Source organism: Priestia sp. P5, from assembly GCF_029522155.1.
Taxonomy (GTDB): Bacteria; Bacillota; Bacilli; order Bacillales; family Bacillaceae_H; genus Priestia; species Priestia megaterium_E.
Map to the genome: position 1 here is coordinate 113,904 of NZ_JAKWFJ010000003.1, position 57,671 is coordinate 171,574.

57 protein-coding genes and 1 tRNA gene (2 of these 58 cut by a window edge) are annotated in these 57,671 nt (G+C 38.9%); 5 read left to right on the forward strand and 53 right to left on the reverse strand.

Features of this window, described 5'->3' with window-relative positions:
- From eno to MMB69_RS22205, 10 genes are all read right to left on the reverse strand, one after another.
- A protein-coding gene (gene eno, locus MMB69_RS22160) for a phosphopyruvate hydratase (RefSeq protein ID WP_221785825.1) crosses the window boundary here: on the reverse strand, positions 1–1,039 show its 5' portion. Its footprint begins 257 nt before the window's first position; 1,039 of the gene's 1,296 nt are visible here — the first part of the coding sequence; it begins with the start codon at positions 1,037–1,039; the stop codon falls past the left edge of the window.
- A 24-nt stretch (positions 1,040–1,063) separates the two neighbouring features.
- Positions 1,064–2,596 carry a 2,3-bisphosphoglycerate-independent phosphoglycerate mutase gene (gene gpmI / locus MMB69_RS22165; protein WP_116074735.1) on the reverse strand — a complete coding sequence of 511 codons (1,533 nt, stop codon included), beginning with the start codon at positions 2,594–2,596 and terminating at the stop codon, positions 1,064–1,066.
- Positions 2,596–3,351 carry a triose-phosphate isomerase gene (tpiA, locus tag MMB69_RS22170; protein WP_013085385.1) on the reverse strand — a complete coding sequence of 252 codons (756 nt, stop codon included), beginning with the start codon at positions 3,349–3,351 and terminating at the stop codon, positions 2,596–2,598. The genes gpmI and tpiA overlap by 1 nt, the downstream gene beginning before the upstream one ends.
- 175 nt (positions 3,352–3,526) lie before the next feature.
- Complete coding sequence (locus tag MMB69_RS22175) at positions 3,527–4,711, reverse strand: phosphoglycerate kinase (RefSeq protein ID WP_217028886.1); 1,185 nt, start codon at positions 4,709–4,711, stop codon at positions 3,527–3,529.
- A 309-nt stretch (positions 4,712–5,020) separates the two neighbouring features.
- Positions 5,021–6,028: a type I glyceraldehyde-3-phosphate dehydrogenase gene (gene gap / locus MMB69_RS22180; protein WP_013059702.1), complete on the reverse strand. Its 1,008-nt coding sequence runs from the start codon at positions 6,026–6,028 to the stop codon at positions 5,021–5,023.
- Positions 6,029–6,074: 46 nt separating this feature from the next.
- Positions 6,075–7,103, reverse strand: coding sequence for a sugar-binding transcriptional regulator (locus MMB69_RS22185; protein WP_221785826.1), 1,029 nt, complete (start codon positions 7,101–7,103; stop codon positions 6,075–6,077).
- A 133-nt stretch (positions 7,104–7,236) separates the two neighbouring features.
- Positions 7,237–7,485 (reverse strand): glutaredoxin family protein, encoded by a 249-nt coding sequence (locus tag MMB69_RS22190; protein ID WP_221785827.1) that lies wholly within the window; start codon positions 7,483–7,485, stop codon positions 7,237–7,239.
- Positions 7,486–7,497: 12 nt separating this feature from the next.
- Positions 7,498–8,808: an RNA polymerase factor sigma-54 gene (gene rpoN, locus MMB69_RS22195; RefSeq protein ID WP_028409645.1), complete on the reverse strand. Its 1,311-nt coding sequence runs from the start codon at positions 8,806–8,808 to the stop codon at positions 7,498–7,500.
- 286 nt (positions 8,809–9,094) lie between these two features.
- The gene (locus MMB69_RS22200) at positions 9,095–9,769 is read right to left on the reverse strand and encodes a hypothetical protein (protein ID WP_277448464.1); all 675 of its coding nucleotides are present in this window, start codon (positions 9,767–9,769) and stop codon (positions 9,095–9,097) included.
- A gap of 201 nt (positions 9,770–9,970) precedes the next feature.
- A tRNA-Arg gene (locus MMB69_RS22205) sits at positions 9,971–10,042 on the reverse strand.
- A 220-nt stretch (positions 10,043–10,262) separates the two neighbouring features.
- Between MMB69_RS22205 and clpP the strand changes: the two genes are divergently transcribed.
- Positions 10,263–10,850, forward strand: a complete 588-nt coding sequence (gene clpP, locus MMB69_RS22210; RefSeq protein ID WP_013059707.1) for an ATP-dependent Clp endopeptidase proteolytic subunit ClpP — start codon at positions 10,263–10,265, stop codon at positions 10,848–10,850.
- A gap of 33 nt (positions 10,851–10,883) precedes the next feature.
- Here clpP and MMB69_RS22215 read toward each other — a convergent pair whose 3' ends face one another.
- The 25 genes from MMB69_RS22215 to uvrB form a co-directional block, all read right to left on the reverse strand.
- Positions 10,884–11,141, reverse strand: coding sequence for an HPr family phosphocarrier protein (locus MMB69_RS22215; protein ID WP_025752593.1), 258 nt, complete (start codon positions 11,139–11,141; stop codon positions 10,884–10,886).
- A 25-nt stretch (positions 11,142–11,166) separates the two neighbouring features.
- The gene (whiA, locus tag MMB69_RS22220; protein WP_277448465.1) at positions 11,167–12,111 is read right to left on the reverse strand and encodes a DNA-binding protein WhiA; all 945 of its coding nucleotides are present in this window, start codon (positions 12,109–12,111) and stop codon (positions 11,167–11,169) included.
- Positions 12,112–12,144: 33 nt separating this feature from the next.
- Positions 12,145–13,131 (reverse strand): gluconeogenesis factor YvcK family protein, encoded by a 987-nt coding sequence (locus tag MMB69_RS22225; RefSeq protein WP_013085391.1) that lies wholly within the window; start codon positions 13,129–13,131, stop codon positions 12,145–12,147.
- Positions 13,128–14,021, reverse strand: a complete 894-nt coding sequence (gene rapZ / locus MMB69_RS22230) for an RNase adapter RapZ (RefSeq protein ID WP_013059711.1) — start codon at positions 14,019–14,021, stop codon at positions 13,128–13,130. Before rapZ ends, MMB69_RS22225 begins: the two co-directional genes overlap by 4 nt.
- A 41-nt stretch (positions 14,022–14,062) precedes the next feature.
- Entirely contained in the window at positions 14,063–14,521 is a 459-nt protein-coding gene (locus MMB69_RS22235; protein WP_013059712.1) for an 8-oxo-dGTP diphosphatase, read from the reverse strand.
- Positions 14,522–14,824: 303 nt separating this feature from the next.
- Positions 14,825–15,778 (reverse strand): thioredoxin-disulfide reductase, encoded by a 954-nt coding sequence (gene trxB, locus MMB69_RS22240; protein WP_013059713.1) that lies wholly within the window; start codon positions 15,776–15,778, stop codon positions 14,825–14,827.
- A 111-nt stretch (positions 15,779–15,889) separates the two neighbouring features.
- Complete coding sequence (locus MMB69_RS22245) at positions 15,890–17,392, reverse strand: tetratricopeptide repeat protein (RefSeq protein WP_264408670.1); 1,503 nt, start codon at positions 17,390–17,392, stop codon at positions 15,890–15,892.
- A gap of 181 nt (positions 17,393–17,573) precedes the next feature.
- Positions 17,574–18,197 (reverse strand): bifunctional phosphoribosyl-AMP cyclohydrolase/phosphoribosyl-ATP diphosphatase HisIE, encoded by a 624-nt coding sequence (hisIE, locus tag MMB69_RS22250; protein ID WP_013059715.1) that lies wholly within the window; start codon positions 18,195–18,197, stop codon positions 17,574–17,576.
- Positions 18,194–18,952 (reverse strand): imidazole glycerol phosphate synthase subunit HisF, encoded by a 759-nt coding sequence (gene hisF, locus MMB69_RS22255; RefSeq protein WP_221785830.1) that lies wholly within the window; start codon positions 18,950–18,952, stop codon positions 18,194–18,196. The genes hisIE and hisF overlap by 4 nt, the downstream gene beginning before the upstream one ends.
- The gene (gene hisA / locus MMB69_RS22260) at positions 18,952–19,686 is read right to left on the reverse strand and encodes a 1-(5-phosphoribosyl)-5-[(5-phosphoribosylamino)methylideneamino]imidazole-4-carboxamide isomerase (protein WP_277448467.1); all 735 of its coding nucleotides are present in this window, start codon (positions 19,684–19,686) and stop codon (positions 18,952–18,954) included. The genes hisF and hisA overlap by 1 nt, the downstream gene beginning before the upstream one ends.
- Positions 19,673–20,320 carry an imidazole glycerol phosphate synthase subunit HisH gene (hisH, locus tag MMB69_RS22265; RefSeq protein WP_221785832.1) on the reverse strand — a complete coding sequence of 216 codons (648 nt, stop codon included), beginning with the start codon at positions 20,318–20,320 and terminating at the stop codon, positions 19,673–19,675. The genes hisA and hisH overlap by 14 nt, the downstream gene beginning before the upstream one ends.
- The gene (gene hisB / locus MMB69_RS22270) at positions 20,321–20,905 is read right to left on the reverse strand and encodes an imidazoleglycerol-phosphate dehydratase HisB (protein WP_013059719.1); all 585 of its coding nucleotides are present in this window, start codon (positions 20,903–20,905) and stop codon (positions 20,321–20,323) included. It lies immediately after the preceding gene.
- Between the two features lie 75 nt (positions 20,906–20,980).
- Positions 20,981–22,249 carry a histidinol dehydrogenase gene (gene hisD, locus MMB69_RS22275; protein WP_221785833.1) on the reverse strand — a complete coding sequence of 423 codons (1,269 nt, stop codon included), beginning with the start codon at positions 22,247–22,249 and terminating at the stop codon, positions 20,981–20,983.
- Between the two features lie 15 nt (positions 22,250–22,264).
- Positions 22,265–22,897 (reverse strand): ATP phosphoribosyltransferase, encoded by a 633-nt coding sequence (gene hisG, locus MMB69_RS22280; RefSeq protein WP_013059721.1) that lies wholly within the window; start codon positions 22,895–22,897, stop codon positions 22,265–22,267.
- A complete protein-coding gene (locus tag MMB69_RS22285; protein ID WP_043977360.1) occupies positions 22,897–24,078 on the reverse strand; it encodes an ATP phosphoribosyltransferase regulatory subunit in 1,182 nt (393 codons plus the stop codon). Before MMB69_RS22285 ends, hisG begins: the two co-directional genes overlap by 1 nt.
- 183 nt (positions 24,079–24,261) lie before the next feature.
- Positions 24,262–24,789, reverse strand: coding sequence for an acyltransferase (locus MMB69_RS22290; protein WP_144633527.1), 528 nt, complete (start codon positions 24,787–24,789; stop codon positions 24,262–24,264).
- The gene (ppaX, locus tag MMB69_RS22295; protein WP_071269862.1) at positions 24,786–25,433 is read right to left on the reverse strand and encodes a pyrophosphatase PpaX; all 648 of its coding nucleotides are present in this window, start codon (positions 25,431–25,433) and stop codon (positions 24,786–24,788) included. The genes MMB69_RS22290 and ppaX overlap by 4 nt, the downstream gene beginning before the upstream one ends.
- Positions 25,434–25,493: 60 nt before the next feature.
- Positions 25,494–26,327, reverse strand: coding sequence for a prolipoprotein diacylglyceryl transferase (gene lgt, locus MMB69_RS22300; RefSeq protein WP_221785834.1), 834 nt, complete (start codon positions 26,325–26,327; stop codon positions 25,494–25,496).
- 16 nt (positions 26,328–26,343) lie between these two features.
- Positions 26,344–27,279: an HPr(Ser) kinase/phosphatase gene (hprK, locus tag MMB69_RS22305; protein ID WP_013085404.1), complete on the reverse strand. Its 936-nt coding sequence runs from the start codon at positions 27,277–27,279 to the stop codon at positions 26,344–26,346.
- Between the two features lie 191 nt (positions 27,280–27,470).
- On the reverse strand, positions 27,471–27,836 hold the full coding sequence (locus MMB69_RS22310; protein WP_221785835.1) for a phage holin family protein: 366 nt from the start codon (positions 27,834–27,836) through the stop codon (positions 27,471–27,473).
- 2 nt (positions 27,837–27,838) lie between these two features.
- The gene (locus tag MMB69_RS22315) at positions 27,839–28,033 is read right to left on the reverse strand and encodes a PspC domain-containing protein (RefSeq protein WP_013059728.1); all 195 of its coding nucleotides are present in this window, start codon (positions 28,031–28,033) and stop codon (positions 27,839–27,841) included.
- Between the two features lie 41 nt (positions 28,034–28,074).
- Positions 28,075–29,166 carry a DUF4097 family beta strand repeat-containing protein gene (locus MMB69_RS22320; protein WP_057244835.1) on the reverse strand — a complete coding sequence of 364 codons (1,092 nt, stop codon included), beginning with the start codon at positions 29,164–29,166 and terminating at the stop codon, positions 28,075–28,077.
- A gap of 39 nt (positions 29,167–29,205) precedes the next feature.
- Entirely contained in the window at positions 29,206–29,517 is a 312-nt protein-coding gene (locus MMB69_RS22325; RefSeq protein WP_221785836.1) for a hypothetical protein, read from the reverse strand.
- Positions 29,518–29,604: 87 nt separating this feature from the next.
- Positions 29,605–32,481: an excinuclease ABC subunit UvrA gene (gene uvrA, locus MMB69_RS22330; RefSeq protein WP_221785837.1), complete on the reverse strand. Its 2,877-nt coding sequence runs from the start codon at positions 32,479–32,481 to the stop codon at positions 29,605–29,607.
- 6 nt (positions 32,482–32,487) lie between these two features.
- Positions 32,488–34,467: an excinuclease ABC subunit UvrB gene (gene uvrB, locus MMB69_RS22335; protein WP_055991626.1), complete on the reverse strand. Its 1,980-nt coding sequence runs from the start codon at positions 34,465–34,467 to the stop codon at positions 32,488–32,490.
- A gap of 336 nt (positions 34,468–34,803) precedes the next feature.
- On the opposite strand from uvrB, the gene MMB69_RS22340 reads away from it, so the two are divergent.
- On the forward strand, positions 34,804–36,465 hold the full coding sequence (locus MMB69_RS22340) for a sigma-54 interaction domain-containing protein (protein ID WP_221785838.1): 1,662 nt from the start codon (positions 34,804–34,806) through the stop codon (positions 36,463–36,465).
- Between the two features lie 64 nt (positions 36,466–36,529).
- Here the strand turns inward: MMB69_RS22340 and MMB69_RS22345 are convergent, their stop codons facing one another.
- The 7 genes from MMB69_RS22345 to ftsE all read right to left on the reverse strand — a co-directional run bounded on the left by MMB69_RS22345 (position 36,530) and on the right by ftsE (position 43,913).
- Complete coding sequence (locus MMB69_RS22345; RefSeq protein ID WP_221785933.1) at positions 36,530–37,444, reverse strand: proline dehydrogenase family protein; 915 nt, start codon at positions 37,442–37,444, stop codon at positions 36,530–36,532.
- A gap of 316 nt (positions 37,445–37,760) precedes the next feature.
- Complete coding sequence (locus MMB69_RS22350; protein WP_013059736.1) at positions 37,761–37,985, reverse strand: DUF2198 family protein; 225 nt, start codon at positions 37,983–37,985, stop codon at positions 37,761–37,763.
- Between the two features lie 26 nt (positions 37,986–38,011).
- Entirely contained in the window at positions 38,012–39,202 is a 1,191-nt protein-coding gene (locus MMB69_RS22355) for a PDZ domain-containing protein (protein ID WP_221785839.1), read from the reverse strand.
- Positions 39,203–39,364: 162 nt separating this feature from the next.
- Positions 39,365–40,804 (reverse strand): S41 family peptidase, encoded by a 1,440-nt coding sequence (locus MMB69_RS22360; RefSeq protein ID WP_013059738.1) that lies wholly within the window; start codon positions 40,802–40,804, stop codon positions 39,365–39,367.
- 173 nt (positions 40,805–40,977) lie between these two features.
- A complete protein-coding gene (locus tag MMB69_RS22365) occupies positions 40,978–42,186 on the reverse strand; it encodes a murein hydrolase activator EnvC family protein (protein ID WP_221785840.1) in 1,209 nt (402 codons plus the stop codon).
- 160 nt (positions 42,187–42,346) lie between these two features.
- Complete coding sequence (gene ftsX, locus MMB69_RS22370) at positions 42,347–43,237, reverse strand: permease-like cell division protein FtsX (RefSeq protein ID WP_014457813.1); 891 nt, start codon at positions 43,235–43,237, stop codon at positions 42,347–42,349.
- Positions 43,227–43,913, reverse strand: a complete 687-nt coding sequence (gene ftsE, locus MMB69_RS22375; protein WP_014457812.1) for a cell division ATP-binding protein FtsE — start codon at positions 43,911–43,913, stop codon at positions 43,227–43,229. Before ftsE ends, ftsX begins: the two co-directional genes overlap by 11 nt.
- 338 nt (positions 43,914–44,251) lie before the next feature.
- Between ftsE and MMB69_RS22380 the strand changes: the two genes are divergently transcribed.
- Entirely contained in the window at positions 44,252–44,788 is a 537-nt protein-coding gene (locus tag MMB69_RS22380; protein ID WP_221785841.1) for a flavodoxin family protein, read from the forward strand.
- Between the two features lie 25 nt (positions 44,789–44,813).
- On the opposite strand, the gene cccB is transcribed toward MMB69_RS22380, so the two are convergent.
- From cccB to secA, 6 genes are all read right to left on the reverse strand, one after another.
- Complete coding sequence (gene cccB, locus MMB69_RS22385; protein WP_221785842.1) at positions 44,814–45,128, reverse strand: cytochrome c551; 315 nt, start codon at positions 45,126–45,128, stop codon at positions 44,814–44,816.
- A gap of 124 nt (positions 45,129–45,252) precedes the next feature.
- The gene (gene tatC / locus MMB69_RS22390) at positions 45,253–45,969 is read right to left on the reverse strand and encodes a twin-arginine translocase subunit TatC (protein ID WP_221785843.1); all 717 of its coding nucleotides are present in this window, start codon (positions 45,967–45,969) and stop codon (positions 45,253–45,255) included.
- Positions 45,970–46,028: 59 nt separating this feature from the next.
- Positions 46,029–46,247 carry a twin-arginine translocase TatA/TatE family subunit gene (locus MMB69_RS22395; protein WP_016765885.1) on the reverse strand — a complete coding sequence of 73 codons (219 nt, stop codon included), beginning with the start codon at positions 46,245–46,247 and terminating at the stop codon, positions 46,029–46,031.
- Positions 46,248–46,273: 26 nt separating this feature from the next.
- A complete protein-coding gene (locus MMB69_RS22400) occupies positions 46,274–48,007 on the reverse strand; it encodes an alkaline phosphatase D family protein (protein WP_372452300.1) in 1,734 nt (577 codons plus the stop codon).
- 305 nt (positions 48,008–48,312) lie between these two features.
- Positions 48,313–49,411 (reverse strand): peptide chain release factor 2 gene (gene prfB / locus MMB69_RS22405; protein WP_115655064.1). Its coding sequence is split into 2 segments (ribosomal slippage): positions 48,313–49,347 and positions 49,349–49,411, totalling 1,098 coding nucleotides; the frame shifts between segments, so codons are not numbered across the junction.
- 99 nt (positions 49,412–49,510) lie between these two features.
- Positions 49,511–52,027 carry a preprotein translocase subunit SecA gene (gene secA / locus MMB69_RS22410; protein WP_013059748.1) on the reverse strand — a complete coding sequence of 839 codons (2,517 nt, stop codon included), beginning with the start codon at positions 52,025–52,027 and terminating at the stop codon, positions 49,511–49,513.
- 226 nt (positions 52,028–52,253) lie between these two features.
- Between secA and MMB69_RS22415 the strand changes: the two genes are divergently transcribed.
- Positions 52,254–52,658: a GNAT family N-acetyltransferase gene (locus tag MMB69_RS22415; protein ID WP_221785934.1), complete on the forward strand. Its 405-nt coding sequence runs from the start codon at positions 52,254–52,256 to the stop codon at positions 52,656–52,658.
- A 71-nt stretch (positions 52,659–52,729) separates the two neighbouring features.
- Here the strand turns inward: MMB69_RS22415 and hpf are convergent, their stop codons facing one another.
- From hpf to MMB69_RS22440, 5 genes are all read right to left on the reverse strand, one after another.
- The gene (hpf, locus tag MMB69_RS22420) at positions 52,730–53,281 is read right to left on the reverse strand and encodes a ribosome hibernation-promoting factor, HPF/YfiA family (RefSeq protein WP_013059750.1); all 552 of its coding nucleotides are present in this window, start codon (positions 53,279–53,281) and stop codon (positions 52,730–52,732) included.
- 189 nt (positions 53,282–53,470) lie between these two features.
- On the reverse strand, positions 53,471–53,809 hold the full coding sequence (fliT, locus tag MMB69_RS22425) for a flagellar protein FliT (RefSeq protein ID WP_221785845.1): 339 nt from the start codon (positions 53,807–53,809) through the stop codon (positions 53,471–53,473).
- 2 nt (positions 53,810–53,811) lie between these two features.
- The gene (fliS, locus tag MMB69_RS22430) at positions 53,812–54,213 is read right to left on the reverse strand and encodes a flagellar export chaperone FliS (RefSeq protein ID WP_216888984.1); all 402 of its coding nucleotides are present in this window, start codon (positions 54,211–54,213) and stop codon (positions 53,812–53,814) included.
- 16 nt (positions 54,214–54,229) lie between these two features.
- On the reverse strand, positions 54,230–56,026 hold the full coding sequence (fliD, locus tag MMB69_RS22435) for a flagellar filament capping protein FliD (protein ID WP_221785846.1): 1,797 nt from the start codon (positions 56,024–56,026) through the stop codon (positions 54,230–54,232).
- 202 nt (positions 56,027–56,228) lie between these two features.
- Entirely contained in the window at positions 56,229–56,909 is a 681-nt protein-coding gene (locus tag MMB69_RS22440) for a YpmS family protein (protein WP_221785847.1), read from the reverse strand.
- 331 nt (positions 56,910–57,240) lie between these two features.
- On the opposite strand from MMB69_RS22440, the gene MMB69_RS22445 reads away from it, so the two are divergent.
- Positions 57,241–57,671, forward strand: the start of a protein-coding gene (locus MMB69_RS22445) for an amino acid permease (RefSeq protein ID WP_013059755.1). The gene runs 967 nt beyond the window's last position; the window shows 431 of its 1,398 coding nt (coding positions 1–431); the start codon lies at positions 57,241–57,243; its stop codon lies off the right edge, out of view.

Here is a 57,671-nt window from a genome sequence, read left to right on the forward strand (position 1 = left end):
ATGTACCGATTTGGTTAACTTTGATAAGGATAGAGTTACCTACGCCTTGTTCGATACCTTGAGCAAGTTTTTTCGTGTTTGTTACGAATAGATCGTCACCAACAAGCTGTACTTTGCCGCCAATGCGCTCAGTTAATAGCTTGTGACCATCCCAGTCATTTTCGTCTAATCCGTCTTCGATTGAAACGATTGGGAATTCGTTAACTAACTGCTCGTAGAAATCTACCATTTCAGCAGAAGTTACGCCTGTACGGCCTTCGCCTGCTAAGTCATATTTACCAGTTTCTTTGTTGAAGAATTCAGAAGAAGCAACGTCCATACCTAATTGGATGTCTTGACCAGCTTTGTAGCCAGCTTTTTCGATTGCTTCAACAATTACTTCTAATGCTTCACGGTTAGAACCAAGGTTTGGAGCGAATCCACCTTCGTCACCTACAGCTGTGTTTAAGCCTTTTGCAGATAAAACAGATTTTAACGCGTGGAATACTTCAGCACCCATACGGATTGCTTCTTTGAATGTAGGAGCTCCTACAGGTAAAATCATGAACTCTTGGAAGTCAACGTTGTTATCAGCATGAGAACCACCGTTGATGATGTTCATCATTGGAGTTGGTAATTGCTTCGCGTTGAATCCACCAAGATAACGGTATAATGGAAGACCTACGAAGTCAGCCGCTGCGTGAGCTACTGCCATAGATACACCAAGGATAGCGTTAGCACCTAATTTACCTTTGTTTTCCGTACCATCTAGCTCAATCATAAGGCGGTCGATACCGATTTGATCAGTTGCGTCCATACCTACTAATTCAGGAGCGATAATTTCGTTTACGTTTTCTACTGCTTTTAATACACCTTTACCTAGGTAGCGAGATTTGTCACCATCGCGTAATTCTACTGCTTCGTGTTCACCAGTAGAAGCACCACTTGGTACGATTGCGCGTCCGAAAGCGCCTGATTCAGTATATACTTCCACTTCAACTGTTGGGTTACCGCGAGAATCTAATACTTCGCGTGCATAAATGTCAAGAATTGTTGGCATTTTAAAACTCTCCTTTATAATTAATTATTTAATTAATGTTTTACCTGTCATTTCTTTTGGCTGTGCTACATCTAGAAGAGTAAGCATTGTAGGAGCTAGATCCCCTAGAATACCGTCTTCACGAAGCTCTAAGCCTTGTTTTGTTACAATTACTGGAACAGGATTCGTTGTATGAGCCGTCATTGGATTACCTTCAAGTGTAATCACTTCATCAGCATTACCATGGTCTGCTGTGATAATTGCTGTACCGCCTTTAGCTAAAATTGCATCTACAATTTTGCCTAAGCACTCATCTACTGTTTCAATTGCTTTTACCGTTGGTTCTAACATACCTGAATGACCTACCATATCAGGGTTTGCAAAGTTTAATAAAATAGCGTCCTGCTTATCGCCTTCGATTTCTGCAAGCAACGCGTCCGTCACTTCATAAGCACTCATCTCAGGTTTCAAGTCATATGTTGCTACTTTTGGTGAATCGATTAAGATACGTGTTTCACCAGGAAACTCTGCTTCACGTCCACCGCTCATAAAGAACGTTACGTGAGGATATTTTTCCGTTTCAGCAATACGAAGCTGCTTTAAGTTATTTTGAGATAATACTTCACCAAGCGTATTATCTAAGTTAATTGGCTTAAAGGCTACATATCCGTCAACTGTTTCGCTGAAGTGAGTTAGACATACAAAATGTAAGTTTTTCGGATGTTTCTCACCGCGATCAAATGAGCGGAAATCTTCGTTTGCGAACGTATTTGAAATTTGAATTGCGCGATCCGGACGGAAGTTGTAGAAAATGACTGCATCTTCGTCTTGAATTGTCGCAACTGGCGATCCGTCTTCTTTTGTAATAACAGAAGGTAAAACGAATTCGTCATAGATTCCATTTTCATATGAATCTTTTACGCACTCTTCAGCGCTTGTATATGATGGACCTTCACCGTACACCATTGCGCGGTATGATTTCTCTACGCGCTCCCAGCGTTTGTCGCGGTCCATTGAGTAGTAACGTCCTGAAAGTGTTGCAATTTCACCAACGCCGTACTCTTCAATTTTTTCATTAAGTTCTTTTAAATACGTTTCAGCAGATTGAGGTGCTACGTCACGACCATCTAAGAAGCCATGAATGTAGACTTTTTCTAAGCCTTCACTCTTAGCTAGACGCAATAATGCATAAAGATGTTCAATATGACTGTGTACACCGCCATCAGATAAAAGCCCGAAAAGATGAAGGTTTGTACCCTTTTCTTTTGCGTGCTTTACAGCTGCTAGAAGCGTTTCGTTTTGTTCAAACTCGCCTTCACGAATTGCTACGTTTACACGAGTTAAGCTTTGGTACACAATTCGGCCTGCGCCGATGTTTAAGTGACCTACTTCAGAGTTACCCATTTGGCCTTCTGGTAAGCCTACAGCTTCTCCAGACGCCTGAAGTGTAGCATGAGGATACTCGTTCCAGAAACGGTCGAAGTTTGGTTTTTTTGCATGTGTTACCGCATTACCTTTATCTTCATCGCGTAATGCAAAACCATCTAAGATGATTAATGCTACTGGCTTTTTACTCATTACTTACCAGCCTCCAAAAGCTGTAAGAAAGAATCTGCTTCTAAGCTTGCTCCACCTACTAAAGCTCCGTCAATGTCTGATTGAGACATATATTCTTTAATATTAGCAGGTTTTACGCTACCGCCGTATTGAATACGTACAGCATCTGCAACATCTTGAGAGAATTGTTCTGCAACAACGCTACGGATGTATGCACAAACTTCGTTTGCACCTTCAGCAGTTGAAGATTTACCTGTACCGATTGCCCAGATTGGCTCATATGCGATAACCGTTTGTTTTACTTGCTCATCAGTTAGACCAGCTAATGCTTTTTGTACTTGATTAGCTACAACTGTTTTTGTTTGATCTTGTTCGTACTCTTCGTTTGTTTCACCGCAGCAAACGATTGGTGTTAAACCGTGTTTGAATGCAGCAATTGTTTTTTGGTTTACTGTTTCGTCCGTTTCGGCAAACATTTCACGACGTTCAGAGTGTCCTAAAATTACGTAGTTCACACCTAAGTCTGCTAATGCAACAGGGCTCACTTCTCCAGTGAACGCACCGTTTTCTTCAAAGTGCATGTTTTGTGCACCAATTTTTAAGTCTGTGCCTTTAGTCGCTTCTACTAGACGATCTAAAAATAGTGCAGGTGCACATACTACTGAATCTACGCTTTCAGGAGATGGTACTGCTCCTTTTACTTCTTCAACAAAGCTAGTTGCTTCAGAAAGTACTTTGTTCATTTTCCAGTTTCCTGCAATAATTGGTTTACGCATGTGTAACACCGTCCTTTGTTTATTGTGGGTTTTCACTTCACGCGTTAGATGTCCAAGAGGGTGCTGTTAAAAGTGATTCGGTCCCTTTTATCTCTTGGTCATCCTTCTTCGCTGCTTGATAATTATTTATATTATCAGTCGTCAGGTCGGTCCTCCGTCTTACTGAAACATAAACTTACTTATCGTTTAGTGCAACTACGCCTGGAAGTTCTTTACCTTCCATAAACTCTAGTGACGCACCGCCACCTGTAGAAATATGGCTCATTTTATCAGCTAGGTTGAATTTTTCAACAGCTGCTGCAGAATCTCCTCCGCCGATTACTGAATATGTGTCAGTTGCTTCTGCTAAAGCTTCAGCTACTGCTTTTGTTCCGTTAGCAAATGCGTCTAATTCAAATACACCCATTGGTCCATTCCAAATAACTAACTTAGAGTTTTTGATTACGTCAGCATAGATTTCACGCGTTTTCGGTCCTGCGTCTAAGCCTTCCCAATCGCTTGGAATATCTTCAATTGATACAACTTGAGTATTAGCATCATTTGAGAAGTCATCTGCTACTACCACGTCCACTGGCATGTAGAAGTTTACTCCGTTTTTCTTAGCTTTTTCCATGAAAGATTTTGCAAGTTCAATCTTGTCTTCTTCAAGAAGTGATTTACCTACTTCATGGCCTAGTGCCTTAATAAATGTGTAAGAAAGTCCTCCACCGATGATTAAGTTATCTACTTTATCAAGCAAGTGGTCAATTACACCGATTTTGTCTTTAACTTTTGCTCCACCAACGATTGCAGTAAATGGACGTTCTGGGTTCGATAATGCTTTTGAAAGCACATCAAGCTCTTTTTCCATTAAGAAACCTGCTACTGCTGGAATGTGTTGAGCAATTCCTTCTGTTGAAGCATGCGCACGGTGAGCTGCACCGAATGCATCGTTTACGTATACATCTGCTAATTCAGCAAACGCTTTTGCTAATTCAGGATCGTTTTTCTCTTCGCCTGGGTAAAAACGTACGTTTTCAAGTACTAAAACATCGCCTTCGCTCATGCCGTCGATTGTTTTCTTTACTTCTTCACCAAAAGCTTCGTCAGCTTTTGCAACGTCTTTACCAAGAAGAGCTTGTAAACGTTCTGCAACAGCATTTAGACGTAATTCTTCAACAACTTCGCCTTTTGGACGTCCAAGATGGCTAGCTAAAATTACTTTTGCACCTTGTTCTACTAAATATTGAATAGTAGGAACAGCTGCACGAATACGAGTTTCGTCTGTTACTTTTCCGTCTTTCATTGGTACGTTAAAGTCTACGCGACAAAATACTCGCTTTCCTTTTACATCGATGTCTTTCAACGTTTTTTTGTTCATCGTTAAAAGGCCTCCTTAAGTATTTATGGTACTAAGCAAGTAGGCTTCTATGTAATCATCAATCCACAGACCAACGTACATTTCATTTTATATATTGGCGCCTTTCTATATAAAGTGAAACTCAAGTTAGCTGTTTATGACGCTTTTTCATGTAGAAGCCAATACATAAATCAAGGAAGAGGGGGTATGCCCCTCTCTTCCTTAGCAAGTCTTATTATAGTCGTTCTATTTTCAGATATCCAATAAAAAAGGAAAGTCTAGTCGATTTCTGTCTTATTGAATCAAATAGAAGCGAATTTTAAGTTATTCTTATAGTCCTTTAGCAGCGATGTATTGAGCAAGGTCTACTACACGGTTAGAATATCCGCTCTCGTTATCGTACCAAGAGATAACTTTAACCATGTTACCTTCCATTACCATTGTAGATAATGCATCGATTGTAGAAGAGTTGATGTTACCGTTGTAGTCACCAGATACTAGTGGCTCTTCGCTGTAACCAAGGATACCTTTAAGATCGCCTTCAGCAGCTTCTTTAAGAGCGTTGTTTACATCTTCAACAGTTACTTCTTTATCAAGTTCAGCAACTAAGTCTACTAAAGAAACGTTTGGAGTTGGAACACGCATAGCTCCACCGTTTAATTTACCTTTTAATTCAGGTAATACTAGAGATACAGCTTTAGCAGCACCAGTTGAAGTTGGGATGATGTTTTCAGCAGCTGCACGAGCACGACGGTAATCTTTGTGTGGTAAGTCTAAGATTTGTTGGTCGTTTGTGTAAGAGTGAACTGTTGTCATCATTCCGCGTTTAAGACCGAACTTGTCGTTTAACACTTTAGCAAATGGCGCTAAGCAGTTAGTTGTACAAGAAGCATTTGAAATTACGTTGTGGTTAGCTGCATCGTATTTGTCTTCGTTAACACCCATTACGATTGTGATGTCTTCATCAGATGCTGGAGCAGAGATAATTACTTTTTTAGCTCCTGCTTCTAAGTGTTTTGCAGCGTCAGCGCGTTTTGTGAAGAATCCAGTAGATTCAACAACGATTTCTACGCCTTGTTTGCCCCAAGATAATTGAGCTGGGTCACGTTCAGCAGAGATTTCGATTGTTTTACCGTTTACTACTAAGTTGCTACCATCTACTACTACTTCTGCATCTAATTTTCCGTGTACAGAATCATATTTTAAAAGGTGAGCAAGCATGTTAGCATCTGTTAAGTCGTTGATTGCTACTACTTCAACGTTATCATTTTTTAAAGCTGCGCGGAATACATTACGGCCGATACGACCAAATCCGTTAATACCAATTTTTACTGCCATGGGTATTTCCTCCTTGAATGTAAAAAGTATTTTTTTATATGAGGGATTAATTAAAATCCCTTACTAACTCTTTTGCGGCGCCTTCATCTGTAATGAGAATCGAATCATGCGCTTGTTGCATAAACGCTTTAATTGCCTTTGCTTTTGATGAACCTCCTGCAACAGCAATAACACATTTATTGTTCTTTAAATCATCGAGTTGTATGCCAACTGTTTTAACTTTATGAACAACTTCGCCTTGATGATTAAAATAGTATCCAAATGCCTCACCTACAGCATGTCCATTTTTCACTTTTTCTAAGTCAGCTTGTGGTGTTTTACGGCGTTCTGCCATTGTCATAGCGTCTCCTATTCCGTGAACAACCATACCAGCAGACTTGATTAAATGAAGCATGTCTTTAATAGATGGCTCACCGATAATGGATCGGTATGCTTCATCACTAAGCTGATCTGGAACATGAAGCAAGCGATAGTGACTCATGGACTTTTCAGCCATCTTAGCACAAATCGTGTTTGCTTGGTTTTGTACATTTTCACCTAGCCCTCCGCGAGCAGGTACAAAAAGTACATCAGGGTGTTTTGAATCAGGTGTCATCATTTCGGCAACGGCGGCAAGCGTTGTACCACCTGTAACAGCAACGGTATTTTTTTCACCAACAAGGCGCTCCTTGATACACGAAACAGATGCTCGACCCATTTCATTTTTGACCCAAGGAGACTGATCACTATCTCCAGATACAACAACAACTTCTGATAAAGAAAACGCCTCTTTTAATGTTGTTTCCAATAATCGAAGTCCTGAAACTTCCTTCATTACTTCTTCTAATTCAGCTAGAAGTAGTTCTCCCTGGTTTGTAAGCGTCATCCCACTAGGGTAAATGTCAATCAAATCTTGTTCTTTTAAGAATGTTACTTCGCTTCGTAACACACGCTCTGTTAGCCCAAGGCTTACAGCTAAGTTTCTGCGGCCAATCGGCTGCATTAAACGTATGTATTGCAAGATTTGATAGCGCTTTTGCATAACTGAGAGAAGTTCAGGTAATAATTTTCGTTGTACTTCTATTAAAGAACGCATGTTAAAATCCCCTTAAGGCATAAACTTGCTGGACATATTTTGTCCCATATAGACATATTATGTCCCACCTTGCGCAAAAAAAATTCACCCTGCTACAAAATCTATTCTAACAGGAGTGAATCCTTTATTCAACTCATGTGTTGCCTATTTTTAAAAGTAAGCGTTTTCTTAATGGAATACCTGTTATTTTTCCATATTCCACTTCTTCTCCGTCCATTTCTACTACAGGAATCGCAAGGTGATACTTTTCCAGCCACTCATCGTTTTTGTAAATGTCTCGTTCAATAAGCTGAAAGGGAAACTCAGACTGCATCTCTGCAAGCAGCTTCTTTGCATCATCGCATAAATGACAGCTATTTTTGGTATACAGTACGACTTCCACATTCTCACTCCTTTACTGCGTGACAAAAAGTTTTCGTTGGCTGGATGGTAAAACGTTTAATTGATCTCGGTATTTGGCTACCGTTCTTCTTGAAATAGTAACGTTATAATTGCTTTGCAAGACGTTAGCCAACTGCTGATCTGAAAGCGGACGCTGTTTGTTTTCTTCTGATACTAGCTTTTTAAGCAGTTCTTTTACGTGAGTTGTAGAAGTCGCTTCGTTGTTGCCCAGTTGAATACTAGTTGAGAAAAAAGATTTCATTGAAAAAGTGCCAAAAGGCGTTTGAATATATTTGTGCCGAGTAGCACGACTAATCGTTGATTCATGCACAGACGTTTGTTCCGCTACTTCCTTCATTGTTAAGGGCTTCAAATACGAAGGACCCTTTTTAAAAAATGCTTCTTGTTCAACGAGTAAGGTATTCATTAATGCGTTTAATGTATCTTTGCGTGTGTGTAAACTTTTCATAATCCATTGGAATTCACGATATTTCTCTTGTAAATAAGAAAACATTTCTTGGTTTTGCCTGTTTTTCAGCTGAAGTTTGTATTGTTCATTCACTGAAAGGCGAGGTTCCAAATCCTCATTTGCATAAGCAACGACATTTCCATCTTCAATTTTTACAATAAAATCCGGTACAATGAATCGTTCATTGGACTTCATATAAAATGATCCAGGACGAGGATTTAATTTCTTAATCTGTTCATGTAATTGTTGAAGAGCTTCAAGTGAGATTTGACATAACTTTGAGATTTTCATCCATTTTTTATACGCAAATTCCTCAAAATGATGTGTCAAAATTTGCTCTATTTTTTCTGTCCATTGATTACTTCTTTTTAATTGAAGCATTAAGCACTCTTGTAAACTTCTCGCCCCTACTCCTGCCGGGTCCATCTGCTGCACAAGCTGGAGAGCCTTTTCAACCTGCTCTTGATCTTGACCAAGCTGGTTAGCAAGTATAATTAACTCATCATGCAAATAGCCAGCATCATCCAGGCTATTAATAACAAACTCAACGGCTGCCTGCTCACATTCATCTAACTTTAATAATGCGGATTGATTCATTAAATGTTCGTACAGCGTTTCTTTAGGAGCTGGTATACTGCTCATATAATCTGTTGAATCAGAAGTTGCATGATTTTTTTGATTGTGAGATGTATAGACGGGCAGCTCTGAAAAATCTATAAGCGGATTTTGAAGCGCCTGCTCATGTAAAAACGCTACAATATCCATCGATGAATATTGTAAAAGAGAAATAGCTTGTGATAATTCTTTTGACATCGTCAGCTTTAACGACTGCTGCTGAAATAATCCAATCTCCATTATTTCTCCCCTCCCCTTCATCTATTTTACTATAAAAACGCTTTCAAAGAGCATGTAACTATTTTTTATATGTAATTTTTTCATCAAAAAATCTCCGTCAACCTTTGTTAACGAAGCGCTTCATCCTATTTTTACTTACTAACCATCAAAAAAGTAATAGAGCTATGCACTTTTATAACTTTTCATTATAATTCCCACCAGCCACATGATCCGAGTAATAATCCGACATGACGTTTTCTTCGTCATGTCGAATTCTCTGCATGTGTATAATATATAGAAAAATTGCTTATTGAATGGTTTGTGCCATTTGCATAAACTTGTCCAAGTTTTCTTCGTCATTTTTCATGAAGATGGTTAGCTTCATTGGTTTCTTTCCTTTAACCAGCACGGCGTTTACCGTATGATCGCCAGATGTGGCTTCATACCAAACAGAATCTTTGAAGATTCCATTCTCTTCAAGATTCTTTTTCTCTGCTGCATTTTTATTAACTGCTGTTGCCGTTTGTTTAACAGATTGAGCAGCGTCGTCCAGCGATGCTTCTGATGAAAGCATTTCAATACGCATAAATTGAGAATCATCTGAAGTTAATACTAACGCATCTTTTCCTGGTTCTTCACCCGTTAGTTTATAACCGTCCATTACTTGAATAGAATAATCTTGTTCTGGGCTTTTTGTTAATTTTGTTTCTGAAGAAGACGTTGACTGTCCATCTTCCGCTGTTTTGCTAGTTGATGATTGACTTCCTGAAGGTTTGGCTGAGACCTCGGAAGAATCCGCATCTTTTTTCGAATCTTCTTTTGCAGCGCCTGATGTTTGATCAGATTTAGAAGCCTTATCCTGCTGAACATTTTCTGCTTGATCATTAGACTTTGGCTGAGCAGAATCTTCGTTCGTCCCGCATGCAGACAGCAATAGTGCTACCGATGCACTGACAATGAAAAGTTTGTTCACATATTTCATATTTATTCCTCCTCCGTGTTTCTTTTCCTTATATACTGTTTTATAGTATTCTGACAAATTCTGCAACCGGTACAATGGAATTAATTTCTTGCTTCCTTGCGCGTATAAAGGGTTAGAGGAGAAAAATAAATATTATTTTTTAGGAATATGAGCCTTTTTACTCAAAATAAAAAACGTTGCGTAATCCGCAACGTTTTAAGACGCCCTCGACAGGATTCGAACCCACCCTAAGAGAACCGGAATCTCTTGTGCTATCCACTACACTACGAGGGCATATTTGTCACAACTTCCATTATAGGAGAGAAAACTTCTCTTTTCAATAGAATACTACGTTTATTTTTTTTAGAAGGGGGAAAAATTTTAATAATGTCAAAGAGGAATACATAGTCTTTTAAGCGAATATGTGTAGTAGAGGTTCTTTTGTTTGACCTTTATTGACCATACGTGTATTATAGGTACATAACAAATTATTCTTGTTAAGGAGGAATTTAATATGAACTTAATTCCTACAGTTATTGAACAAACAAACCGTGGTGAACGTGCTTATGACATTTATTCACGTTTATTAAAAGACCGCATTATTATTTTAGGTAGTGCTATTGACGATAATGTAGCTAACTCAATCGTTTCTCAGCTTCTATTCTTAGCTGCTGAAGACCCAGAAAAAGATATCTCACTTTATATCAACAGTCCAGGTGGCTCTATTACAGCTGGAATGGCTATCTACGATACGATGCAATTCATTAAGCCAAAAGTTTCTACAATTTGTATCGGTATGGCTGCATCAATGGGTGCTTTCTTACTGGCTGCTGGTGAAAAGGGCAAACGTTTTGCTCTTCCAAACAGCGAAGTAATGATTCATCAACCTCTTGGTGGTGCTCAAGGACAAGCTACTGAAATCGAAATTGCGGCAAAACGTATTCTATTCTTACGCGAAAAACTAAATTCAATTTTAGCTGAGCGTACAGGTCAACCGTTAGAAGTGCTACAACGTGATACAGATCGTGATAATTTCATGACTGCTGAACGCGCTTTAGAATACGGTCTAATTGACAAAGTATTAGAAAACGACCCTAAATAAAAAAAAGCCTTTCCCGCAGCGGGAAAGGCTTTTTTATGCATCGTTCTCTACGTAAGCTACTAACGCATCCATTGCTTCTTTTTCATCTACCCCTTCAACAATGAGCGTAATGAGAGAACCATTATTAATCGCTAAGCTCATTAACCCCATGATACTTTTAGCGTTGACTATTTTCTCATCTTTCTTCAAGTACACATCAGATGTAAAACGAGTTGCTTCTTGCACAAACAGTGCTGCAACACGAGCTTGTAATCCCGTTTTTAATTTTACTTCTACTTGTTTTTCCATGATAAAATCCTCCCCCTTGCAATTCCCCTTATGTGACTGGCTGACCGGCGCGAAGCTTGTCTGCTATTTGGTCAATTTTACGCAACCGATGGTTAATGCCCGATTTGCTAATTTGACCTCCAGATACCATCTCACCAAGCTCCTTTAACGTAACGTCTTGGTATTCCACACGCAAACGAGCAATTTCTCTTAGCTTTTCTGGTAAGATGTCTAATCCAGCTGTTTCATCAATATAACGAATGTTTTCCACTTGACGAATAGCCGCTCCGATCGTTTTATTTAAGTTAGCTGTTTCACAATTAACTAAGCGATTAACGGAATTTCGCATATCTCGGACGATTCTTACATCCTCAAACCGTAACAGAGCGTTATGGGCTCCAATGATATTTAGAAACTCCGTAATTTTTTCAGCTTCTTTCAAATAGTTAATATAGCCTTTTTTCCGTTCTAATGTTTTACTATTCAATTGAAATTCGTTCATTAAATTGCATAAAGCTTCGTTGTGCTCTTCATACAATGAAAAGATTTCAAGATGGTACGATGATGTCTCTGGGTTATTAATAGAACCGCCCGCTAAAAATGCGCCTCTTAAGTAGGATCGCTTACAGCATTTTTTTTGTACTAGCACTGGTGAAATACGATGTGTAAACGTGAATCCTTCTTCTACAATTTTCAAGTCTTCCAAAAGCATTCTCGTTTTTTCTACTAATCGAACAATATACACATTGTTTTTCTTCAACCGCATTTTCTTACGCACAAGCAGTTCTACTGACACATCATAATTTTTCTTAAGCAGGACATAAATGCGCCGAGCAATCGCTGCGTTTTCTGTTTGAACATCAACCGTGAATTTTTTATTCGAAAAAGAAAGTGAACCATTCATTCGAATTAATGCAGAAAGCTCTGCTTTTGCACAGCAATCTTTGACTTCTAAATTCGTTAACTCTTTTTTTGTTTCTGATGCAAATGACATAACTTCACCTCCAATCTACATACGGAAATAGTGTTAAACACCCGTATTCGCTTTACCTTGCAGCGATGTCAGCATAGAATACACAAGCTTTGCTACTTTTTTTGTATCATGCCTAATTACGCTGCCGTCATACTGAATAATTTGATCTTCAATCACTTCTAACCCTAATTTTAGCAATACTTCACGATCATATTCTACAGGCTGAGCCTGCTCTACTTGATATTTCTTTTTCAAAGGTGCTGGAATAGGTGCATTATTGACGATAATCGCATCTAAAAATGCACACGGCATATGATTGTAAAGCGCTTTAATATGATCACTTGCCTTAAAGCCCAATGTCTCACCCGGCTGCGTCATCACGTTGCATACGTACACTTTCTTTGCTTTTGTCGAACAAAGCTCGTTACAAATATCTTGCACCAGTAAATTCGGCAAAATACTTGTATAAAGACTTCCGGGCCCCAACACAATTAAATCAGCTCGTCGAATCGCTTTTATTGTCTCGACAAGCGGTTTCACATCGGCGGGCGATAAAAATACTTTATTAATTTTTTTATTAACTTCTGGAATTTTAGATTCACCTGTTACGATGGATCCATCTTGCATCTCTGCATGCAGCACCACACTTTGATTAGCTGCTGGAAGTACTTTCCCTCTGACGTTTAGTACTTTGCTCATTTCTCGTATAGCATGCACAAAATCGCCAGTAATAGACGTCATAGCTGCAAGCAACAAATTGCCAAGAGAATGGCCTGTAAGCTCATTTCCTGTATCAAATCGATGCTGAAAAAGCTCTTCAACTAGTGGTTCTACATCAGATAAAGCAACTAGCACATTTCGAATATCACCAGGAGCAGGGATTTCAAGTTCATCGCGCAATCGGCCAGAACTTCCCCCGTCGTCTGCTACGGTTACGATGGCTGTAAGATCAAGAGGGTATTCCTTCAACCCTCTTAACAGCACTGGTAAACCCGTTCCTCCCCCAATGACGACAACTTTTGGAAGCTGTTCACTGCTCATCTATGATTTTCCTTTCTCCTCTCAATGTCACGATGAGAAATATGAGTTTTGTATTCATTCTGGAAATGGTGACCTAAATATTCAGCTAGTGTGACGGAGCGATGCTGTCCGCCTGTGCATCCTATAGCAATAACCAGCTGGCTTTTACCTTCTCGCTTGTACTGTGGAAGCATAAACGAAAGTAAGTCTACTACTTTTTCAATGAACTTTTGAGTTTCCGTCCATTTTAATACGTAAGAAGAAACCTCTTCTTCAAGCCCCGTTTTCGGACGCATATGGTCAATGTAGTGAGGGTTTGGCAAAAAGCGCACATCAAAGACTAAATCAGCGTCAATAGGCACCCCGTATTTAAAACCAAACGACATCACATTAACAGTAAAAACCTGTGAAGCGTGCGACGAAAACTGAGTTAAAATTTTTTCTCTAAGCTCTCTTGGTTTTAACTCTGACGTCTCATAAATAAGCTGAGCTCTTCCCTTTAACTCCTCAAGAAGCTCGCGCTCCATACCAATTCCTTCTAAAGGTAAACCCGAAGGAGCTAGCGGATGTGAACGTCTCGTTTCTTTGTAGCGCGTCACCAATACAGAATCTTTTGCATCTAAAAATAAAATTTGTGGCGTGACCCACGTTGTTTCACTCATGTTATCTAATGCTTCAAACAGGCTTTCAAAAAACTCTCTGCCTCGCAAGTCCATAACAAGAGCAACTTTATTCATTTTATTCCCTGACTCTTTCATGAGTTCTAAAAATTTCGGTAGCAATGTAGGGGGTAAATTATCTACACAAAAGAACCCTAAATCTTCAAAACTCTGAATTGCTACTGTTTTCCCTGCACCTGACATTCCAGTAATAATCACTAATTGAATATCGCTTACAGACCCAGTACTCATTTTCCATCCCCCTCAATCTATGCAAACATGTCTATTTATCATTAACAAGGATCAATTCGATAAGATAATAACTCGAAATCCGTTGTATACGTAAAGTTGCCATAAATAACACCCGACCCTTTTGCTACATAATCGATAATGTGATGATCTCCCGGTGCCATCGGCAATTCACTTACTTCACTCAAATTATGCCAACCGAGTTTGCCTTCTTCTGATTCTAGCACATTTGTCCCATCAAAATCTGTAGCAAAAAAAGTAAACATCATCCATTCAGATGAAATTTGATCGTTTTCTTTCATCGTAAAAGTAAAGATACCTTTTACAGTGGGATTTTTCAAATAAATTCCCGTTTCTTCACGAAATTCTCTTACAACAGAGTCTTTTACAGATTCTCCTTGCTCCATTTTCCCACCCGGGGCCACCCACCAGTTTCTTCGTGGCTTTTGAAGCAACAATACTTTATCATCTTTCATTAATACACAATTTGTGACCCTTTGCATGTTTTCCACCTCATCATATGTATACTGACATTTTCTTTTATTATACTACGAAACAAACTTCTCTCACAACGGAGATGAACTAACTATTACTAAATTTTCTGAAAATAATCTATTGCTGTTATATACGTAAATTCAATCTGTTATAGTCACAAAAAAGAGGCATAGGAACACGTCCTATGCCCGACATACATATATTTTATAAAAGGGGGTCAATTACTATCTATATAGTACCCCATCAATGTTTCACATGTGTTACAGAACAGTTAAAACCGAATTACGTTTTGTAAAAGATTGATTTCAGCCTTATTGCTGAATAGCTTTTAACTTTTCTTTTAACTCTTCTACATAGTGCTGAGCCGCTTGAGCAGCAATGCTGCCATCGCCTGTAGCTGTTACAATTTGACGAAGAGCCTTTTCACGAACGTCTCCAGCTGCGAACACCCCTGGTACTTTTGTTTCCATTTGCTCGTTCGTTTCAATATATCCTTCTTTATTCGTGATGTTTAGGCTTTCGAATGGTTTTGTTAGTGGAACCATTCCAACATAAATGAATACGCCGTCCGCACCGAACTCGCGCTCTTCACCTGTTTTTGTGTCTACTAACGTTACGCTGCCTACTTTACCGTCTTTTTCATTTACTTCTTTGACCGTTGTATTCCAAATAAAGTCAACTTTTTCGTTATCAAATGCACGCTGCTGTAGGATTTTCTGCGCGCGAAGCTCATCGCGTCGGTGAATAATTGTTACTTTTGTTGCGAAGCGTGTTAAATATACGCCTTCTTCAACCGCAGAGTCTCCACCGCCTACAACGACTAGCTCTTTGCCCTTAAAGAATGCGCCGTCACATACCGCACAATAAGATACGCCGCGGCCGCCTAGTTCTTTTTCTCCTGGCGCACCTAATTTTTTATATTCAGCACCAGTAGCAACGATTACTGAACGTGTTTTATATTCTTTGCTGCCTGCACGAACTGTCTTGTATTCTTCTCCGTCGATGATTTCTTTAATATCACCGTACGCATATTCCGCACCGAATTTTTTTGCATGCTCAAACATTTTGTTAGAAAGGTCAGGACCAAGGATATGATCATAACCTGGATAGTTTTCTACATCTTCCGTATTAGCCATTTGACCGCCTGGAATTCCTCGTTCAATCATTAGTGTTGATAAATCTGCACGAGATGTATATACGGCAGCAGTCATACCTGCTGGGCCTGCCCCAATAATAATGACATCATAAATTTTTTCTTCTGTCATTTCTTTACACTCCTTTTAGGAAATTCCTTCGTAGTTGATTCCAAATTTATGGATAATTATTTCGTTACCACTATCCTAATATGTTCTTCCTATTATCGTCTATTTTTTTGCTCAATTTAATAACGTATTCACAATTTTACTGTACTTTCTCACTGTTGCAGCGGAAATGGAATATTGTTTTGCCGCATCGGCTTGAGTAATAGACTGGTTTTGTTCTTTCGCCCATATATATGTGACGGCTGCGGCCCATGCATTTACGTTCACATGCTGAAAATCATAGGATTGTTTATATACCTGTACATATACATAAAACCAAAAGCTTAAAAGATCCTGGATATCACTTTCAGTCTGCGATTCCATCTCCAGCTCAATAACATCTGCCACCTCAAAAATCACATGGTGTTTATCCTGCCATACATACGTATATACTTCATCTAAAAGTGTACTCATATGTATGGACGACTTGATTTCTTCTAAAAGAAGCAGACGCTGTTGTTCAGGAAGCTTCTTCGCCATATACAGACTGTAAAGCTGATCATGAACATTTTTTGTTGCACATTTCTTTTTCGCTGTAACATCCACTTTCGATTGAAAAACCTTCGCAGCTTTTTGACTGATGCGCCAAGGCTCCTCTCCTTCTTTATCAGGAACGTCTTCCAATGCCAGCTTCCACATTTCTTTAGCGAACGCTTCACGTCCAGTATAGTAAGAGGCATATGAGAGCCAATAATGAAATGAGTTGTCTCCTTGAAATCCTTGTGTATAAAGCTTTTTTAACCATCTGTATGATAGTTTGTATTGACCAATCAACGCAAATGTTGCTCCAAGCTTATAGCGGTGTTCAAAGGACATCGGATAAACGCGGCTAAGCCCGTCTGTAAGCTCCTCAACTTCTTTTTGCTTATGGCAATAATAATAGAAAATCAGCTGATTGCATAACGCATGAAGATTTCCAGGGTTTTTCTCCAATACTTCATTCAGCAAATCCATTGCCTCATCAATTTTATTTAAATAAAAATAAGCTAACGCTAAATTATTATATGCAGACCAGAATTCTGGATACTCATCAATTATTTCAGTTAACAAATCCACTGCTTCTTCAAAATTCGTTGCTTCAAGCAGTCTTTTTGCTTGTTCTTGTTTTATAATCAGCATGTCGCCTAGCTGACTTTTAGGCTCTTCATCTTCTTCATCCACATCAATTGATAGTAAATCTAACAGATCTGTAGCCGATCGAAAGAGGTCACCATTTGGAAAATGCTCAATGTAATACATCGCGTATTTTTTTGATTCTTCAAACAGTCCAAGATGCGCATAGCTGTTGGCTATATAGTAGTAACAGCTTCCTAATGTATCGTCCATATGATGAATCACATGGAGAAAAAGCTCGTTGGCATCTTGATAATCTCCCCGCTCCGTTAAAGCTACTCCAACGTTTGTAAGAAGCTGTGGATTACGGGCATTTTCTTTGTTTGCACGCGTTAAATACTTGAGCGCTTTATCTGACTCCTCTTCTTCAAACGCCTGCAGCGCTTTTTCGAAATAGAAGTCACCCGTTTGCGAAAATGGAATTACTTGTGCCATTTTTTGAATTACTTTTGAGTGTTTTTCCATTAAGCCCTCCAAATAAGTTGATAATTTCGACGTTCGTAGTATATCACATTTGCCAAGAAGTTTAATACCTCTATTCAAAAAAGGAGCCTGCAAGCAGTCGTTTCTTGACGCAAATAAGAGAAGGTTTTGCCTCTTTTATCTAAAATGAGACAACTCCTTCTCTCTTTTCACTATGTAGCTATTAGCTAGAGTGACGCTCTTTTAATACTGATAGGACATCGTCTAAAGGCAGCTTTTGCTCACGAAGTAAAACAAGTACGTGGTACAATAAATCTGCAACTTCCCACTTCAGCTCATCATGGTCACGATTTTTTGCTGCAATAATGACTTCACCAGCTTCTTCTCCTACTTTTTTGAGGATTTTATCTACGCCTTTATCAAACAAGTACGTCGTATAAGCTCCTTCTGGCATTTCAGCTTCACGCTTAGCGATTACTTCTTCTAGCTCATTAATAATAGCAAACCGATTATCATTTTGTTTATTTTCACCAAGAATTGTTTCATTAAAACAGCTGTAAGCCCCCGTATGACAAGCAGGACCTTGAGGCTCCACTTTTACAACAAGAGAATCAGCATCACAGTCATATGCCATGCTTACAATCTTTTGTGTATTTCCTGAGGTTGCGCCTTTGTGCCACAACTCTTGTCGAGAACGGCTGTAAAACCACGTTTCACGTGTATCAATTGATTTTTGAAGTGATTCTTCGTTCATATAAGCCAATGTTAAAACTTCTTTGCTCACAGCATCTTGTACAATAGCTGGTACAAGTCCATCACTGTTGAATTTAATGTTTTCAATCGTCATCGAATGCTCACTCCTTGTTGTTTTGCATAGCTTTTAATTTCTTTTACAGATGTTTCTTTATAGTGAAAGATCGAAGCCGCCAAAGCCGCGTCAGCTTCTCCTTTTTCAAACGCATCGACAAAATGTTGACCATTTCCTGCGCCGCCAGAAGCAATAACAGGAACACTCACCGCTTGGCTAACTGCTTTGGTTAATGCTAAGTCAAACCCTGACTTTTCGCCGTCTTTATCCATACTCGTTAACAAGATCTCACCCGCACCGCGCTTCACTGCTTCTCTTGCCCAGTCGATTACTTCCCAGTCCGTTGCGTTGCGGCCTCCGTGTGTATAGACTCGCCATGATTGTAAACTTTCATCGTACTTAGCATCGATGGCTACCACAATACACTGAGCCCCAAAAAAGTCGGACCCTTCTGTAATCAGTGCTGGATTGAGTACGGCCGCTGTATTTAATGACACTTTGTCTGCACCAGCACGAAGCATTCTCTTCATATCTTCTAATGCATTAATTCCTCCGCCCACCGTAAAAGGAATCGCTAGATGAGATGCTACTTCTTCTACAACATGTACCATTGTTTTGCGTCCTTCATGAGAAGCAGAGATATCTAAAAAGACTAATTCGTCTGCGCCTTCTTCATCGTAAAATTTCGCCAACTCTACAGGATCTCCTGCATCTCGAAGTTCCACAAACTGAACTCCTTTTACCACACGGCCGTCCTTTACATCTAAACAAGGAATGATTCGTTTTGTAATCATTACGCTTTCACCTCTTGAAGTGCTTCAGCTACTGTAAACTTATTTGTATAAAGTGCTTTTCCTACAATCGCACCAATAACGCCGTCAGCTTCATATTTCTTTAGTGCATCTAGATCAGCAAGTTTACTAACTCCACCTGATGCAATCACACCTTTTCCCGTAGCCTTAGCCATTTCAACAATCCCTTCCACATTAGGACCAGACAGCATGCCATCCGTAGAAATATCCGTGAAAATAAATGTTTGCGCACCAGCATTAGCCAATTCTTTTCCTAGTTCTGTCGCTTTGATTGTAGATGTTTCCACCCAGCCTTCCGTCGCAACGTAGCCATCACGTGCATCAATACCAATAGCAATACGTGCACCATATTCCTTCAGCATTTTTTTCACAAATTCAGGATTAGAAATAGCTGCACTTCCTAAAATAACGCGGTCAATTCCGTTTTCTAAATAGTAAGCAACATCAGCTTCTGAGCGAATGCCTCCTCCAATTTGCACACGTACATTTAATTTCTTTTTCACGCCTAGCACAAATTCATCATTCACGCGCTTGGCCGCTTTTGCGCCGTCTAAATCAACCATGTGAATCCACTGAGCGCCTTCACTTGTGAATTGTGTGGCCATATCTACCGGAGAATCTCCGTACACCGTTTCTTTTGTGTAATCTCCTTGAAGCAAACGGACGCACTTTCCTCCGCGCATATCAATGGCTGGATATATTTCAAATTTGCTCATACGATGGGCTCCTTTTCTCTACGAAGTTTGCATAATTTTGCAGCATTTGCATTCCGATTTCACTGCTTTTTTCAGGGTGGAATTGAGTACCAAATACGTGTTCTTTTCCAACAACTGCTGGAACTTCAACGTCATAAGGACTTGTTGCTAAAAGCACGTCTTGGTCATTTGTTTTTACGTAATAAGAGTGAACAAAGTACACGTGTCCTTCACTGATTCCATCAAGCAGAGCAGACGGCTGATGAAAATCTAAAGAGTTCCAGCCCATATGCGGAACTTTATATGTCTGTCCTTCGGCAGTAATGCCGGGAATACGCTCGACTCTTCCTTTTAACAGTTCCAGCCCTTTTGTTACGCCGTTCTCATCGCTTTCTTCAAATAAAAGCTGCATACCTAAACAAATTCCAAGCAAAGGCATTCCTTTTGCTACTTCTTCTTTAATAAAGTCCGTCAGCTTTGTTTGATTCAGCTGTTCCATCGCATCTTTGAATGCTCCAACTCCGGGAAGGATCAGCCCTTTTGCCTTTCTTAGTTCTGCCGGATCTGCGGAGATAATATAGTCATAGTTTAATCGTTCAAGAGCTTTACTTACGCTGTATAAGTTGCCCATCCCATAGTCGATAATTCCAATCATTTACAACATCCCTTTCGTCGAAGGCACACCTTTGACACGCGGATCAATCGTTGTCGCTTCGTCCAAAGCACGTGCTAAAGCCTTAAATACCGCTTCAATAATGTGGTGTGTATTTTTACCGTAGTGTACAATTACATGTACATTCATGCGAGATTCTAATGCAAATTTCCATAAAAATTCATACACAAGTTCTGTATCAAATGTACCGACGCGCGACGCGGGAATGTCACCTTTAAATTCAAAATGAGGACGATTGCTTAAATCCACTACAACTTGAGCCAACGCGTCATCCATTGGTACAAAAGCATTTCCATAGCGCTTAATTCCTTTTTTATCACCGAGCGCTTCTTTGAACGTTTGACCAAGGCAAATACCGATATCTTCCGTTGTATGGTGATCATCTATCTCCGTGTCTCCATCTGCTTTTACATCAAGGTTAAATTGTCCGTGTTTTGTAAATAAATCGAGCATATGATTTAAAAAAGGAACGCCTGTATCAATGTTCGCTTTTCCTTCTCCATCGATTCCAATCGCTAATGCAATATCCGTTTCGTTTGTTGTACGTTTAATACTTGACTCTCTCATTGTGAAACTCCTTTCAACTGTGCATGTAATAAGTAAAGAAAAGAACATTTCTACTCTTTTCTTTTAATCTCCACCTTATTTTTTAAAGCGTTCTTCAACCGCCCTTGCATGAGCTTCTAGCCCTTCTAAACGAGCAAACGCTGCGATTTTCGAGACATTTTTCTGCAGGGCTTGTTGGCTGTATGAAATGATACTAGACTTCTTCACAAATGAATCAACTGATAAAGGACTTGAGAATTTCGCTGTCCCATTGGTTGGAAGAACATGGTTTGGTCCCGCGAAATAATCGCCAACAGGTTCTGAGCTGTATCTTCCTAGAAAAATAGCACCGGCATGACGAATGGAACCTAAAAGTTCAAGCGGACTTTCAGTCATAATTTCTAAATGCTCAGGAGCTAATTGATTAACAGCTTCAACCGCTTCTTCTAATGACCCTGTCACATAAATAGCACCATGGTTATCAATAGAAGGTTTTGCAATTTCTTTACGAGGTAAAGATTCTACTTGTCTTTCTACTTCTTCTTTAACAGTTTCGGCTAATTTCATAGAAGGCGTGACTAAAATGCTTGAAGCTAATTTGTCATGTTCTGCTTGAGACAATAAATCAGCTGCCACTTCGTTCGGCTTAGCCGTTTCGTCTGCTAGTACGACAATTTCACTAGGTCCAGCAATTGAGTCAATGTCTACTAATCCATATACTTCTCTTTTCGCTAATGCAACAAAGATATTACCAGGCCCTACAATTTTATCGACAGGTTTAATTGTTTCTGTTCCATAGGCAAGTGCTCCTATCGCTTGAGCTCCCCCTACTTTATAAATCTCTTCGACCCCAAGCTCATTCGCTGCTACCACTACTCCAGCAGGCAGCGCGCCGTCTTTTCCTGGAGGTGAAACCATCACAATACGTTTTACCCCTGCCACTTGCGCAGGAATAACATTCATTAAAACGGAAGAAGGATACGCCGCAAGGCCTCCCGGTACATAAACACCTACTGCATCTAAAGGCGTTACTTTCTGACCTAAAATGGTGCCGTCTTCTTTTGTTGTCATCCAAGACTGCTCGACCATTCTTTCGTGGTAATCACGAATGTTGTCAGCCGCTTCACGAATGATTGACAGCATATCTGCATCAACCAGCTCATAAGCACGCTTCTTTTCTTGTTCTGTCACAAGTAAAGAAGAAAGCTCAACGCCGTCAAATTGTGCTGTATACCTTTTTAAAGCTTCGTCTTTTTGCTCTTGCACCTGCTTTAAAATATTTACGACAATTTCTCTTTGAGCACTCGTCCCTTGATCAATCGTACGTTTTAAGCTCACTTGTTCTGTTACACGTGTAATTTTCAATGTATGTCACCTCTTTTATACAGGTTGAACCACTTGGGCTAAACGATTCACTAAATCATCAATTCGTTCGTCTTTTAAACGATAGCTCACCGGGTTCACAATCAAACGCGATGTAATATCTTCAATGTGCTCCAATTCAACAAGTCCGTTCTCTTTTAGTGTTTGTCCCGTTGATACAATATCAACGATCCGATCAGCCAGGCCGATTAAAGGCGCTAATTCAATGGAACCATTCAATTTAATAATTTCTACTTGCTCTCCTTGCTCCCTGAAATAAGTAGATGCTACATTTGGATATTTGGTTGCCACTTTTTGAGCAATTTCTGATTTTTTAGCATTAGGCAAACCGGCAACGGCCAGATGACATTTACTAATATTTAAATCCAACAGCTCATAGACATCTCGTTCTTCTTCTAACATTACGTCTTTACCTGCAATACCAAGATCCGCTACCCCGTATTCTACGTAAGTAGTAACGTCCATTGGTTTTGCTAAAATAAAGCGCATGTTCTCTTCAGGAATGTCTACAATCAGCTTGCGCGAATCGTCAAATTCTGGCGGCAATTGAAAGTCTGCTTGACGCAAAAGTTCAGCTGCTTCTTCAAAAATACGTCCTTTTGGCATTGCAATTGTTAATAGTTCACTCATTATTGTCCCCCCTTGCCTCGTTTTCCAATTAGAAACGTGACTTCTTCAAACTGTGCAGTAAATACATCAACATCATCAACGCCTGCAATCTCCTGAGTCACTACCCGATATCCTTGCTTGCGCTGTTCAGCAGCTAAAGCTAATGCCTCATCTAAACGCTCCTGGCTATATAATATGCCGTATACTGCTGAAGGCTCATATACTTCTTCGCCCAGCGCTTCAATTAAGCGGTCGAGCTGAATTCCAAATCCTGTAGCTGGTGTTTTAGACGCAAATTTTTCAAGAAGCTGGTCATAACGTCCTCCATTACCGATATGGAAACCAACGTTTTCAGCAAAGACTTCAAATAAAATACCTGTGTAATAGCTCATATGACTGACTAAGTTAAAATCAATTTTAATCTCATCCGTTACACCGTACGCATCAAGCATATTCCATAGCTTTTTCAAATCACCTGCTGCTTTTTTACCAGCTTCGTTTTCAACTAGTTCAACCGCTTCTTCAATCTTCTTTTCATCTCCGCGCAGGTTAAGCAGCTGAAGGAGACGCTGTTTATCAATAGAAGATAGATTCAAATCTTTTACATGATTACGATAACCCACGTAATTTTTCTCATATAAAAAGCGGCGAAGCACGTTAGCACGTTCTTCATTTCCGACAATTTCTAAAAAAAGCGAATTAACAAACCCTATGTGGCCAATTGCCACTTTAAATGATTTAAGTCCCGCTCTTTTTAATGCGCCGATCATGAGAGCAATGACTTCAGCATCGCTGCTCATCGTAGCATCTCCAATTAGCTCAACGCCTATTTGTTCAAACTCCGCCGGGCGGCCGCCCTCACGCTGCTGAGCTCGGAATACATTTGCTTCATAAGCTAAGCGCAAAGGAGAATTATTTAAAAGTTTTGAAGCGGCCACACGTGCAAATGGCGTTGTTACATCCGGTCGCAGCACAAGCGTATGCCCTTCTTTATCTAAAAGTTTAAACAATTGTTGATCTAAAATAGCTGATGCGCTTCCTACCGTCTCGTAATATTCCACCGTAGGCGTTGCCATATATTGATAGCCCCAGCTGCTGATTTCATCTGCCAGCTGATTGCGAACTTGTTTTTTTCTTTCAAAAAGAGCTGGCAGGGTATCTCTCATTCCAAGGGGTTTTTCAAACATAAATAACTTTGACATTCCGACACGTCCTTTAAGCTTGATTTTATCTATTAAGGAACCATTGATAGGTTGTTTTTACTTTATCACGCTAATGTATTAGCGTGATAACAAATTAAAGTTATTGATAGTTTACACCCGATAAAGTCAGCCGTCAACCGCCAGCTGTTCAAATTTACAAAAAAAACCACAGCTTAGTTCTTGCTAAGTTGTGGCTTTAGGTTCTGCTTCCCTGCGCTTTTCCATTTCTTCTTTTGTATAGATGACACGCATAGGGTTACCTCCAACAAAGAAACCGGGTGCTACATCTTTATGAACCACCGTTCCAGCTGCTACAACCGCTTCATTGCCGATTGTTACACCTGGAAGGATGGTGCTATTTGCTCCAATCATCACTTCATCCCCAATGATGACATCTCCAAGACGATATTCCGTTATCAGATATTCATGAGCGAGAATAGTCGTATTGTATCCAATGACCGTATTGCGTCCTACTTGTATTTTTTCAGGAAACATAATATCGAGCATCACCATAAGGGCAAAGGATGTATGAGGCCCTACTTTCATCCCTAAGCACGTTTTATACAGCCAGTTTTTCATCGAAAGAAAAGGCGTATAGCGAGCGCATTGAATGATTAGGAAGTTGCGCACTACTTTCCAAAAAGGCACGGTCTTATAGACATGCCAAAGGGAATTAGCTCCTTTAACCGGATAGCGCGTCGTTTTTCTCACTGACGTTCTCCTTTTAATATATCAATTAAATCCGTCATATTTTCTAAAATAATATCAGGATTATAAGAAGCGATATGATCTCTTCCTTTTGCACTCCAAGCAACTCCAGCTGTTTTCGTATAAGCTCTTTGGCCAGAAACGATGTCGTGATGGTTATCTCCCACCATCAGTGCTTCTTCAGGTTTAGCATCAAGCAGCTTCAGTGCTTTTTCTACTGGCTCAGGATGCGGCTTTGCATTTGTTACGTCTTCAATTGCGACAATCGTATCAAAGAACTGGTCTAACTTTGTTAACTTAAGCCCCATCATGACCGTATTTCTTTGCTTTGTTGTGACAATACCTAATTTATAATTCTGCTCGTGCAGCCATTTAACTGTTTCAAGAACGCCTTCAAATTCTTTAACAAGCAAATCATGATTAGCTAGATTATGCGTGCGATACATCTCAATCATTTCGTTTACTTTCGTTTTATCCATTTCTACAAACGTGTCGTATAAAGGAGGTCCCATAAACTGTAAAATATCTTCACGAGTATATTGTTCAGGATAATAGTGATTAAGCGTATGAGTAAACGAGGCAATAATTAATTCATTGGTATCAATTAACGTACCGTCTAAATCAAACAAAACCGTATTAATCGTCATTATTCATTTCCTTCCCTTGCGTCAAATCAAGTTTGTGTAAATCTTGTAGCTTTTCTTCATTTACACCTTAGATTGTGCTTCTTCATTCTCTAAGTATTTCTGTTTACTCATTCCCGTCACGCGGCGGACAATAATTAAAATAATGGCTATTACAATCAGTACAAGTGAAACAACTTGAGCGATTCTGAGTGTATGCGTCAGCATTAAACTATCCGTGCGAAGCCCTTCTACAAAGAAGCGTCCAACTGAGTACCAGATTAAATAAGATAAGAAAATTTCTCCTTTTCGCAGACTGGTGCGGCGAAGTACCATCAACAGGATAAATCCGGCAAAATCCCATAATGATTCGTATAAAAACGTAGGATGATAATATGTACCGTTAATATACATTTGGTTAATAATAAAATTTGGAAGATGCAACCCTTCTAAAAAAGCACGGGTAACCGGCCCCCCGTGTGCCTCTTGATTCATAAAGTTGCCCCAGCGCCCAATGGCTTGGCCAAGGATTAAACTAGGCGCAGCAATATCAGCCAGCTTCCAAAATGAAATCTTTTTTACTTTCGAATATACAATGGCAGTTAATACGCCTCCGATTAAGCCACCATGAATGGCAATCCCACCTTGCCAAATCTGAGGTATTTCATTTAAATGCTTTGAATAGTATCCCCATTCAAAGGATACATAATAAATTCGTGCACAAATAATAGCTATTGGCACAGCAAATAAGATAAGATCAACAAATGTATCTTTTGATAAGCCTCTTCTTACGCTTTCTCTTGTCGCAATATAAAGACCTAATAGAACACCTGCACCGATAATTACGCCGTACCAGTAGACCGTTAGAGGGCCAATTTCAAGGAACACGCGATCTAACGGCTGAATAGTTGCTTCCACAAGTTAACACCCTTTCTTATAAATCTTCACGATCTCCTTCTTCAATTACATCTGTTAGACGCGCGGAAAATTGTTCTGCTGCGTTAATACCCATACGCTTTAAGCGGAAGTTCATTGCCGCCACTTCAATGATAACAGCTAAGTTTCGTCCCGGACGTACTGGCAATGTAATTTTTGTAACGTCTGTATCAATAATTTTCATTTTATCTTCTTCTAAACCAAGGCGATCATAATGTTTCTGCTGATCCCATGTCTCTAACTGAATAACAAGTGAAATTCGCTTATAGCTTCGTACAGCTCCTGCGCCGAATAGCGTCATCACATTGATGATCCCTAGTCCTCGAATTTCAAGCAAATGCTCGATTAAACCAGGCGCATTTCCTACAAGCGTGTCTTGATCTTCTTGACGGATTTCCACACAGTCATCGGCTACTAGACGATGTCCCCTCTTAACAAGCTCTAGAGCTGTTTCACTTTTACCAACGCCGCTTTTCCCCATGATTAATACACCAATTCCGTATATATCAACTAATACGCCGTGCATGGCAGTAGTAGGTGCTAGCCGGCTTTCAAGAAAATTCGTTAAATGGCTGGAAAGTCGCGTTGTTTTAAAGCTTGAACGCAGCACAGGAACTGATTCACGCTCTGAAGCTTCGATAAGTTCTTTCGGTACATCCATTTCGCGCGAAACAATGATAGCCGGCGTGATATCTGTACACATCTTTTCCATTCGAACTTTTTTTTGTTCATCATCTAATTGTTTAAAAAATGATAGTTCTGTTTTACCTAACAGCTGGATACGTTCTGCTGGGTAATATGTAAAATAACCTGCCATTTCAATACCTGGACGTGAAATATCACTTGTTGAAATAGGGCGGTCGATTCCTTCTTCTCCGCTAATAAGCTCTAATTTAAATTTCTCAATGATGTCTTTTGTACGTACTTTAACCACCGTGCATCCTCCTTTTATGAACAGTCATATATCTGTTCATGTCTACAGTATATCCAACTCTCGCTTTTATGTCGCGTTTGATTCTACTAGCCATTTTATTTTATCATTAATACGGAAAGAAAAGAAAAAAAAGATGGCATAGGCTGCATCGCCTTACCATCTTTTTTAGAAAATTAAATATTGCAAGAAAGTTATCTTCTATTTTGAAGCGGTTCAACAATCACTCGTTGAATAAGCGCATTTAAAAGCGACATAATTACTGAGGCTAAAAGTGCTGTACCAAACCCGTCAATATTAAAAGAATCTCCCATAACACTTTGTGTAATCATCAGCGTAATGGCATTAATGACGAATAAAAACAGCCCAAGCGTAAGAAATGTCACCGGCAGGGTAAGTAAAACTAAAATTGGCTTAACAAACACGTTCAAAATAGATAGAATCAAGCTGGCGATAATAGCTGCACTGACTGATTCCAAGTGGAAAGTGTCGATATAACCTGCAATTACGATTAATACGAGGGCATTGATTAAAATACTAATGATTCCACGCAATAACATCTTTAGAAATCTCCTTCTTCATTTGGAACTAAAAACACAAAAATCATATATAAAATGACCGGAGTACCTACTGTAAAAAATAAACTGATGATAAACAATACGCGGAGTAGTGAAGCATCTATTCCGATATACTGAGAAATACCGCCGATAACACCCGCAAGCTTGCGATTTGTTCGCGAACGATACAACTTTCGCACGTTAATCATCTCCTTTGTTTTTTTACTAAAACAAGCGTTTTCTATTTTATAACAATTGAGCCCGTTTTGGATTCAGCTAACAATTTATAGCCTTTCGGCGAAGCGACATTTGCTTTGAAACGAAGTTGTTTCATCACCGTTTCTTTTTTCTCATCTACTATTTCCATCTCAGGAAGTGTACACGTAAAATTCCCAAAGTTAGATTTCAAATCTCCATCAACGGAGAGATGAGGCGGCGTATAGAGCGTAATGCTTCCTGTAGTCGTTTTGAAAAATGCTTTTTCAATGCGCTCTCCTTTTAAATACGTATCAATATCTCCGTTAAATGTCTGAACATCAATCTTTTTTGTATCTCCATCAAATTTAACCGTTCCATTGATTGTTTCAAGCTCACATTTCGAAGCGAGTATTCGAGAAAGTTCCATATGCCCGTTTGATGTCTCCATTTCAAGAGAATGGCTGTTCACATCGTAAAAGCGGATGGTACCATTAGCTGTTTTGGCTTTCAGGTCTCGTACGCTTAGTCTTTCCCCATCGATTGAACCATTAAACATACGGAGCTTGACGCGTTCATATTCCATTTCTGGAATATAAATAATCGCTTTCACCTTCATTTGCTTTTGCTGAATTGCAAAGCGCAATTTGCCATTTTCGATGGAAAATGCCGTATGCTGCAAGAAAGTGCGGCGCGCTTCATCCGAATTCTCTACTTTGTAGATAGCAGCTTCACATTCTATTCGTACTTCTGTACTCCCCCAAGGGCGGAGTTGAACGCTTCCATTTGCTAAATCTACGTCAATCTCTTGAATATATGCTTCTGATTGTTGAAAGATGTGCTGAACGTCAATCGAAGGACCAAAGTTAAAATCTAAATCTCCTTCTTTTACTTTTTTTACCGTTTGATCTACAAATGTAAATAATTTTTCCTTTAAAGAGCTTTGAGATGACTTAGAAGCGTACGTTTTTTTCTGTTTTCCTCCTACATAAGGGGATAGCTCAGCTTTATCAGGCGTAGCATAGGAAGAATCATTAGCTGAGTCTTTTTCCAGTGAATTTAGCAAAGTTAAAGCCTCATCTACGCTAAGTTTCCCTTCTTCTACCATCTGTAAAATTTGTTTGCGCTTTTCACTCATACGTTCCATCTCCTCTTTACGTTTTAGTCATTTAACTTTCTATCTGCTTAATATTTGTATCCCTTTTACAATATTCCATACAAACACAACAACATTAACTAAAGAAACAATAACTAAAGCTACAATTAAAAGAATAAATACCGTTCCACTAGAGCCAGTAAGAGCAGGAAGCAAGAAAAATAAGAATAAGATCGCTGTAGCGATAGGTAATAAATGTGACAAAAATGCAGTTTTTGCATGTTCCTTTACTTCTATGTTATGAACAACAAAATAAATAATAATAGGTAATAAAAATGGTGCAAAGAAAACGCTAAAATAATTTAAGGAAGATAGTATGCGATTTCCTTCCATAATAATCAGCTCCTTATATCATGTATTACGGTTTAATGAGTTAAAAAGTTTCATTCTTTATAAAAAAGACACCAATGCTGGTGTCTTTTAACGAGTTAATGCCTCTGCTTTTTCAACTTTTTTCTCCATACGCTTGCGGTCACGTTCTAAAATTGGCTTCAAATAATGACCCGTATAGGATTCTTTTACTTTTGACACTTCTTCTGGCGTACCCGTAGCCACAATTTGTCCGCCTTTATCTCCACCTTCAGGTCCTAAATCAAGCAGGTAATCAGCAGCTTTGATGACGTCTAAATTATGTTCGATCACTAGAACCGTATCTCCATTTTCAACTAAACGCTGGAGCACTTTTAATAATCGTGCAATATCATCGACATGAAGACCGGTAGTCGGTTCGTCTAAAATGTACAGCGTTCTTCCTGTTGAGCGGCGGTGAAGCTCTGAAGCTAACTTTACACGCTGTGCCTCTCCACCAGATAAAGTAGTAGCCGGCTGTCCAAGCGTGATATAGCCAAGTCCTACATCGTAAATTGTCTGCAGCTTGCGCTTAATCTTTGGAATATTTTCAAAGAAGTGAAGCGCGTCTTCAACGGTCATATCCAACACATCTGAAATATTTTGATCTTTGTATTTCACTTCTAAAGTTTCACGGTTATATCGTTTGCCGTGGCAGACTTCACAAGGGACGTATACATCTGGCAAGAAATGCATTTCAATTTTAATAATACCGTCTCCTCGACAAGCTTCACAGCGGCCGCCTTTCACGTTAAAGCTAAAACGACCTTTTTTATATCCACGCACTTTTGCTTCGTTTGTTTGGGCAAATACATCTCGGATGTCATCGAATACACCTGTATACGTTGCAGGGTTCGAACGAGGCGTACGGCCTATGGGAGACTGATCAATATCAATGACTTTATCTAAGTGTTCAATGCCTTTGATTTCTTTATGTTCTCCTGCTTTGCTTTTTGCTTTATGCAGCTTTTGCGCCAATGATTTATGAAGGATATCATTTACTAGCGTACTCTTACCTGATCCAGATACACCTGTAACAGCCGTGAACATACCTAACGGAAGCTTTGCTTTTACATTTTTTAAATTGTTTTCTTTTGCTCCTATAATTTCAATCATTCGATCTTTATCTATTGACCGTCTTTCCGCTGGAAGAGGAATAAACTTCTCTCCTGATAGATATTGACCCGTTAAAGAGTTTTCATCCTCCATCACTTCCTGAGGCGTACCTTGAGAAACAACAGCACCCCCGTGTACGCCAGCTCCTGGTCCGATATCAATTAAATAATCAGCTGCCATCATCGTATCTTCGTCATGTTCTACAACAATCAACGTATTTCCAATATCGCGCATATCTTGCATCGTGCGAATTAAGCGATCATTGTCACGCTGATGAAGACCGATAGAAGGTTCATCTAAAATATAAAGAACCCCCGTCAAACGAGAACCAATTTGAGTAGCTAAACGAATCCGCTGTGCTTCTCCTCCTGAGAGAGTTCCAGCAGAGCGGTTTAATGTTAAGTAATCAAGTCCCACGTTAATGAGAAAGCTTAGACGCTCACGAATTTCACGCAGTATCATATCCGCAATCTTCATGTCTTTTTCAGATAGGCTGAGACTTTCAAAAAAATCATATGCTTCTTTTACGGAGAAGCGGGTTGTATCTCCTATATGCTTTTCGTCAATAAGCACCGCTAAGCTTTCACGCTTTAAGCGATTTCCTTTACATTTTGGACAAGCTTGCTGAGCCATGTACTTTTCCATTTGCTCACGGATATAATCTGAACTTGTTTCATGATAACGGCGCTCTACGTTCCGAAGCACGCCTTCAAATTCGATATGATTTTCTCTTACTTGGCCAAAATCATTTTCATAGCGAAAGTAAATTTTTTCTTTACCGCTGCCATATAATACTTTATCAAATAAATGTTCCGGGATATCTCGCACCGGCACGTCCATATCGATGCCGTAATGTGTACATACGGCTTCAAGCAGCTGCGGATAGTATTGAGAACTTGTTGGCTCCCAAGGTGCAATTGCGTGCTGACGAAGCGTTAAGTCATAGTTAGGAATAACTAAATCTTTATCCACTTCCAATTTCGTTCCTAACCCGTCACACGTTGGACACGCCCCGTACGGACTATTAAATGAAAACATGCGGGGCTCAAGTTCTCCAATGGAGAAACCACATTTTGGACAAGCATGATGCTCACTAAAAAGCAGTTCTTCTTCACCTATCACATCAATAATTACTTTCCCTTCTCCAAGGCGAAGAGCTGATTCCAAAGAGTCCGACAAACGAGCGGCTACACCTTTTTTTACAACAACGCGATCAATCACTACTTCAATGGAGTGCTTTTTGTTTTTTTCCAGTTCAATTTCTTCTGTTATTTCACGCATTTCTCCGTCTACTCGAATGCGAACGTACCCTTCCTTTTTAATATCTTCTAACACTTTTACATGGGTACCTTTTCGTCCAGATACCACAGGTGCCAGTACTTGAAGTTTTGTGCGTTCAGGGTATTCTAAAATTCTATCTACCATTTGCTCAATCGTTTGAGATGTAATTTCAATTCCATGATTAGGACAAATCGGCTTTCCTACACGAGCAAACAAAAGGCGCAAATAGTCATAGATTTCGGTCACAGTTCCGACGGTTGAACGAGGATTTCGGCTCGTTGTTTTTTGATCGATTGAAATAGCAGGCGACAATCCTTCGATTGAATCTACATCGGGCTTATCCATTTGACCTAAAAACTGTCTTGCATATGCCGAAAGCGACTCGACATAACGTCTTTGTCCTTCTGCATAGATTGTATCAAAAGCCAAAGAAGATTTACCAGAACCTGATAACCCTGTTAATACCACTAATTTGTCTCGCGGGATTTCAATATCGATATTTTTCAAATTGTGGGCTCGTGCACCTTTTACCACGATTTTTTCCATCGCCATGTTTTATCACCCTTCCGCTTTTAATTCTAGAATCAAGTCACGAAGCTCAGCTGCGCGTTCAAAGTTAAGCGCTTTGGCTGCTTCTTTCATTTCTTGTTCCATTTCTTCTACGAGCTTTGCTTTTTCTTTTTTGTTGAGCTTATCAAATGCCGGTGCTTCTTCATACGTTTCTGTATCTTCTGCTACTACTGTTGCACGAATTGAGCCTCGAACTTCTTTTTGAATCGTTGTCGGTGTAATACCATGCTCTTCATTGTAAGCTTCTTGAATACTTCTACGACGCTTGGTCTCATTGATAGCAATGTCCATGGAGTTTGTGATGCGATCTGCATACATAATGACATGTCCATTAGCATTTCGCGCAGCACGTCCGATGGTTTGAATAAGCGATCGTTCTGAACGCAAGAATCCTTCTTTGTCGGCATCTAATATGGTTACTAACGAAACTTCCGGAATATCTAAACCTTCACGAAGTAAGTTAATTCCTACAAGCACATCATATTTTCCAAGCCGCAGCTCTCGGATAATTTCAATACGCTCGAGCGTCTTCACCTCAGAGTGAAGGTATTGAACTTTAATGCCAATTTCTTTTAAGTAGTTCGTTAAATCCTCAGACATTTTCTTTGTTAACGTCGTAACGAGCACTCGTTCATTTCGCTTAATCCGGTCGTGAATTTCTCCAATTAAATCATCAATCTGTCCTTCAATTGGTCGAACTTCAATATTTGGATCCAATAATCCCGTTGGACGGATAATTTGTTCAATCACATCAGGTGCCTTCTCAAGTTCGTAAGGACCTGGTGTTGCAGAAACATGAACAATTTGGTTAATATGCTGTTCAAATTCATCAAATTTAAGCGGGCGGTTATCTAATGCAGACGGCAGGCGGAAACCATGGTCTACTAATACTTGTTTACGCGCTTGGTCTCCATTATACATTCCTCTAACTTGAGGAATCGTAACGTGTGATTCATCCACAACAAGAAGGAAATCTTCCGGGAAGAAGTCCAGCAGTGTATAAGGTGTAGAACCAGCTGGACGAAGCGTTAAATGACGAGAGTAGTTCTCGATTCCCGAACAAAAGCCCATCTCTCTCATCATTTCTAGATCGTAGCGCGTGCGCTGCTCCAAGCGCTGCGCTTCTAAAAGCTTTCCTGCTTCTTTTAGCTTCTCTAGCTGTTCTTCTAATTCTTTTTCAATGTTTTGAATAGCAACACGCATTTTTTCTTCTCTCGTGACAAAGTGGGATGCCGGGAAGATAGCTACATGTTCACGATCTCCAATAATTTCTCCTGTTAGAGCGTCAACTTCTCGAATGCGGTCAATTTCATCTCCGAAAAACTCGACGCGAATACAGTGTTCATCTCGAGATACAGGAAAAATCTCCACAACATCGCCGCGAACGCGAAACGTTCCGCGCTTAAAGTCAATATCGTTTCTTTCGTACTGTACATCCACTAGCGTACGAAGCAGCTGATTCCGCTCTTTTTCCATTCCTACTCGAAGAGATACGACCATTTCTTTGTATTCTTCCGGAGACCCTAATCCATAAATACAGGACACGCTGGCAATAATAATGACATCTTTTCGTTCAAAAAGAGCAGAAGTTGCCGAGTGCCGAAGTTTATCAATTTCATCATTAATGCTTGCATCTTTTTCAATAAATGTATCTGTTTGAGGTACATAAGCTTCAGGCTGATAGTAATCGTAGTAACTGACAAAGTATTCAACTGCGTTATTAGGGAAAAACTCTTTAAACTCACTGTACAATTGACCAGCAAGCGTTTTGTTATGAGCCATAATTAATGTCGGCTTATTTATTTCCTTAATAACATTAGACATGGTGAAGGTTTTTCCCGTTCCTGTAGCACCTAACAAAACTTGATGCTGCTTACCTTCTTTAATTCCTTTCACAATCTTTTCAATTGCCTTTGGCTGATCACCTTGCGGTTGATATGGGGATACTAATTCAAACTGATCTTTCAAATGAAGGCCTCCGTTTCCATTTTCTTGTTTTATCTATTTTTTATTACGATATGTAAAAACCGAAAACACGAACTGATATTCGTATTTTATCACTTTATAATCATAAATGAAACTAATGAGTATTAATCTTATATAGTGTTTGTTTGTTTTTATTTTTTACCCTGTTACTTTATTACCCACTAAATTCTTATACTACCCTTTTCGAAGGGAATACAACTCTTTGGATGAAAGCGATAAAAGAAAGTAAGCTGCGTAATTGTTTGAAAAAGATAGGCTTTTGCGCCAATTTCTAAATTATGATACAGTATAAAAAATATGTACTGAGAGGGGTTTAGTATGGCAAGCGTTGATCAAGTTCTTATAAATAACTCCTTTATAACAGTTGAAGAATCAACTTCTTTAGCTAAAGTGAAATCTGAACTTTCAAACTATGACTTCGTTGTAGTCACAGCAAGTACCTTTTATGTAATACAAAAAGATGAACGATACCTGTTAACGGGTCATGACGAGGCATCTTCCATAAAAAAAGTAATAGCGGATACAAATTGGCCTTCATCTTCTACTTCTACGTTAGCCAATTTACAAGCCAACACAAACTGGAACAGACCAGTCCTCATTCAAGCAGAAAACCAAGAAACCACAATAGGACTTGTAACACCTTCACAGTGGATTACACATTTGCATAGCCAAAATGAGATATTAGCTTCCTATTTTGATACATTGGCAGAAACCATTAATGATGCAGTGACAGCGGTCGATAATGAAGGAAATGTAATCTTGTGGAACACTGCTGCGGAACATACGTATAAGATTCAGAGAGATGATATTATGGGTAGAAAAATCGGAGAGCATTTCAAAGATGAATCAATCATTCTACATACGATTCTAAATGAAGGGCGCCCTGTACGCGGAACGTATCATCGTCCTAATGAACAAACTCACGTGCTCATCAATGCATCTCCTATTATAAGAAACAATCGAGTCATAGGTGGAGTCGCAACTGAACACGACATTACCAATATTGTAAGATTAAATGAAGAAATTGATGTGTCTCTTCTCATTCCAAAAGATAATCCATTTTCTTCTTTCGCGGGTATCAGTCCTGAAATTAAGCAAGCCGTTGACATTGCCAAAAAAGTGGCATCTACAGATATGCCTATTTTATTAACAGGAGAACCTGGTTCTGGGAAAGAAATGCTGGCTCAGGCCATCCACTACGGGGGATCTAAACATAAAGAACCTTTTTTATCTTTAAATTGCGCCACTATTCCATCGGGACTCCTGGAAATTGAGCTCTTTGGTCATCAAAAAGATGTCTTTTCAGAAGATCCAACAACCATTGCGGGAAAACTGGAGCAGGCTCACAACGGGACTTTATTTATTGAAGAAATTGATAAAATGCCTCTTGAAATTCAAGTTAAGTTTCTCCGTTACTTGGAAGAACGATCCTTTTATCACGTTGGAGGCACGGAAGAAATTCAAGTTCAAACCCGAATTATAGCCTCTACCACGACGCCTTTGGAAGAGTTGCTAAAAGCCGGTGAATTCCATGAAAATCTTTACTATCTGCTGACCGTCATCAACATTATTATTCCGCCGCTTCGAGACCATAAAGAAGACATCGAAGCATTGACTCAGCAATTTGTACAGGAATTCAGCAAGAAGTATAAAAAGAAGGCTCCTTTCATTAGCTCTGAAGTTCTCGAAGCCTTTATGCAATACGATTGGCCAGGCAATATTCGCGAGCTGAGAAATACGATTGAACGAATGATTTTTCTAAGCGATCAGTCGTTGATTACCCTTACGCACCTACCTGACAATCTGAAAGATGCAAGTTCTTTCACAGAAGTTCAAAAAGAAGAAGAGTCTCTTCAAGAAGCTAGGCTAATAGAAGAGACTCTTCAAAAAACCTATGGAAATAAAAGTGCAGCAGCAGATCTGCTTGGCATTTCACGCGGCACCCTTTATAACAAAATCAAAGAATACGGATTAAACTAATTAAAAAATTCGACACGAAGCTCAGAGTACTTGTGTCGAATTTTTTATGTTTCTTTGACTGAACTTATTTGGAGAAATTTTTTAATACGAACCATACATTGGCAGGGCGTTCGGCTAGGCGTCTCATGAAATACCCAAACCAATCAATGCCGTAAGGAACATAAACCCTTACTTTATATCCTTCTTTTACTAGACGATCCTGCAGCTCTACGCAAATTCCATAAAGCATTTGGAACTCAAATTGGTCATTTGAAATACCATTTTCTCTTACTAATCGTTTTGTGTACTGAATCATTTCTTCATCATGACTTGCTACAGCTGTATAGTGACCATTTAATAAATGCATTTTAATGATTTTTTTATAGTTTTCATCTACGTCTTTCTTTTCTGGAAATGATACTTCTGGTGATTCTTTATAAGCTCCTTTTACTAGACGTAAATTGGCTTGATATTGATGTAAGTCATTCATATCTTGTTCTGTACGATAAAGATACGCTTGAATCACAATTCCAACATTATCGAACTCTTTGCGTAATTCTTTATACATATCAAGGGAGATTTGGCAGTGCAAGTAGTCTTCCATATCAATTCGAACAAAAATATTATTCATTCTGGCCATGTGTAAAATTCTGCGCATATTTTCCATACAAAGCTCTTTGCTAATATCCAACCCTAAAGAAGTCATCTTTAATGATAAATTTGATTGAACTCCCGATTCTGCAATGGCTTCTAGTGTCTGAATGCACATGGCAGTAGACAACCTGGCTTCCTCTTCTGTAAAAACAAATTCTCCTAAATGATCGAGTGTAACAACTTTTCCACTATTGTTAAGCTCCTTAGATGTTTGAATTGCTGATTCGGTTGAGTCTCCAGCAACAAAACGAGCTGCCCCCATCCTCAATCCATACTTTTTAGCTAATTTGTTCATTGAATGATTTTTGCCAAGCGACTGAAACATCGTTCTCATTAATACTTCCATCAATCCTAAACCTCCTTTTATTTTTTAAAATCAAAAAATAAACTAAATTTTCAGATTAATAATTTTATTTTTCTATACCCTTCTCACATTTCTGTACACCTATTTAAATGAATTTATACATAAGTGTTTAAAATATTTCATTCATAAACATATTTGTCTAATTAATTTGATTATACTCGCTCGTTAAATGAACCGGAACAATATTGTTATAAGTTCTAACTCATTTTTTTACATAAAAAAGCTCTCCACGTTGTGCAGAGAGCTTTTGTGTACAGTTTAATAACAAGCGATTAACTTATCATCAAACCAACAATCTTTATTTTCCAGCTGCTAGCATGCTTTTTGCATATATAAAACCGATGGCTGCTGAAAGTAAATCTATTAAAATAATAAGCGGATAATCTGCGTACCCTTTATATACAGAAACAGCTATCAACAAAAGCGTCAGCGCTGTGGCAACATATAAGTTATATGTTACTCTAGCAAACAGAACAAGCAATATGGCGGGTAGAAAAACTGCGGCAATCGTTTTGACTTCCACAAACATTTCTCCTTTTTATCCGTCTTTTAACCAGCTTGTGAATCACGTTTTGTATAATTGTGTACAAACAAAATACCTAGTTCATGATGTTCGTTGTCATACAATGCTCGCTGAGTAAAGCGAACTTCTCCATTTTCGTCAATAACTTCTAGCTTACAAAAAGCACGGTTATTAACTTGTAATGCTTCATAAAATTTATGGACTTCAGATACAGCGATTCCATTTACCTTAATAATCACTTCTCCTACTTTCAAACCCATTTTCTCTGCCGGAGAATGAGGGATGATTCCTAATACAACCAAACCTTGTGTGCGCTTAGTAAATAGTGCGGGCGCTTTTTCATCGCTTCGACGCTGCTGCAAACGAATCGACTCTCTTCCTATGATCGCTAGAATAACAACAGCTACAGCGGCAAGAGGATAAAAAATGGCAGCAATCGTAATGATCGTTAATCCCACGCCTAATGCTAATACACGCTTACCGGTAAATTCAATAGATTTAAACGGCACCATACTTTGAATTCGCTGATAAAAACCGATAGCAAAAGGAACAAAAAACAAGCTAAATGATGTTCCGTCAATAGATAACACAGGCCACCATGGAAACACAGACGTAATGGCGCTGCCTGGAATTAAGACAAAAAGCGGGACTACCCATAATTTTTGAGAGTAATGAGCCCCAATTTCCTGCCCTCTTTTACTTTTCACAATGGCTGGAGACGTACCTTTTGCTCCAAATTTCCAAATTAAATATCCTTCTGCTAATACAAGCAGAGACATTAAAATAGTCAGGGAAGGTAGATCTGCGTTATGGGCTTGCACAGACCACGTTTGAATAAATCCTTCACCGAAACCAGATGCCGGAATAAGCAAGGTTGCAAGCACAGCCAGTCCTACGGTGTAAGAAGGAGAAAGCCATTTAAACGTCCAAGGGCCGCTTATGATAAAAGTTAAAACAGCTACAAGTACAATCATTCCTATAGATACATAGACACCTAGCAACACGGTAACAACGGATAAAATCAACCCAATAATGATACCTGGAAAAAATAAATATTTTGCTTCTAAAATAAAATCAAACACGCGAACATGAAAATTCTGACGCTCTCTCTTGACGCGAGAAAGACCTACAAAAAACGAGACGAGCAGAAATAAATAAGTTAACGGATGTAAAAACAAACGCCCGATACCTTTTAAGAGCTCTAATGCAAAATCCATTTTTTCACCACCTGTATTTTTCACATTTTTATTACAACATTTACGATTGATTGTTATGTATCATAGGCTTCTTTATTTTATCAAAATGCATCACTAACCGACAATGTTGTTTTTACTAAAAAAGTTCCGCGCTTTGGAAAAGCACGGAACTTTTTCTACTTCTTATTGACTAGCTAGCTTTAAAGCCGTTTGAAGCTGACGATCTTCATCTTTTGATTTAATTTTTTCTAGAAGTTTTGTTTGTAAAAGCGCTGCTGTATCTTCATCGATTTCACCTGTAGCTTTTTGCTTATTGGCTTTTTGGAATGCAGTTACAGCTGTTTCTGTCTCTTTACTAAAATATCCGTCTGTACGTCCAGGTTCAAAGCCAAGGCCTTTTAGCATCACTTGAGCATTCTTAACTTGGTCACCTGTCATATCACGTGTTAATGGCTTTTTATCAACTTGAATTGGATTTGCATAATAATAATCCGGCTGCTTGACTTCTACTGTTGGTTTTATACCTTTTTCGTTAATCCAGTTTCCATCAGGCGTTAGCCATTTATAGAACGTTAATTTTAAATTACTGCCGTCTTCCATTGGAACAGCTTGTTGAACCGTTCCTTTTCCATAGGATTTTTCACCAACTAGCTTGTATCCTCCTGCTTCTTTTAATGCCCCGGCAAGAATTTCAGAAGCGGATGCACTTCCTCCATCAATTAAGGCCACAATTGGATAATCCTTTTGCTTTTTCATTGAAGAAACCACTTTTTGACGTTCACCGTTACGATCTTCAATTTGGATATATGGCTTTTTATTCGTTACTAATTTATCAAGCATTTTTTCAACGCTCGTTAAATAGCCACCAGGATTTCCCCGAACGTCTAGAACTAAGCCATCAATATTTTTATTTTCAAGTTTTTTCAACTGTTTCGTAAATTCGTCTCCCGTTGATTCAGAGAATGACGTAATTTCCATGTAGCCAATTTTTTTATTGTTTACATTTTTAACAGAAGAATAGACGGTTTCAATTGGAATCTCATCTCTTACAACTTTTACTTTCATCGTTTCTTTCACGCCCGGTCGTTGAACATCTAATGTCACGGTAGAGCCTTTTTTACCGCGAATTTTTAATACTGCTTCATTCAATTCCAGACCCGCGATACTTTTACCATCGATCTTTAAAATCTGATCATTTGGTTTTAATCCTGCTTTTTCCGCAGGAGATTGTTTAAACGGAGCTACGATTGTTACTTTTCCATCTACCATGCTTACTTCAGCGCCAATTCCCTCAAACGATGAATCAAGAGACTGCGTGAATTGCTGTGCCGTTTTCTTATCCATGTAAGATGAGTGAGGGTCTCCTAAGGTTTGTACCATTCCTTGGATTGCGCCATCTAATAATTTTTTGTCATCTACATCTTTGTAATATTTTGAAGATATCAGTTCATAAGCTTGCTTGATCTTGTCTAGCTCTTCCTTTTCCACTTTACTATCATTTGAAGAAGTTGTAAGGGGGGTACTGACCGTTCCAGCATTTGCATACTGAATGCCAAAATATGTACCTGCTGCTCCAACAACTAAGGAGAGTGCCATTAATAGTGCAACGATTTTCCGATTCAAGTTCTTTCATCCTCCTCAACCTTAAGCCATCTCTTCTTATTATAATAGATACAACCAAAACTATGTAATAAAAAGGATGCATGTGTTATTTGTAGCAAAAGGCACCACACAAATCAAGTGCGATGCCTTTTTGTTAAACTATATGTTGAGCTTGTACCACGTATGCTAGGAACTTAAAATTTAATATAACTTTCAGGGTTTACAGCGGAACTTTTGCCTTTCCAATCGCCTTTATGCAATTCAAAATGCAGGTGAGCACCAAACGAACGTCCTGTGTTCCCTATATAACCTAATTGTTGACCTTTATTGATAGATTGACCGCTTGAGACGCTGTAGCTCTCTAAATGAGCATAAACTGTAACCCACGTCTGACCTTCTACATTGTGACGAATAAATACGGCATTACCAAAAGAAGAAGAATGATATGCTCTAATTACCTTTCCGCTTGCTGCGGCTACAACTGGCACACTTTCTCCTCGCTTTCCAATATCAATACCGTAGTGTCCTCTTCCAAACGTTTCTCGATACCCAAAATGAGATGTTACCGGGCCCTTTGCCGGCCTCATAAACGACCCGCTTGTAACAGGGGGTGCCTCCTCTGTTGCCCCGGCTGTTTCAATTTCTTGCTGTTGAGCTTGTGCTGCATTTTTTTGATCAGCTAAAATAGAAGCTTGCTCTTCTAATCCAACTGCTTCTTCATTAAATTCTTTTTCCTGATCTTTGAGCGTTTGCATGAGCTGATTCTTTTCATCCACTTGTTTTTGCAGCTGCGCACGAAGATTTTTAAGCTCTTCAAGCGCTTGATTTACTTCCGTTAGCTTGTTTTGAACTTTTGTTTCTTTCTCTTCTTTTGCCTTTTTATCGGCTTCATGCTGCATTAACAAATCGCGGTCAGCCCCTACAATTGTCGAAACCGCACTCACTCTGCTAATAAAGTCTCCGAAGCTTTCAGAGCCTAGCAGTACATCTATGTAATCCACAGACCCGCCATTTTCTTGTAAAGCACGAGCACGTTTTTTTAATAGCTCATTTCGTTTTTCAATTCGTTTTTTTACAACGTCAATCTCGCTTTTCAGCTTTTCGATGTCTTGCTTTGCTTTTTCTACTTCAGATTCACGGCTGCGGATATCTGCATTCGTTTGTCCGACCTCTGAATCCAAGCGCGCAATCTCAGCTTCTTCGTTTTTTTGCTTTTCTTGAACCTCTTTTAATTTCTCTTTATTTTGATTAATATTTTGGTTCACATCATCACTTTTTTTCTCTAAATCACTGAGTTTAGTAGTGCTGGCACTTTCTGCATAAGCAATTTTTTCATTACCTATCCAAGCCGCACTTAGTCCAACTAAAACTGCTGCTGTCATTACTAATGTCTTACGTGTCATTTGTTTCTCCCCATCTGCACATATTTCCCCGTATAAACGGGCATTAGCAAGACCCCCATTAGCACTTTTTTCTATTTTTATGTGTAATTACACAACAACCTCACATTTGATAAACATCAAATGTGAGGTTGTTGTAATCTATTATGTTAAAAATCTATTCTTATTTTCGTAAGAACTTACGGATGGATAATGTACTTCCCCACATCCCAATTAGACCGCCGATCACTAGTAATAATAGCGACACTTGAAGCACGAATGGAAAGGCAGGTAAAAGTTCAAAGAATCCATCAAACTTAGGTTGAACTTCATTATATAAAACGCTGTACACACCGATAATAACTGCAATTGGCACAATAGAACCAAGCACTCCTAAAAACAGACCTTCAATAAAGAACGGCCAGCGAATAAAGGAGTTTGTAGCTCCAACTAAGCGCATAATTTCAATCTCTTCACGGCGAGCTACAATCGTAATTTTAATTGTATTTGAAATGAGGAACATCGCTGTAAATAGAAGCCCTAAAATCAGCACTACTCCGATATTACGAGCTACTTTCAGCACTTTAAATAACTTTTCAACTTGATCTTGTCCGTATTGAACTTTTGCTGCATACGGATATTTCTCAATTTGTTTAGCTACTTTTGCGACATCAGTCGGCTCTTTTGTTTTAACAACAAATACATCATTTAATGGGTTTTGCTGTTCAAACGGTTCAAAAGCTTGTCCTTCATCACCCATACTATTAATTAAATCTTTTAACTCTTTATCTTTAGAAGAAAATGTCACCGTATCAACTTGCTTAATTGCATCTAGCTTTTCTTTCATTGCTTTTCGATCATCTGCTGTCGCTGCAGCATCAACGTGAACGCGAATTTCCACATCATTTTCAATCAATTTAGCAATGTGGTTTAAATTCATCATCAACATAAAAAATACGCCTACAAGCAAGAGCGTCACGGTAACAGCACTTGCAGATGCGAATGTCATCCAGCCGTTTCTTCCTAAACTTTTAGATCCTTCACGTAAGTGGCGACCGAATGTCCTAGCCTTCATATCCGTATTCACCTCTTACTTCATCGCGCACAACATTTCCATTTTCAATCGCAATTACGCGCTTTCGAATTGTATTTACAATTTCACGGTTATGCGTTGCCATTAAAATAGTCGTACCGCGTTTATTAATCTCCTCAAAGATATCCATGATTTCCCACGAAGTCTCCGGATCAAGATTCCCTGTCGGTTCGTCGGCGATGACCACCTTAGGACTATTCACAATTGAACGCGCAATAGACACACGCTGCTGCTCGCCTCCAGATAATTCATCAGGGAAAGAATCCATTTTACCCTTTAACTTAACAAGCTCTAGCACCTCTAGCACTCGCTTTTTAATTTCTTCGGGACTTTGCTCAATTACTTCTAGTGCAAAAGCAATATTTTCATAGACCGTTAATTTTGGAAGCAGCTTGAAATCTTGAAAGACTACCCCAATATGACGTCTAAAGATAGGAACTTTGCTATCTTTTATTTTTGCTACATTTGCACCGTTTACAATGATATTTCCTGAAGAAGGCTTTTCTTCACGATACATCATTTTAATAAAAGTGGATTTTCCTGCTCCACTTGGTCCTACGATATAAGCAAACTCACCTTGATTAATCTTGATGCTAATGCCATTGATTGCTTTTACACCGTTCGGATACGTTTTATATACATTTTGCATTTCAATCATAAGTAATCACCTAATCAAGTGTGTTATTTTAATACTATGTAAAACTTGTCAAAATACGACAAAACTCTACAATTCAAACCAAAAATTCGACTCTTCTCACGCGCTTTCTCATTATAACATCACTCTTCGTGAAAATAAGCCTCAAAAATATTACATTTTTATTTCAAATATGACATAAGTAGGATATTTTTAGCAGGGTATGAGAATTTATCCTTATTTTTAATTCTGTTGTTTTTTGCTGTTCATTTTTTACAAATGTCGTTAGACAAAGCACATTCATGTCTACTTTTTTTACAAACAAGGTATGATAGATAAGAAAAACGATGAGGAGAGATAACATGATCACCATTTATGGAAGTTCACGAGAAAACGGAAATACGGAGGAATTAGCTAAAGCAGTCTTAAAGGATATCAATACGGAAGAAGTTTACTTGCGCCGGCACACCATTAACCCCATTACTGATATGCGTCACGATGAACTTGGGTTTACCAATCAACAAGATGATTATTATGATATAGCGAAAAAGATGGCAGCGCACGACACTATTTTATTTGTTACGCCTCTTTACTGGTACGGTATGAGCGGATTAATGAAGAACTTTGTGGATCGTTGGTCTGAAAGTCTTAGAGATTCGACAATCAACTTTAAAGAACAAATGAAAAATAAGCGCGTGTATGTATTAGTAGTGGGGGGCACAGGCGCATCTGTAAAAGCTCTTCCTCTTATTATGCAATTTCAATACATTGTCGATTTTATTGGCTCTTCCTTTAGCGGATACATCATTGGAGAAGCCAATGCACCTGGAGACATAGCAAAAGATGTCAAAGCTCAACAGCAAGCCATTGTCTTAAACCAAGAATTAAAGCAGCTTTAACACAAAAATAAGACGGATACCCGTCTTATTTTTTCTTTGCCAGCCAAGCGGCAACTTTTTTTGCATCTTCTTCATTAATTAGTCCTTTTGGCATACCGCCTTGACCATTGTTAATAATGTTTTCAATTTCAGCTTCTGAGTGCTTGCTGCCTACATGCTGCAAGCTTGGTCCATTCGCTCCTCCTAAATCTACTCCGTGACAGCCTGTACAGTTTTTCTTCACAATGTCTTCTGCACTCGCTGAAGATTTACCAGCAGATTCATTTTTAGAGCTTCCTCCGCCGCACGCGGACAAAACAAGCGCTAGACCGATTGTTAACGTCAGTAATACTTTTTTCAAGCCTTTTCCCCCTTGCTGTAGAGTTTTCACTCTATTATAACCTACTCCAGAATGTTTAAAACACTCTGTTTACAAGGACTTTGTTTCAATTTCATGAATTCTCTCATCACACTTATGTATACGATTAAGCAATTGATTCGTTTCCTAAACGTTTTTTGTATACTACGCGTGAAATTGTCACACTGAGCTCATATAAAAGCAGAAGCGGGACAATGACTAAAATATCCGAAATAAAATCAGGAGGAGTAATAAGTACGGATATCACAATTAAAGCAAAATAAGAGAGCTTCCTTGCTTTAGCTAATCTTAAAGGGTTTAAAACCCCTAAGCGCGTTAAGAATAGAACAACTAAAGGCATTTCAAATAAAAACCCAAACGGTAAACACAGATTAAGCATAAAACGGAAATAATGCTCCGCCGTAAACATTAGTGAAAAATGATCATTCGACAGGCCCATTAAAAATGCTAAAACCATTGGAAATAAAACAAAATAACCGAATCCCAGCCCGCTTACAAACAAAAGAAAAAAGAATGGAATGAAGGTAATCAGAACCTTATATTCTTCCTTTTTTAACCCGGGTGAAACAAACCGAAATACTTGATAAGCAGCTACCGGAAGTGTAAAAGCAAGCGCAAAAACAAATGCAATCACCATATAAATCCATACGATTTCACTTGGTCCAAGTACCGCAAGCTTGCCGTCCAAATCTTTCACTAGCCACTGATAAATATCTTGTACAAATACAAAACTGACAATAAGTAAAACTACAAATGCACAAAGTGTTTTAATAATACGAACACGCAATTCTTCAAGGTGCTCCATCAAGCTCATTTCTCCCATTGTCTTTCTCTCCTTTCTGACAAGTAGAAATAGACGAGTTTCCTCGTCTATTTCCTTACTTACGATGTGGATTCATTCCCTTTTTGTTCAGAAACGGTTGCGGTCTGCTTTTCTTTAACACTTTCATCATCTGATACGAGCCCTTTTGCTGCTCCTTTAAATTCAGTTAATGTTCGTCCAAACGCTCTTCCAACTTCCGGCAGCTTAGACGGTCCAAAAATTATTAAGGCAATGACTAAAATAATAACCAAACCAGGGATTCCAATATTAGAAAACATATTTGACCTCCTTTTTCTTACTCAGTTTACTGCTGGACTTTTTCTTTCTTTTTCAACTCTTGTTTTTCATGTGCTTTCCCGTGTGCCCGCATCCGATCTTCCTCTACTTCCTTAGAAATCTTTAGTCCACGCGGTACGTTATTTACTTCAACTTCCCTCATACCTTTTCCATCTTTTTTGTATTGAAAGGAAGCTCGAGTTGAAATTTCTGCACCAGGCTCTGTTACAAAAGGCACAACGCGATAATCGGCTTGCCACATATCAGGAGTTACCGTACACCTTACATATCCTCTGTAATCATTAAAAAATGTGAGGTGTGGATTTTGACTTAAAATTTTATCCGTATCAGCTCGTTTATCTGCTCCGTTCCCTCCGGAAGTGATGGAGGTGCCGATGAACTCTGCACCAATAATTCTTGAATTAAGGTTAGCAAAATCCGCGTATAAGTTAGAAGCCCAGTTAGCGTGTACATCTCCAGTTAATACAATGACGTTGTCCAACTTTTTCTGTTCAATAAAATCAATGACGCGCTGACGATTCGCCGTATACCCATCCCATGCATCCATGCTGTATGTAGGCTTAGCAGCCGTTCCAAATTTTCTTGGTGCAAAGAAAATTTGTTGAGCCAGTACGTTCCAATGACACGCTGACTTTTCAAGATTAGTAAATAGCCATTTTTCTTGTTCATTCCCCAATAGCGTACGTTTGGGATCAAGAGATTCTGGCGTTTGCGGCTTTGTTCCGTCTCCGTTTGCTTGATCATCTCTGTACTGACGCGTATCCAACACTTGAAAAGAAGCTAGTTTGCCATATGAAAAATCACGATACAATCTCATATCCGTTCCGTGAGGCAAGGATGTTTGACGCAAAGGCATGTGTTCGTAATAAGCTTGATAAGCTGCCGCGCGGCGTTGGATAAATGCTTCTACTGATTGGCCTTTTTCAGGAATTACATTTGCATAATTATTTTCTACTTCATGATCATCCCACGTCACAATCCACGGAAAAGCAGCATGAGCAGACTTCAAATTGGCATCTGACCTGTACTGAGCATGCCTGTTTCGATAGTCTTGCAGCGTTTGAATTTCTGCGCTGCTGTGGGTACGAACGTTTCCGCTTGCAGCCACGTACTCGTTTGGTCCATATTCATAGATGTAATCACCCAAATGAACGACAAAATCTAATTGTTCTTTAACCATATGTTCATAAGCTGTAAAGTACCCATGTTCATATTGCTGACACGAAGCGAATGCAAACGTCATGCTGGCTACTTCTGCATTTGCTGAAGGAAGTGTTTTTGTTTTTCCAACCGGGCTTAACTCATGACCGCTTTTAAATCGATAATAATAAATATGACTCGGCTTTAATCCTTTTACATCAACGTGAACAGAATGAGCAAGTTCAGGTCTAGCCACTTCTGTTCCACGTTTGACAATTCGATGAAAGTCTTCATCTTCGGCAAGCTCCCATTTTACTGGAACGGGTTGATTAGGCATTCCCCCGCCATTCAACGGGTCTGGTGCTAATCTTGTCCAAAGAACAATACTATCTGCTAAAGGATCTCCTGATGCGACGCCTAGAGTGAACGGATAACTTGAAAATTTAGGCGCTGCAGCTGAAACTTCTACTGCATTTAAACCGATAGACTGAGCAATTGTTAAGCCAAGTGATACTCCCGCTACTTTTCCAGCTCCTTGTAAAAAACGCCGTCTATCAAATCCTTTACGCGAAGAAAAGCTATTCTGTTTCACTTGCTCTATTAATTCGTTTAACGATTTATTTTCCACTGCACATGCCCCTTCCTAATGATTTAACTCAAATTATAAATTCTGTTTGTAAAAGGGGTATAAAGGATTGTAAAGAAGCTCTTATCGCAAAACAGGTATTTTTAACCATTTTATTTCATTGACAAAATAAGCGAACTGACGACAGTAACCTTTAAATTTCTGTATTTTCTTAATTTTCTTTTTAACAATAGTTCTTTACGCTCGTTTTTCTTCATCCAAATTTTACAAAGTCCTAACAACTAAAAAAAGGCAGCATACCTAAGTATGCTGCCTTTTGATTAAATATGAGAACGTAAATACGCATCGATAAACGGATCTAGATCTCCATCCATTACGCTTTGCGTGTTTCCGACTTCCGTATTTGTGCGGTGATCTTTTACTAATGAATACGGATGGAATACGTACGAACGAATTTGACTTCCCCATCCAATATCTTTTTGTTCTCCGCGAATTTCAGCTAGCTGTTCTTGCTGCTTTTCAATTTCTAATTGATACAACTTAGATTTTAACATCTTCATTGCTTGCTCACGGTTTTTAATTTGTGAACGTTCCGTCTGACAAGATACGACTACATTAGTTGGGAGGTGAGTAATACGAACAGCTGAATCTGTTGTATTGATATGCTGACCTCCGGCACCGCTTGCACGATACGTATCAACCTTCAAATCTTCCGTACGAATATCAATTGAAATTTCATCGTTAAATTCCGGCATTATGTCGCACGATACGAATGACGTATGGCGACGGCCTGATGAATCAAACGGAGAAATACGAACGAGACGATGAACGCCTTTTTCAGCTTTTAAATACCCGTACGCATTATGACCTTTAATTAAAAGCGTTACACTTTTAATACCAGCTTCATCTCCAGGTAAGTAATCAAGCGTTTCTACTTTGAAACCTTTTTTCTCCGCCCAGCGCGTATACATACGTAGTAACATTGAACCCCAATCCTGTGATTCTGTTCCACCAGCACCTGGGTGCAGTTCTAAAATGGCATTATTTTTATCATAAGGCTCGCTTAAAAGCAGCTGTAATTCAAAGTCATTCATGCCTGATATAAGCTCTTTTAATTCACTAACTAGTTCTTCTGCTAAATCTTCATCGTATTCTTCTTTTACAAGTTCATAAGACACTTGTAAATTTTCATATGTTTCATCCAAGTGGTTAAATTGATTTACTGCATCTTTCAAACCATTGGCTTCATTAATAACAGTCTGAGCTGCCTGCTGGTCATTCCAAAAATTTGGATCAGCCATAGTCTCATCTAATTCATCGATACGAGCTTGTTTTGTATCGAGGTCAAAGAGACCCCCTAAAGTCCGCTAATCGCTTAGCTGTTTTGTCAAGTTCTTGCTTAATTTCTACTAAATCCATGAGTTGAACACCTCTATTTTATTTTTGACGCACAGGAAGGAAATGAGAAGACTCATTTCCTTCCTGTACTAGTTCATTCTATACTAATTGACTCTTACTTTATGATTCTTTACCGCAGCAGTTTTTATACTTTTTGCCACTTCCGCAGATACAAGGATCATTTCGGCCAACTTCTATCGCATTTACTTTTGGCTTCTTCTTAGCCGGCGCGTCTCCTTCTTTTGGATGAACAGCCGCCTGACCTTGCGCTACTTCTTGACGCTCAAGGTTGTTGTTAATTTCTGCTTTCATGATATACTTCGTCACTTCTTCTTCAATGGTTGCAATCATATTTTCAAACATCGCAAAACCTTCCATTTGATATTCGCGAAGAGGATCTGTTTGGCCGTACGCACGAAGGTGGATACCTTGGCGAAGCTGATCCATCGTATCAATATGATCCATCCATTTAGAATCAACTGCTCTAAGAACAACAACTTTTTCAAATTCACGCATTTGTTCCTCAGGGAGCTGCTCTTCTTTTTCATTATAACGAGCTTTTGCATGATCTACCAGCAGTTCTACCATTTCTTCAGGCTCTTTACGGCGAAGATCTTCTTCTGTAACTTCGCCTTCCTCAAGAACATTAGCATTTACGTAATCAATAATCGCTTGTAAATTCCATTCTTCTTCTAATTCTTCACGCGGTGTGTTTACTTCAACCACACGCTGTAGCGTTGATTCAATCATACGTTCTACAATCGCACGCAGATTGTCTGAATCAAGCACTTCAAAGCGCTGTTTGTAAATAACTTCACGCTGTTGACGAAGCACGTCATCATATTGAAGCAATTGTTTACGCGCATCAAAGTTATTACCTTCAACACGTTTTTGAGCGGATTCAACAGCTCTTGTTACAATTTTACTTTGAATTGGCTGTGAGTCATCCATACCAAGACGATCCATCATTGCCATCATATTATCTGAACCAAATCGGCGCATTAATTCATCTTCCATGGATAGATAGAATTGAGATACCCCTGGATCCCCTTGACGTCCGGCACGTCCGCGGAGCTGATTATCAATACGGCGTGATTCATGACGCTCTGTACCAATTACAGCAAGACCGCCAGCTTCAACGACACCTTCACCTAGTTTAATATCCGTACCACGACCGGCCATATTTGTTGCGATTGTTACCGCACCTTTGTGACCCGCATTCTCGATAATATCCGCTTCACGCTCATGCTGTTTTGCATTTAACACGTGATGGCGAATGCCTTTTTTCTTTAATAACGCTGATAAAACTTCAGATGTTTCGATCGCAACTGTACCAACAAGAACAGGCTGTCCTTTTGCGTGGCGCTCGGCAATATCTTCTACTACCGCATTAAACTTGCCTTCCATTGACTTATAAATTAAATCTGCTTTATCATCACGTGAAATTGGCTTGTTTGTCGGAATAACAACAACGTGCATATTGTAAATATTACGGAATTCTTCTTCTTCCGTTTTAGCTGTACCCGTCATACCTGATAATTTTTCATACATACGGAAGTAGTTTTGGAATGTGATCGTAGCTAACGTCATGCTTTCATTTTGAATCTCAACATTCTCTTTAGCTTCGATAGCTTGATGCAAGCCGTCGCTAAAACGTCTTCCTTTCATTAAACGACCAGTAAATTGGTCAACGATTACCACTTGATCTTCATCAATTACATAATCCACATCATTTTGCATCGTTACATGTGCTTTGAGCGCTTGATTGATGTGATGGTTTAGCGCTACGTGTGAAATATCAAATAAGTTTTCAATGCCAAATGCGCGCTCTGCTTTTGACATACCTTCTTCGGTTAGCTGAACGCTTTTTGTTTTGATATCAAAAGTAAAATCGGTTTCTTTATCAAGCGTGCGAACGAATGCATTAGCTTGAATATAAAGAGCAGTCGATTTCTGCGCGCTGCCCGATATAATAAGCGGCGTACGTGCTTCATCAATTAAGATAGAGTCAACTTCATCAATTACAGCAAAATGAAGCGGACGTTGAACCATTTGTTCTTTGTAAAGCACCATGTTATCACGTAAATAGTCAAATCCTAGTTCATTATTTGTACTATACGTAATATCCGCGGCATATGCTTCTTGTTTTTCTTCACGCGTTAAATGGTTTAAGTTTAATCCTACTTTCAAGCCTAGGAATTCATATAAACGACCCATTTCACTAGCGTCACGGCTTGCTAAGTATTCATTGACTGTTACTACATGTACACCTTTTCCTGTAATAGCATTTAAGTATACAGGCATAGTAGCTGTCAACGTTTTACCTTCACCCGTTTTCATTTCCGAGATATTCCCTTCATGCAGAGAAATACCTCCCATTAGCTGAACTTTGTACGGATACATGCCTAACACACGTTTCGCCGCTTCACGTACAACCGCAAAAGCTTCATCTAATAGGTTATCGAGCGATTCGCCATTTTGGTAGCGTTGTTGAAATTCAGCTGTTTTTTCACGAAGCTGATCGTCAGTTAAAGACGCTATTTCAGGACCTAACGCATCAATTTGGTCTGCCATTTTTTCTAAACGGCCGATTTGGCGTTGATTGCCGTCAAACACTTTTTTAAATAATCCAAGCATATTAAAACGCTCCTCTATTTATAATCAGTACATTTTATACTATTTTCATTCATATCTGTATCTTTCATTATAAAACATTCTGAGTAAAATTGTAACATTGCAGCTAAACAAGTAGCAACTTGTACCCTTTTTCGTCTGTCTCTTTGCGAGTACTACTCTATTAACGAGTTATTTTCTATTGTGATTCCCCCTTCCTCACTCTTACAATAGAAAAGGGGAATGTAGAATAAACGTTCAATCAATTACAAAAGAACAAGCTTGGGAATTCCGACATACCGTCATGTGGCCTGATAAAGATTTCAGTTATATTCAGCTGAAAGATGATCCATCAGGCATTCACTATGGACTGTTTGAAGAAGGAGAGTTAAAATCAGTTGTTTCCTTATTTATAACAGGTGATGAAGCTCAATTTCGAAAATTTGCTACTCTCAAGGAAGAACAAGGAAAAGGATATGGCAGTCGTCTATTAGAGGAAGTTTTTCTCAAAGCCAAGAACCTTGGGGTACGAAAGATCTGGTGTAACGCACGAGAAAATAAAGTCTCTTTTTATCAGGCGTTCAACATGAAAAAAACGGCGCGTGTATTCACCAAATCTTCTACGTGCTATGTAGTCATGGAACTATTTTTTTAAGCAGCTAAAAAGCAGCGTGCGGAGGCACGCTGCTTTTTCTTTACTTCTCTTGTTTAAGAGAGCCTATAGTCTTAGTTTGGTTCAATCAATCCATATCGTCCATCTTTTCTTCGGTACACAACGTTCGTAATATTTGTTTCAGCATTTGTAAATACAAAGAAACTATGTCCTAACATATTCATTTGCAAAATAGCCTCTTCGCTATCCATTGGTTTTAAATTAAATCGTTTTGTACGAACTAGCTCTAATTCATCTTCTTCAGTTGCAACAGCTACGTTCGCTTCGCTTTCTAATGCTGCGAACAGATACTTCTCAGCGCCTTTTTCACGCATTTTTCGATTTACTTTTGTTTTATGTTTACGAATTTGACGCTCTAATTTATCTAGGACAAGATCGACAGCTGCGTATAAATCACTGTGTGTCTCTTCAGCTCTCAATACGAGATCATTCATTGGGATTGTGACTTCTATTTTTTGATCGTTATTGTAGACTTTTAAGTTTACATTTACGTCAGCAGTTGGTGTTTCGTCGAAATAACGCTCTAACTTACCAAGCTTTTTCTCTACGTATTCCCTAATTGCTGGAGTCACCTCAATGTTTTCACCGCGAATGTTATACATCATGTTCGAACTCCTCCTTTAATCCATTGCTATACCTCTACATTTCTACAATACCCGACACAATCCCTTCCTAAACTATTAAAATTTTTAGAAAATTTAGTGAAAATTTTTGGAACCTGAGAAAAGTTTATGAAAAAACCAAAAAAATAGACCTTCTTCATAAGAAGAAGGGTTGTATTTTTTTACACAAAATTAATTTTTTTTATCGTAAAACATCCCGTCAAACGTTTTTGTTTCGTAAGGGTTTACATAGCTGTTATTATGCTTTTTTTTCGCTTTTAACAAACGGAGATCTACCATAATTTGATGCCGAATTAAGATCAGCTTTTGATCAATTTCCTTATTCATTTCGACAATTTTCTTACCCATCGATTCATTATCCCTACTTTTTGGCGGCAGTTTCTCTATGAGGTCACTTCTTTTTAATAGAAGATACTCTAACTTTTGAATACCTTCTTCTCGATTTTTGTCAGAAAATGTTTGAATAAGCCGATAAATCTCATCCGTTAGCTGATATAGGTCGTTAATCATATTTATGCTTGACCGCCGCTTCCATGGACTTGCTGGCGGTGAAGCTGCACAACTTGCTTCCATGTATCGCGAAATTCTGTTACATATTGTTCGGCTTCATCCAAGCTTGCTGTGTCATTTTTTGTATTTGCTTCAATTAAACACTGGTTAATATAGTCATACATAGTCATCATAGACTTAGCAACTTGCACGTTTGTATCAAGGGTAATCATTAATTCTTGAATAATATTTTGTGCTTTTAACAGATTCGTATTTTTCAGCTCAATATTTTTTTCCTGTATGCCTGTTCGTGCAAGCTTAATAAATTTTAAACATCCGTTATACAGCATAAGCGTTAACTCTCCTGGGGAAGCAGTCTGAACAGCTCCTTGCTGATACGCTTGATACGGATTATTTGCTGCCATAAACGTTCACTCCTTCTTAACTAAAATATTGCGATAACTGCGCGCTTTGAGCATTTGCATTTTGAATGGCTTTTTCCATTGCTGTAAACTGACGATAATACCGGTCCTCTACCTGTGTGAGCCTGCTTTCAAAACTAGTGATTTGGCTGTTTACGCTTTTTAAATTCCGCCCCAGCAAAAATTGTTCACTTGTCCATGTTGAACGGCCAGCGCGCTGCTCAACTTTGGATACGGTTTGAGTAATCGTATCTCGTAAACGTCGTACAATCCCTTTTTCACTTGTTGTACTTCCACTTTTCATAAATAAGTCCATGACAGACTGCGGATCTTTTTCAATTGCTTCTTTTAATTTAGTCCCGTCACCTTCTATTACTAGCTTGCCTCGATCGCTATAGTTTGCACTAGTTGAAATACCGATGTCGGTTAGCTGCGAAAATGCTCCGCTCACTCCTGATACAGAGGCATACCAGTTAGAACGCATTTGGTTTAGACCGCTTGATAAAATTGAGTCTCCTTTTAACAAACCGCTTTTCGCCTTATCATCCCACTGCTCAGCTTGTTTATCCGTTAGTTTTTCTCTTTCTTCATCAGTCAAAGGCTGATAGTTCCGGTCTCTTTCTTCCGTAATCTTTCCGTTAATCTTTTCAATTAGTTCATTGTATTTGGTCACAAAATCTTTAATTGTATCAAATACTTTCTGCGTATCATTGCTTACGTTAACGCGCACATCTCCTGTAAAATTGTTTTGGAGAGTATAGGTAACGCCTCCCGTTGTAAATGTATTGGACTTACGAGTTGTTTCTAGACCGTTTAGCGTAAATTTTGCATCTGTTCCGCCGGTTTCTTTTTGAGTATTTAATTTTAAGAAACTTGTTAAAAACTCTCCTGAGAACACCATCTTTTGACCGCCTGCACCACCGGTTTTTGACAAATCTCCTGTGTCTTTGCGAGTAAAGACAACTTTATCTGTTCCTTCATCGTAAAAGGCTGAAATACCTACTTTTGAATTACTAAGTTGGGTCAAAACAGTATTTAATGACGCTGAACCATCAAATTCAAATGACATACTGCCGTCTTCCTTATCTCCTGTTGCTTTTCCATTGCTGTCATACGTTGTAATAGAAAACTGGAGGACATTTTGCTTATACGTAAATCCTTGAACAGTGCTACCGTTTGCTAACGTGGAACCGAATGTCATTTCGCCCGTATTCATATTAACGAATACATCATTCTCTCCTATTAAAGTAGGATCGCCTGTAGTTTTTATATTAAATTCTTGAGAAGATTCCCCATTTTTCACTTGAATAGAAGAAGGCAGGCTTCCCTCAAAAATGGCTCCTTTGGATAACTTGGCAGTCTTTGTATCAGCACTTATTGTAATATCAGGTTGCTTGACCTCTTTTCCACTCCACGCACTGCCAAGCAAGGTTTTTTGCTCCCATAAACTTTTAGTAGGGTCAATAGTGCCTTCTGAAATTTTCCCACTACTGATATTTTGCGCAGCAGTCGCCATTGTCACGTTTGAAAGAGTATAAGAGGCATTTGCTGCTGAGGAAGTAGCTGCTGCTTTTACTTTCGTTTCATCTGCTGAAGATACTGTTTTAGACGAATAAGAAGACTGCAAGGTCATATTAAAAGCAAGATTATTAAATTCTGATAACAGCAAATTCATAGAGCGATAATCATCTCGCTGCCACTCTAACGTTTGCTTTTGTTTTTTCATTTTATCAATAGGCATACGTTCAGCCTTCATTAAATCACTGACGATTTGATCAATATCCATTCCGCTTGCTAACCCACTTACTCTTACCACTTACCATCACCACCGTTTTTTTATTCATCTATTCATCAACTGTTAGCCATAAAATATGAGTACATTTTTTCGAATTTCCTTATTCGTTCATAGGTTCAACACTTCTCTATTTTGTATCGGTAAAACAAACATTTTTTTCATAGGTCAAATGGTGTAAGATAGAAAAAGCTCACTTATTTTTCTACAATAAGTGAGCTTTTTATTATTGGCCAAACAAGTTCAATTTCTGGGATAAATTCCTTTGAATATCCTTAGGAATAAGGTATGGTGCTAGATTTATAATATCTCGTAACGAATCAATGGTTACAGAGGCAGATAAATTTATATATTCATCCGTTGTATCTGCTTGCTCAAACGAAATGGAATCTGGCAAATTATTGAGCAGAGTAATTTCATTCATTTCTTTATCGACCGTGACATCAGAAGCCTTATTAATATTTAAGCGATCCCATACAAGAGACATCGGAATCGGCATTCTTCCTAGATGCACGCTATTCACCTTTAAAACAAGCTTTCCATTTTCGGCATTTGGTGTTACGTCAACTACAAACTGTGATTCCATAAAAGATACTACATGTTTATTAATATAAAATTTTATATGTTCTGGAAGCAACTCGGCTTCTGCTCCGTCAACCGTTTCATCATTTTCGTAAAGGTAGCTGCGCAAATAATCATTAACATCGCTCTCGCTTAATCGGTACCCTAAAATAGGAGAGCCTCCGTTCAGTTCTAGCGACGTCGCATGAGCGGACTTTTCTTGTGCCAGTGAAGATAATGAAGCAGTCTGATCAAGTTTTTCAATATTTCTGACTGGACTAATGAAAAAATACAACCCAACTAAAAGGATAATAAATAGAAAAATAACAGCTATAAATTTTCTCAAACACACGCACCCTCTCAAACATTCTTATTGGAATATAATACCGATTTCTCTTTTATCATACAAGATAAATAAGATGTATGTCGAAAACTTGTATAAAATGTACGTATATACCCGACATCCCAAATGGTGAATAAGTCTATAGTGAATAAAACGAGTCTTTTCCGACTCAAAATGCGTCAATTTTAGTAACTTAAAGTCGATTTTTATAGGAATTTGATAATTGGCATACTTCTTGCTTATTATAAAGGTAAGGGGAGGAATTTCTATTTATATTTTCAGAATTTACTTTATTTTCTAATAGTCTTTCGATAATTTTAAAGGAGTGAATACGATGGGAAACAAAACAGAATCACACGGAAAGTTAAAGCAACGTCACGTTTCCATGATTTCCATTGCAGGTATTATCGGAGCCGGCTTGTTTGTAGGAAGCGGATCCGTTATTAACGCAACAGGCCCAGCAGCAGTAGTTTCATATGCAGCAGCCGGACTGCTAGTCGTTCTATTGATGCGTATGCTCGGTGAAATGGCTATGGTAAACCCAGATAAAGGCTCATTTGCAACATATGCTCAGCAAGGAATTGGCGCGTGGGCAGGTTATGCTGTTGGATGGCTTTACTGGTTTTTCTGGCTAATTGTCATTGCGATTGAAGCCACTGCAGGAGGAGCAATTGTTCATGAATGGCTCCCTTCCGTACCAATTTGGCTTTTAAGCTTAATTTTAACCTTTGCATTAACTTTAACAAACTTGTTCTCTGTCAAATC

Excerpts from the sequence above, each read along its gene's own strand:
- tatC (WP_221785843.1), bottom strand. The coding sequence starts at position 45,969 with ATGGGAGAAATGAGCTTGATGGAGCACCTTGAAGAATTGCGTGTTCGT.
- MMB69_RS22355 (WP_221785839.1), bottom strand. The coding sequence starts at position 39,202 with ATGGATTTTGCATTAGAGCTCTTAAAAGGTATCGGGCGTTTGTTTTTA.
- MMB69_RS22285 (WP_043977360.1), bottom strand. The coding sequence starts at position 24,078 with ATGTCAAAGTTATTTATGTTTGAAAAACCCCTTGGAATGAGAGATACC.
- gpmI (WP_116074735.1), bottom strand. The coding sequence starts at position 2,596 with ATGAGTAAAAAGCCAGTAGCATTAATCATCTTAGATGGTTTTGCATTA.
- MMB69_RS22310 (WP_221785835.1), bottom strand. The coding sequence starts at position 27,836 with ATGTTATTGCGTGGAATCATTAGTATTTTAATCAATGCCCTCGTATTA.
- secA (WP_013059748.1), bottom strand. The coding sequence starts at position 52,027 with ATGCTTGGATTATTTAAAAAAGTGTTTGACGGCAATCAACGCCAAATC.
- MMB69_RS22200 (WP_277448464.1), bottom strand. The coding sequence starts at position 9,769 with ATGAAATATGTGAACAAACTTTTCATTGTCAGTGCATCGGTAGCACTA.
- ftsX (WP_014457813.1), bottom strand. The coding sequence starts at position 43,237 with ATGAAGGCTAGGACATTCGGTCGCCACTTACGTGAAGGATCTAAAAGT.
- hpf (WP_013059750.1), bottom strand. The coding sequence starts at position 53,281 with ATGATGTATAACATTCGCGGTGAAAACATTGAGGTGACTCCAGCAATT.
- MMB69_RS22235 (WP_013059712.1), bottom strand. The coding sequence starts at position 14,521 with ATGCAAAGGGTCACAAATTGTGTATTAATGAAAGATGATAAAGTATTG.
- hisF (WP_221785830.1), bottom strand. The coding sequence starts at position 18,952 with ATGATTACAAAACGAATCATTCCTTGTTTAGATGTAAAGGACGGCCGT.
- rpoN (WP_028409645.1), bottom strand. The coding sequence starts at position 8,808 with ATGGAGATTGGATTATTTCAGCAGCAGTCGTTAAAGCTGACGATGTCA.
- ppaX (WP_071269862.1), bottom strand. The coding sequence starts at position 25,433 with ATGACGATTAATACGGTTTTGTTTGATTTAGACGGTACGTTAATTGAT.
- hisB (WP_013059719.1), bottom strand. The coding sequence starts at position 20,905 with ATGAGAGAGTCAAGTATTAAACGTACAACAAACGAAACGGATATTGCA.
- hisG (WP_013059721.1), bottom strand. The coding sequence starts at position 22,897 with ATGAGTGAACTATTAACAATTGCAATGCCAAAAGGACGTATTTTTGAA.
- fliT (WP_221785845.1), bottom strand. The coding sequence starts at position 53,809 with ATGATTAACGACCTATATCAGCTAACGGATGAGATTTATCGGCTTATT.
- uvrA (WP_221785837.1), bottom strand. The coding sequence starts at position 32,481 with ATGGCGATGGAAAAAATCGTGGTAAAAGGTGCACGAGCCCACAATTTG.
- MMB69_RS22245 (WP_264408670.1), bottom strand. The coding sequence starts at position 17,392 with ATGGAAAAACACTCAAAAGTAATTCAAAAAATGGCACAAGTAATTCCA.
- MMB69_RS22320 (WP_057244835.1), bottom strand. The coding sequence starts at position 29,166 with ATGAGTGAAAAGCGCAAACAAATTTTACAGATGGTAGAAGAAGGGAAA.
- hisH (WP_221785832.1), bottom strand. The coding sequence starts at position 20,320 with ATGATTGGAATTATCGACTATGGGATGGGCAACTTATACAGCGTAAGT.
- clpP (WP_013059707.1), top strand. The coding sequence starts at position 10,263 with ATGAACTTAATTCCTACAGTTATTGAACAAACAAACCGTGGTGAACGT.
- MMB69_RS22340 (WP_221785838.1), top strand. The coding sequence starts at position 34,804 with ATGGCAAGCGTTGATCAAGTTCTTATAAATAACTCCTTTATAACAGTT.
- tpiA (WP_013085385.1), bottom strand. The coding sequence starts at position 3,351 with ATGCGTAAACCAATTATTGCAGGAAACTGGAAAATGAACAAAGTACTT.
- whiA (WP_277448465.1), bottom strand. The coding sequence starts at position 12,111 with ATGTCATTTGCATCAGAAACAAAAAAAGAGTTAACGAATTTAGAAGTC.
- MMB69_RS22225 (WP_013085391.1), bottom strand. The coding sequence starts at position 13,131 with ATGAGCAGTGAACAGCTTCCAAAAGTTGTCGTCATTGGGGGAGGAACG.
- MMB69_RS22185 (WP_221785826.1), bottom strand. The coding sequence starts at position 7,103 with ATGCGTTCTTTAATAGAAGTACAACGAAAATTATTACCTGAACTTCTC.
- trxB (WP_013059713.1), bottom strand. The coding sequence starts at position 15,778 with ATGACAGAAGAAAAAATTTATGATGTCATTATTATTGGGGCAGGCCCA.
- hisA (WP_277448467.1), bottom strand. The coding sequence starts at position 19,686 with ATGAGCAAATTTGAAATATATCCAGCCATTGATATGCGCGGAGGAAAG.
- MMB69_RS22380 (WP_221785841.1), top strand. The coding sequence starts at position 44,252 with ATGATCACCATTTATGGAAGTTCACGAGAAAACGGAAATACGGAGGAA.
- rapZ (WP_013059711.1), bottom strand. The coding sequence starts at position 14,021 with ATGAGTACTGGGTCTGTAAGCGATATTCAATTAGTGATTATTACTGGA.
- MMB69_RS22175 (WP_217028886.1), bottom strand. The coding sequence starts at position 4,711 with ATGAACAAAAAAACGTTGAAAGACATCGATGTAAAAGGAAAGCGAGTA.
- ftsE (WP_014457812.1), bottom strand. The coding sequence starts at position 43,913 with ATGATTGAAATGCAAAATGTATATAAAACGTATCCGAACGGTGTAAAA.
- MMB69_RS22395 (WP_016765885.1), bottom strand. The coding sequence starts at position 46,247 with ATGTTTTCTAATATTGGAATCCCTGGTTTGGTTATTATTTTAGTCATT.
- gap (WP_013059702.1), bottom strand. The coding sequence starts at position 6,028 with ATGGCAGTAAAAATTGGTATTAACGGATTTGGTCGTATCGGCCGTAAT.
- hisIE (WP_013059715.1), bottom strand. The coding sequence starts at position 18,197 with ATGACGATTGAAAACATTAAATTCAACAGTGATGGACTTGTACCAGCT.
- MMB69_RS22365 (WP_221785840.1), bottom strand. The coding sequence starts at position 42,186 with ATGACACGTAAGACATTAGTAATGACAGCAGCAGTTTTAGTTGGACTA.
- fliS (WP_216888984.1), bottom strand. The coding sequence starts at position 54,213 with ATGGCAGCAAATAATCCGTATCAAGCGTATCAGCAAGGAGCTGTTCAG.
- MMB69_RS22345 (WP_221785933.1), bottom strand. The coding sequence starts at position 37,444 with ATGGAAGTATTAATGAGAACGATGTTTCAGTCGCTTGGCAAAAATCAT.
- MMB69_RS22325 (WP_221785836.1), bottom strand. The coding sequence starts at position 29,517 with ATGGAAGGAAATCGCATACTATCTTCCTTAAATTATTTTAGCGTTTTC.